General features: G+C 69.5%; 42 protein-coding genes and 2 pseudogenes (2 of these 44 running past the window's edge). 27 read left to right on the plus strand and 17 right to left on the minus strand.

The features are described 5' to 3' along the window. Nucleotides 1-5,137, plus strand: the 3' portion of a protein-coding gene (locus tag G5B46_RS01795) for an autotransporter domain-containing protein (RefSeq protein ID WP_165255540.1). 341 nt of this gene lie to the left of the window's left edge; only the last 5,137 of its 5,478 coding nucleotides appear in the window; the start codon falls outside the window, past its left edge; its stop codon occupies nt 5,135-5,137. Between the two features lie 48 nt (nt 5,138-5,185). Here G5B46_RS01795 and G5B46_RS01800 read toward each other — a convergent pair whose 3' ends face one another. Next, a complete protein-coding gene (locus G5B46_RS01800) occupies nt 5,186-5,812 on the minus strand; it encodes a response regulator transcription factor (RefSeq protein WP_165255542.1) in 627 nt (208 codons plus the stop codon). Next, a complete protein-coding gene (locus G5B46_RS01805) occupies nt 5,809-8,817 on the minus strand; it encodes a sensor histidine kinase (protein ID WP_165255544.1) in 3,009 nt (1,002 codons plus the stop codon). The genes G5B46_RS01800 and G5B46_RS01805 overlap by 4 nt, the downstream gene beginning before the upstream one ends. A gap of 166 nt (nt 8,818-8,983) precedes the next feature. Between G5B46_RS01805 and G5B46_RS01810 the strand changes: the two genes are divergently transcribed. The 6 genes from G5B46_RS01810 (at nt 8,984) to G5B46_RS01835 (ending at nt 14,240) form a co-directional block, all read left to right on the plus strand. Beyond that, nucleotides 8,984-9,328 carry a hypothetical protein gene (locus tag G5B46_RS01810; RefSeq protein WP_165255546.1) on the plus strand — a complete coding sequence of 115 codons (345 nt, stop codon included), beginning with the start codon at nt 8,984-8,986 and terminating at the stop codon, nt 9,326-9,328. A 155-nt stretch (nt 9,329-9,483) separates the two neighbouring features. Continuing rightward, entirely contained in the window at nt 9,484-10,851 is a 1,368-nt protein-coding gene (locus tag G5B46_RS01815) for a carotenoid oxygenase family protein (RefSeq protein ID WP_165255548.1), read from the plus strand. Nucleotides 10,852-10,884: 33 nt separating this feature from the next. Further along, nucleotides 10,885-11,676, plus strand: coding sequence for an alpha/beta hydrolase (locus tag G5B46_RS01820; RefSeq protein WP_205691425.1), 792 nt, complete (start codon nt 10,885-10,887; stop codon nt 11,674-11,676). A gap of 157 nt (nt 11,677-11,833) precedes the next feature. Next, entirely contained in the window at nt 11,834-12,847 is a 1,014-nt protein-coding gene (locus G5B46_RS01825) for an aldo/keto reductase (RefSeq protein ID WP_165255549.1), read from the plus strand. A gap of 101 nt (nt 12,848-12,948) precedes the next feature. After that, on the plus strand, nt 12,949-13,794 hold the full coding sequence (locus G5B46_RS01830) for a VOC family protein (protein ID WP_165255551.1): 846 nt from the start codon (nt 12,949-12,951) through the stop codon (nt 13,792-13,794). A 26-nt stretch (nt 13,795-13,820) separates the two neighbouring features. Beyond that, entirely contained in the window at nt 13,821-14,240 is a 420-nt protein-coding gene (locus G5B46_RS01835) for a putative quinol monooxygenase (RefSeq protein ID WP_165255553.1), read from the plus strand. Between the two features lie 36 nt (nt 14,241-14,276). On the opposite strand, the gene G5B46_RS01840 is transcribed toward G5B46_RS01835, so the two are convergent. From G5B46_RS01840 to G5B46_RS01855, 4 genes are all read right to left on the minus strand, one after another. Next, entirely contained in the window at nt 14,277-15,182 is a 906-nt protein-coding gene (locus tag G5B46_RS01840; RefSeq protein WP_165255555.1) for a LysR family transcriptional regulator, read from the minus strand. A gap of 67 nt (nt 15,183-15,249) precedes the next feature. After that, the gene (locus G5B46_RS01845; protein WP_165255556.1) at nt 15,250-16,680 is read right to left on the minus strand and encodes a TolC family protein; all 1,431 of its coding nucleotides are present in this window, start codon (nt 16,678-16,680) and stop codon (nt 15,250-15,252) included. Further along, nucleotides 16,680-17,753, minus strand: coding sequence for an HlyD family efflux transporter periplasmic adaptor subunit (locus G5B46_RS01850; RefSeq protein WP_165255558.1), 1,074 nt, complete (start codon nt 17,751-17,753; stop codon nt 16,680-16,682). The genes G5B46_RS01845 and G5B46_RS01850 overlap by 1 nt, the downstream gene beginning before the upstream one ends. Further along, nucleotides 17,737-19,434, minus strand: a complete 1,698-nt coding sequence (locus G5B46_RS01855) for an ABC transporter ATP-binding protein (protein ID WP_205691426.1) — start codon at nt 19,432-19,434, stop codon at nt 17,737-17,739. The genes G5B46_RS01850 and G5B46_RS01855 overlap by 17 nt, the downstream gene beginning before the upstream one ends. 344 nt (nt 19,435-19,778) lie before the next feature. On the opposite strand from G5B46_RS01855, the gene G5B46_RS01860 reads away from it, so the two are divergent. From G5B46_RS01860 to G5B46_RS01875, 4 genes are all read left to right on the plus strand, one after another. Then, nucleotides 19,779-20,294, plus strand: coding sequence for a sigma-70 family RNA polymerase sigma factor (locus G5B46_RS01860; RefSeq protein WP_165255562.1), 516 nt, complete (start codon nt 19,779-19,781; stop codon nt 20,292-20,294). After that, nucleotides 20,284-21,246 (plus strand): FecR domain-containing protein, encoded by a 963-nt coding sequence (locus G5B46_RS01865; protein ID WP_165255563.1) that lies wholly within the window; start codon nt 20,284-20,286, stop codon nt 21,244-21,246. Before G5B46_RS01860 ends, G5B46_RS01865 begins: the two co-directional genes overlap by 11 nt. Nucleotides 21,247-21,340: 94 nt before the next feature. Further along, the gene (locus G5B46_RS01870) at nt 21,341-24,490 is read left to right on the plus strand and encodes a TonB-dependent receptor (RefSeq protein ID WP_165255565.1); all 3,150 of its coding nucleotides are present in this window, start codon (nt 21,341-21,343) and stop codon (nt 24,488-24,490) included. 11 nt (nt 24,491-24,501) lie between these two features. After that, nucleotides 24,502-25,866, plus strand: a complete 1,365-nt coding sequence (locus tag G5B46_RS01875; protein ID WP_240903286.1) for a metallophosphoesterase family protein — start codon at nt 24,502-24,504, stop codon at nt 25,864-25,866. 61 nt (nt 25,867-25,927) lie between these two features. Here the strand turns inward: G5B46_RS01875 and G5B46_RS01880 are convergent, their stop codons facing one another. Both G5B46_RS01880 and G5B46_RS01885 read right to left on the minus strand, forming a co-directional pair. Further along, nucleotides 25,928-27,271, minus strand: coding sequence for a M20/M25/M40 family metallo-hydrolase (locus tag G5B46_RS01880; RefSeq protein WP_165255567.1), 1,344 nt, complete (start codon nt 27,269-27,271; stop codon nt 25,928-25,930). A 29-nt stretch (nt 27,272-27,300) separates the two neighbouring features. Next, nucleotides 27,301-29,595 carry a TonB-dependent receptor gene (locus tag G5B46_RS01885; RefSeq protein ID WP_165255569.1) on the minus strand — a complete coding sequence of 765 codons (2,295 nt, stop codon included), beginning with the start codon at nt 29,593-29,595 and terminating at the stop codon, nt 27,301-27,303. Between the two features lie 246 nt (nt 29,596-29,841). Here G5B46_RS01885 and G5B46_RS01890 point away from each other — a divergent pair, with 246 nt between their 5' ends. The 6 genes and pseudogenes from G5B46_RS01890 to G5B46_RS24805 all read left to right on the plus strand — a co-directional run bounded on the left by G5B46_RS01890 (nt 29,842) and on the right by G5B46_RS24805 (nt 38,553). After that, nucleotides 29,842-30,381 carry a sigma-70 family RNA polymerase sigma factor gene (locus G5B46_RS01890; protein WP_165255570.1) on the plus strand — a complete coding sequence of 180 codons (540 nt, stop codon included), beginning with the start codon at nt 29,842-29,844 and terminating at the stop codon, nt 30,379-30,381. Then, nucleotides 30,378-31,391, plus strand: a complete 1,014-nt coding sequence (locus G5B46_RS01895) for a FecR domain-containing protein (protein WP_165255572.1) — start codon at nt 30,378-30,380, stop codon at nt 31,389-31,391. Before G5B46_RS01890 ends, G5B46_RS01895 begins: the two co-directional genes overlap by 4 nt. Then, complete coding sequence (locus G5B46_RS01900) at nt 31,375-33,945, plus strand: TonB-dependent receptor (protein ID WP_165255574.1); 2,571 nt, start codon at nt 31,375-31,377, stop codon at nt 33,943-33,945. Before G5B46_RS01895 ends, G5B46_RS01900 begins: the two co-directional genes overlap by 17 nt. A 279-nt stretch (nt 33,946-34,224) precedes the next feature. Beyond that, nucleotides 34,225-36,834, plus strand: a pseudogene (locus G5B46_RS01905) (TonB-dependent receptor); the annotation flags it as partial. Nucleotides 36,835-36,856: 22 nt separating this feature from the next. Beyond that, on the plus strand, nt 36,857-37,663 hold the full coding sequence (locus G5B46_RS01910) for a hypothetical protein (RefSeq protein ID WP_165255577.1): 807 nt from the start codon (nt 36,857-36,859) through the stop codon (nt 37,661-37,663). Between the two features lie 113 nt (nt 37,664-37,776). After that, entirely contained in the window at nt 37,777-38,553 is a 777-nt protein-coding gene (locus G5B46_RS24805) for an IclR family transcriptional regulator (RefSeq protein ID WP_165255578.1), read from the plus strand. A gap of 337 nt (nt 38,554-38,890) precedes the next feature. On the opposite strand, the gene G5B46_RS01920 is transcribed toward G5B46_RS24805, so the two are convergent. Next, nucleotides 38,891-40,081 carry an FAD-dependent oxidoreductase gene (locus tag G5B46_RS01920; protein WP_165255580.1) on the minus strand — a complete coding sequence of 397 codons (1,191 nt, stop codon included), beginning with the start codon at nt 40,079-40,081 and terminating at the stop codon, nt 38,891-38,893. 123 nt (nt 40,082-40,204) lie between these two features. On the opposite strand from G5B46_RS01920, the gene G5B46_RS01925 reads away from it, so the two are divergent. The 8 genes from G5B46_RS01925 (at nt 40,205) to G5B46_RS01960 (ending at nt 47,596) form a co-directional block, all read left to right on the plus strand. Continuing rightward, a complete protein-coding gene (locus tag G5B46_RS01925) occupies nt 40,205-41,446 on the plus strand; it encodes an aromatic ring-hydroxylating dioxygenase subunit alpha (protein ID WP_165255582.1) in 1,242 nt (413 codons plus the stop codon). Further along, the gene (locus G5B46_RS01930; RefSeq protein WP_165255584.1) at nt 41,443-41,937 is read left to right on the plus strand and encodes a nuclear transport factor 2 family protein; all 495 of its coding nucleotides are present in this window, start codon (nt 41,443-41,445) and stop codon (nt 41,935-41,937) included. Before G5B46_RS01925 ends, G5B46_RS01930 begins: the two co-directional genes overlap by 4 nt. Next, on the plus strand, nt 41,934-42,278 hold the full coding sequence (locus tag G5B46_RS01935) for a non-heme iron oxygenase ferredoxin subunit (protein ID WP_165255585.1): 345 nt from the start codon (nt 41,934-41,936) through the stop codon (nt 42,276-42,278). Before G5B46_RS01930 ends, G5B46_RS01935 begins: the two co-directional genes overlap by 4 nt. Then, nucleotides 42,278-43,330: a gentisate 1,2-dioxygenase gene (gene gtdA, locus G5B46_RS01940; protein ID WP_165255587.1), complete on the plus strand. Its 1,053-nt coding sequence runs from the start codon at nt 42,278-42,280 to the stop codon at nt 43,328-43,330. Before G5B46_RS01935 ends, gtdA begins: the two co-directional genes overlap by 1 nt. After that, on the plus strand, nt 43,327-44,022 hold the full coding sequence (locus G5B46_RS01945) for a fumarylacetoacetate hydrolase family protein (RefSeq protein ID WP_165255588.1): 696 nt from the start codon (nt 43,327-43,329) through the stop codon (nt 44,020-44,022). Before gtdA ends, G5B46_RS01945 begins: the two co-directional genes overlap by 4 nt. A gap of 69 nt (nt 44,023-44,091) precedes the next feature. Next, on the plus strand, nt 44,092-45,426 hold the full coding sequence (locus G5B46_RS01950; protein ID WP_165255590.1) for an aromatic acid/H+ symport family MFS transporter: 1,335 nt from the start codon (nt 44,092-44,094) through the stop codon (nt 45,424-45,426). 7 nt (nt 45,427-45,433) lie between these two features. Then, entirely contained in the window at nt 45,434-46,063 is a 630-nt protein-coding gene (gene maiA, locus G5B46_RS01955; protein ID WP_165255592.1) for a maleylacetoacetate isomerase, read from the plus strand. 63 nt (nt 46,064-46,126) lie between these two features. Beyond that, on the plus strand, nt 46,127-47,596 hold the full coding sequence (locus G5B46_RS01960) for an alginate export family protein (protein ID WP_165255593.1): 1,470 nt from the start codon (nt 46,127-46,129) through the stop codon (nt 47,594-47,596). Here G5B46_RS01960 and G5B46_RS01965 read toward each other — a convergent pair. The 3 genes and pseudogenes from G5B46_RS01965 to gltX form a co-directional block, all read right to left on the minus strand. Further along, a pseudogene (locus G5B46_RS01965) lies at nt 47,595-47,778 on the minus strand (hypothetical protein); the annotation flags it as partial. The gene G5B46_RS01960 and the pseudogene G5B46_RS01965 overlap by 2 nt on opposite strands. 58 nt (nt 47,779-47,836) lie before the next feature. Next, nucleotides 47,837-49,117, minus strand: coding sequence for a citrate synthase (gene gltA, locus G5B46_RS01970; protein WP_109102818.1), 1,281 nt, complete (start codon nt 49,115-49,117; stop codon nt 47,837-47,839). A 67-nt stretch (nt 49,118-49,184) separates the two neighbouring features. Continuing rightward, the gene (gene gltX / locus G5B46_RS01975) at nt 49,185-50,606 is read right to left on the minus strand and encodes a glutamate--tRNA ligase (RefSeq protein ID WP_165255595.1); all 1,422 of its coding nucleotides are present in this window, start codon (nt 50,604-50,606) and stop codon (nt 49,185-49,187) included. Between the two features lie 178 nt (nt 50,607-50,784). On the opposite strand from gltX, the gene G5B46_RS01980 reads away from it, so the two are divergent. Next, complete coding sequence (locus tag G5B46_RS01980; RefSeq protein WP_165255597.1) at nt 50,785-52,845, plus strand: ComEC/Rec2 family competence protein; 2,061 nt, start codon at nt 50,785-50,787, stop codon at nt 52,843-52,845. Nucleotides 52,846-52,900: 55 nt separating this feature from the next. Further along, on the plus strand, nt 52,901-53,647 hold the full coding sequence (locus G5B46_RS01985) for an isocitrate lyase/phosphoenolpyruvate mutase family protein (protein ID WP_165255598.1): 747 nt from the start codon (nt 52,901-52,903) through the stop codon (nt 53,645-53,647). A 179-nt stretch (nt 53,648-53,826) separates the two neighbouring features. Here G5B46_RS01985 and G5B46_RS01990 read toward each other — a convergent pair whose 3' ends face one another. The 5 genes from G5B46_RS01990 to trpD all read right to left on the minus strand — a co-directional run. After that, nucleotides 53,827-54,759 carry a family 43 glycosylhydrolase gene (locus G5B46_RS01990; protein WP_165255600.1) on the minus strand — a complete coding sequence of 311 codons (933 nt, stop codon included), beginning with the start codon at nt 54,757-54,759 and terminating at the stop codon, nt 53,827-53,829. Nucleotides 54,760-54,862: 103 nt separating this feature from the next. Next, on the minus strand, nt 54,863-55,246 hold the full coding sequence (locus G5B46_RS01995) for a TonB family protein (RefSeq protein WP_165255601.1): 384 nt from the start codon (nt 55,244-55,246) through the stop codon (nt 54,863-54,865). A 116-nt stretch (nt 55,247-55,362) separates the two neighbouring features. Continuing rightward, a complete protein-coding gene (gene lexA, locus G5B46_RS02000) occupies nt 55,363-56,070 on the minus strand; it encodes a transcriptional repressor LexA (protein ID WP_165255603.1) in 708 nt (235 codons plus the stop codon). 390 nt (nt 56,071-56,460) lie between these two features. Next, on the minus strand, nt 56,461-57,249 hold the full coding sequence (gene trpC / locus G5B46_RS02005) for an indole-3-glycerol phosphate synthase TrpC (RefSeq protein ID WP_165255604.1): 789 nt from the start codon (nt 57,247-57,249) through the stop codon (nt 56,461-56,463). Next, nucleotides 57,246-57,671, minus strand: the end of a protein-coding gene (gene trpD / locus G5B46_RS02010) for an anthranilate phosphoribosyltransferase (RefSeq protein ID WP_165255606.1). 603 nt of this gene lie beyond the right edge of the window; 426 of the gene's 1,029 nt are visible here — the last part of the coding sequence; the start codon falls outside the window, past its right edge; the stop codon is at nt 57,246-57,248. Before trpD ends, trpC begins: the two co-directional genes overlap by 4 nt.

Below are 57,671 nucleotides of genomic sequence, written 5' to 3' on the forward strand. Positions count from 1 at the left end.
CACCTTCGCCAGCTGGGCAGGGGCCGGCGCCGCCGGCGTGCTCAGCAACCTGGGAACCATCACGAACGCCGGCACGATCACGGGCGGCGAGGGCGGCTACGGCTATTCGAACGGCGGCGCGGCCGGAAACGGCGTGATCGCCTGGGGCGGCTCGATCGAGAACAGCGCGACCGGCGTGATCGCCGGCGGCGTCGGCGGGCGCGGCAACGGCGGTTCCGGCAGCAACTATTCCGGCGCGGGCGGGGCGGGCATCGTCTTCACGGGCGGCCAGCCGGGGGTGCTGGTCAACGCCGGAACGATCCAGGGCGGAGCGGGCGGTCGGCCCTCCAACGCGATCCAGCCGGGGGCCGGCGGCCGGGGCGTGGTCGGCGCCAGCACCGGCTCCACCACCATCATCAATTCGGGCACGATCATCGGCGGCGTGAACAACCGCTCCCAGCGCGCCTACGCGATCGAGCTGTTCGGCAGCGACAACCGCCTGGAACTCCATGCGGGCTCGTGGATCCGTGACGTCGTGGCGGTGTCTGGCGGCGGTTCCAACAACGTGCTGGCCCTGGGCGGCGCGGGCGACGACACCTTCAACGCCTCGCATATCGGATCGGACGGGTCCGTCGACGGCTACGGCCTGATGGGCTTCGACACCTTCCAGAAGTTGGGCGCCAGCACCTGGACCCTGACGGGTGCGGGCAGCCAGACCTGGTCGGTGCTTGAAGGCGTGCTGAAGGGCGACAGCAACAGCCTGGCCGGCAGCGTGGTCTTCGGCAGCGGCGCCGGCAGCCGGGGTGTCGTCTTCGACCAGGCGTTCGACGGTGTCTATGCCGGCCAGATCTCCAGCGGCGGCACGGTGACCAAGGCGGGCGCGGGAACGCTGACCGTGAGCGGCGAGATCGCATCGGACTGGGCGATCTCGGGCGGCGGCGTGATAGCCGGGACGGATACGATCCGTGGCGCCATTGCGATCGCAGCCGGCGCGTTCCTCACCTTCGACCAGAGCAGCAACGGAACCTATGGGTTCGAGCTTTCGGGCGCTGGCGCGTTCCGCAAGGCCGGCGCGGGCAAGCTGATCCTGACCGAGGATTCATCGGCTTTCACCGGCGCGACGGCCGTCAACGCCGGAACCCTGTTGGTCAATGGCTCCCTGGCCGGGTCGACCGTCACCGTCGCCTCCGGCGCCGCCCTGGGCGGTTCGGGAACGGTGGGCGCTGCCGTCATCCAGAGCGGCGGCCATCTGGCGGCCGGCAACTCGGTCGGCACGCTGTCGATCGCCGGGAACCTGACCCTGGCCTCCGGCTCCAACCTCGACTTCGAACTGGGTGCGCCGGGCGCGTCGTCGGCTTCCCCGGGCGTCAGCGACCGCCTGGTCGTCGGCGGCGACCTGGCGCTGAACGGCGTGGTCAACCTCTCGCAGAGCGCCGACCCCGCCGACGGCGTCGCCGGCATCGGCTACTATCGCCTGATCACCTACGGCGGCGCCCTGACCGCCAACACGGCGACGATCGGCGCCAAGCCCTCGCTGAGCAACGTGAACTACGCGCTGCAGGCGGGCGGCGGCCGGGTCGACCTTTACATCAGCAGCGCGCTGGTTCCTGGCGACGACACCCTGCAGCACTGGCAGGGCGGCGACGGTGTCTGGAGCGCGACCAGCACGCAGTGGCTGAACGACGGCGGCAACACCCCGTACGCCTGGGTGGGCAAGTATGCGATCTTCAAGGACGCCGGCGCCTTCACGGGCGGCGCGGTGACGGTGGACGGCGCGCAGAGCTTCATCGGCCTGCAGTTCGTCGACGAGGGCTATGAGCTGACCGGAACCGGCCAGTTGGTCACCGTCCCGGGCACGAGCGAGATCCGCGTTCTGGCCGACCTCGCCAAGATCGGCGTGGGGATCACCGGCCCCGGCGCGATCACCAAGACCCAGGCCGGCACGCTGGTCCTGACCGGCGCCAATACCTATGCCGGCGGGACCACGATCGATGCGGGCACGCTGCAGATCGGCGACGGCGGGACTTCGGGCTCGATCGTCGGCAATGTCGCCAACAACGGCGTGCTGGTCTTCAAACGGTCGGACGCCATCACCTTCGATGGCCGGATCACCGGCTCGGGCGCGGTGCGCATCCTGGACGGCGGCGTGACCTTCACCGCCGACAACATCTACACCGGCGGTACGACCATCGCCGCGGGCGCGCAGCTGAACCTGGGCGGAGGCGGCGCGAGCGGTTCGATCGGCGACGTGGTCGTCAACGGGGCCCTGGCGTTCGATCGCTCCGATAATTTCACTTTCTCCGGCGTCATCACCGGCTCGGGTATTGTTCGCCAGGTCGGTTCGGGCCAGTTGGCGCTGACCGGCAACAACTCAGGCTTCACCGGCGCGATTGTCGTCGATGCGGGAAGCCTGATGCTCAACGGGTACATGCCCGGTTCGACGATCACCGTCGGCTCTGGTGCGACGCTGAACGGCGCGGGCGCGGTGGGTGACGTCACCATATTGAGCGGTGGCCATCTGGCGCCGGGCGCCTCCATCGGCTCGATGTCGATCGGAGGGGACCTGACCCTGGCCGCGGGCTCCAACCTCGACATCGAATTGGGCGCCCCGGGCTTCTCGTTGACGTCTCCCGGCGTCAGCGACTACCTGACGGTCAACGGCGATCTGACGCTGAACGGTGTGATCAATCTCGTGGGAACCACGCAGCCGGGCTTCGGCACCGCCGACGTTGGCTACTATCGCCTCATCACCTATCGCGGCGCCCTGATCTCCAATACGGCGACGATCGGCTCGACGCCGTCGCTGAGCAACGTGGACTACACGCTGCAAGCGGGCGGTGGCCGGGTCAACCTCATCATCACCAGCACGCTCATTCCCGGCGACAACACCCTGCAGCACTGGCAGGGCGGCGATGGGGTCTGGAACGCCGACAACAAGCAATGGTTGAACCAGGGCGGCAACACTCTGGATGACTGGGCCAGCAACTACGCCGTCTTCAAGGACGCCGGCTCATTCGCCGGCGGCCAGATCACGGTCGAGGATAGCTTGAGGTTCAAGGGCCTGCAGTTCGTCGACGAGGGCTATGAGTTGACGGGGACGGGGCGCCTGCTCACCGCCGCGGCGGGCAGCGAGATCCGCGTCCTGGCCGATGTCGCCAAGATCGGCGCGTCGATCTACGGCATGGGCCGGATCATCAAGACCGAAGCTGGGACGCTGATCCTGACGGGGGACAACTCTTACGGCGGCACCACCATCCAGGCGGGCACGCTGCAGATCGGCGATGGCGGCGTGTCGGGTTCGATCGTCGGCGACGTCGCCAACAACGGCGTGCTGGCCTTCAACCGGTCGGACGCCGTCACCTTCAACGGCCAGATCTCCGGTGCCGGCGCGGTGCGCATCCTGGACGGCGGCGTCACCTTCACCTCCAACAACACCTATTCCGGCGTCACGACCATCGCCTCGGGCGCGCAACTGAACCTCGGCGGAGGCGGAACGAGGGGCGCCGTCGGCGGCGACGTGGTCGTCAACGGCGCGCTGCTGTTCGACCGTTCGGACAGCCTGACCTACGCCGGCTCCATCAGCGGCTCGGGCTCTCTGCGCCAGGTCGGCGCGGGCAAGACCGAACTGACCGGGGCCTCCGGCGGCTTCACCGGCGCGACGACCGTCGAGCGGGGCGTGCTGGCGGTGAACGGCGTGCTCGGCGGCGCGCTGGACGTCTGGTCGGGTGGTCGCCTCCAGGGCGTCGGCACGGTGGGAACCACCGTCGTGTCGGGCACGATCGCGCCGGGCAACTCGATCGGCGTGCTCAATGTCGCCGGGGGCGTCACCTTCAAGCCTGGCTCGATCTTCGAGGTCGAGACGAACGCGGCGGGGCAGTCGGACATGATCCTCGCCTCCGGCCTGGCCACGATCCAGGGCGGGACCGTCAAGGTGCTGGCGGGCGCGGGAGACTATCGGCCGCAGACCAACTACCTGATCCTGCACGCCAACGGAGGCCTGGCGGCCGGAAGCAAGTTCGACGGCGTGACCTCGAACCTGGCCTTCCTCGATCCGTCGCTCAGCTATGACGGCTTCAACGTCTATCTGCGGCTGCGGCGCAACGACATCAGCTTCACGGACATCGGCGTGACCCCGAACCAGGTCGCGGCGGGGGCGGGGGCCCAGCACCTGGGGTGGGACAACCCGGTCTTCGACGCCGTGGTCAACCTCTCGGCCGAGCAGGCGCGCGACGCCTTCGACCAGTTGGCCGGCTCGGACTACGCCAGCCTGCGCGGCTCGCTGATCCAGGACAGCCGCTTCGTGCGCGACGCGATCCTGGCGCGGGGCGACTTGGCCGGCGTCGAGGGATCGTCGGCCTGGGGAGAGACCTTCGGCGGCTGGGGCTCCATGAAGGGCGACGGCAACGCTCAGAGCTACGACCGCGACGTCCAGGGATTGGTGACAGGCTATGACGCCTCGCTGGGCCGGGACATCCGCGCCGGCGTCGCCGTGGGCTACAGCGCCGGCGACCTGAAGACCGCGCGCGCCAGGCACGACGTCGAGACCTATCACCTCGGCGGCTATGTCCTGGCCGAGCGCGGCGGGGTGTCGTTCCAGCTTGGCGGCGCCTATGCCTGGCATGAGGTCGAGGCCTCGCGCCGGGTCGCGTTCGGAACGTTCGGCGAGACCCTGTCGAGCGACTACTCGGCCCGCACCTATCAAGCGTTCGGCGAAGTCGCCCTGAAGCGCGAGGTGGCCGGCACGACGGTGCAGCCGTTCCTGGGCCTTGCCTATGTCGGCTTGACCGGCGCCGATGTCGCCGAGAAGGGGGGCAGCGCCGCGCTGCATGGCGGCGGCGATGAGCACCTGACCTATGGTTCGGTCGGCGTGCGCCTGAAGAGCGATCTGAAGGCGGGCGAGCTTGGCCTGCGCCTTGCCGGTTCGGCCGCGCTGCGCCACGCCTTCGGTGATCGCGCACCGACCATCGACCTGGGGTTCACCGGCGCGCCGTCGTTCGGGATCATCGGTGCTCCGATCGACAAGGACGCCCTGGCCGTCAATCTGGGGCTGGAGGCCGACCTTAGCCGCAGCGCCGTGATCGGCGTGACCTATTCCGGCGCCTACGGCGATCGCCTGAGCGACCACGGCGCCCGCGCCCAGGTCAGCTGGAGGTTCTGATTGGCGTTGGCGAGGCGACCAGACACTCTGGTCGCCATCGCTGATGGTCTAGAGCGCGATGATGCCGCGGCGCAGCGCCGTGGTGACGGCCTGGGTCCTGTCGTTGACGTCGAGCTTGGAGAAGATGCTGCGGATGTGGGCCTTCACGGTCTCCTCGGACAGCGAAAGCCGGTAGGCGATCGTCTTGTTCGCGCCGCCGGCGGCCATGCATTCCAGCACCTCGATCTCGCGGGCGCTGAGCGGCTCCTCGGCGGCGTGCACGGCGATCTCCTGGGCGACCTCGGGCAGGACGAAGCGACGACCGGCGTGCACCAGCCGGATGGTGTCGAGCAGTTCGTGGCGGAGCGAGGACTTCAGGAGGTAGCCGCTGGCGCCGGCCTTGAGGGCCCGGACGGCCTGGGCGTCGCCTTGATAGGTCGTCAGCACCACGATGCGCGCGTCGGACGCCGTCTCGCGGATCGCGACGATGGCGTCCAGCCCGTTCATGATCGGCATCTGCAGGTCCATCAGGATCACGTCCGGACGGAGTTGCCGGAAGGCGTCGACGGCCTGCCGGCCGTTCTCGCATTCGCCCACGATCATCATGTCTTCCTGCGGTCCGACCAGGGCCGCGACGCCCTCTCGAAAGACGGCGTGGTCGTCCACGGTGAGAACACGGATGGGGCGGCTGGTCATCGTGGCTTCGCGCCGGGCAAGACAAGTCTGCGCCACCAGTACCATGCGGGCCCGCCGTCCAGATAGGCGGTGCCGGCCGGGACCTGGACCTCGACCTCGGAGCCGCCGTTCGGGCGGGTGGAGATCGCCAGTCGCCCGCCGATGCGCTCGGCCCGTTCGCGCATGCCCTTGAGGCCGTAGTGGCCCTCGCGCTCGCCCGCCTCGCGCACCGCCACCGGCAAGCCGACGCCGTCGTCGCCGACCGACAGCGAAAGGCGGCCGCGGCCGAAGGTGAGGCGGACGGAGATGGCCGAGGCCCTGGCGTGGGCGATGGCGTTGCGGATCGCCTCTTCGGCGATCCGCAACAGTTCCTCGCCGACGATCGGCTCGGTGGCCCTGGCGTCGCCTTCGATCACCAGGTCGATGGGCGGCGCGTCGCCGTCGCCAAGCGCGCCGACGATGTCGCTGAGGGCTTCTGCGAGATCCGCGCGCGCCGCCTCGTTCCTCAGGTCGCGGACGCGGGTCCGGCCTTCGGCCAGGACGACGTCGGCGCGGTCGAGGGCCTGGTCGATCTCCTTGCGCAGCGGGTCGTCGCCCGACAGCCGGTTGGCCACGGCCTGGAACCGCAGCATCAGGCTCTGGAAGCCCTGCAGCAGGGTGTCGTGCAGTTCGCGCGCGATGCGCTCTCGCTCGGCGGTGCGAACCTGGAAGCGGGCCTCGAACGCGGCGGCAACTTGGCGGACGCGCAGGCTGTAGAGCGCCCAGGCCAGCAGCATCAGGACCGCCGCGATCAGAAGCTTGAACCAGATCGACTGCAGGAAGGTGGGCGCGATCGAGACCTCCAGGTTCGCGCCGGTGCGGTTCCAGACCCCGTCCTCGTTGGCGGCGATGACCTGGAAGCGATAGGTCCCCGGCGCCAGGTTCGTGTAGAACGCCTGTCGGCGCGACCCGGGATCCACCCAATCCGCATCGTGGCCCTCAAGCCGATAGAGCACCTGGGTCCGACGAGGCATGGCCAGGTTGATCGCCGCGAACCCGATGGTGATGTCGGACGACCCGGCCTTCAGCCGCACGTTCGCGGGATCCTTGATCGTGTTCTGCCCGCTGGTCAGCGAGGTGATGGCGACGCCGGGCGCGACCGGGTTGGAGCTCAGGCGGGCCGGATCGATCCAGGCGATGCCGTCGATCGTGGCCAGCCACAGGCGACCGTCGCCGCCGCGGGCCATGCTCTCGCTGTTCTGGGCGTTGGGACCGTTGGGCAGGCCGTCCTCGTAGCTGAAGGTGCGCGCGGGCATCACGAAGGCGGGGTCGGCGAAGGCCTTTTCCAGGTCGGCGGTCCTGACCCTCGACAGGCCGCCCGCGCCGAACAGCCAGGTGTTGCCCTCGGGCGTCTGGGCCAGGCCCGTCGCGTAGCGCAGCGGCTTGGCCTGGCTCAGCGTCAGGCGCGCCGGACCGTCGGTCGACATCAGCGCCGCGCCGTCGCGCCCTGACATCAGGATCCCCTTGGTGGTGGCGTGCAGGGATCGCACGCCGCTGGTCCCCTTGAGGGTCGCGGCGAACGACCGCGCCTCGGCGAACCCGCCGTCCAGCCGGGTCAGGGTCGAGGGATCGGTCAGGGCCCACAGGCGGCCTTGCGCGTCCCTGACCATCAGGGTCGGGTCGGATGTCGCCGAAAGGTCCTTGGCCGGCACCGGGCGCCAGCTTCTTCCGTCCCGCCAGTACATTCCGCTGGTCGACGCCGGCAGCCAGAACCGTCCGCTGGAATCTGGCCCGCAGTCGTAGAAGCCGGTCTCGCTTGGGGGCGCGGGAAACTCGGTCCGGCCGCCGCCGTGAAGCCGCACGATCCGGTCAGCGGCCGCGATCCAGATCGACTTGTCGCGATCCTCGCAGATCGCCCTCGGCTCGGTCATCGAAAAAAGGCGGACCGGACGCTGGCCCCGATCGACCCGGTAGATCGCGTCGCTCTGGCCGATATAGACGGCGCCGGAAGAGGCCGTCATCAGCAGGTCGCCGTACTTGGCGGCGGCCGTAAGTTCCGGTTCGACCACGATGCTGGGCGTGCTGAAGTGGTCCAGGCTGCGCGGGCCACCGTACCAAAGGGTTCCTCGCCGATCGACGTACAGCAGGGAAGGGCGTGGCGAGGACATCAGGGTTCGTTCGCCCGTCTCGTAGGCGGGGGCGGCGGCAGCGCTCTTCTCGGCCTGCACGAGCTCTGCGACCCGGCCGAAATCCCGACCCTTGACCCAGAGGTTGCCATTCCTGTCGAACGCGGCGGCCAGCCAGCCGGGATCTTGGCTCGTCCAGCGGAAGGGCCGGGAAGGCGGCGCCGGCCAGCGGCCTCCCGGTCCTGTCAGGCGGGCGCCGCCGTCCGCGCGCACCAGCCAGACCCTTCCATCCGCATCGGCGGCGAGCAGTCCGCCCGTGCCCAGCGGCGTGTCCACCCGCTCGAACTTCACGCCGTTCGGCGCGCGCCGCAGCACCGACTTGTTGTAGCCCAGCCAGAAGGCGCCATCGGCCGAGACCAGCGCGTCGCGCAGCATCTGGCGGTCGGGGTTTGGCGAGATCCGCTCCCAGCGCCCTTTCTGATAGCGAAGGAACGGCTGGCCGATCTGCGCCACGCCCGCCCAGATCGCGCCGTCCGGGGTCAGGGTGAAGGTGACGACCTCGCCGCGGGGCGGCGGCGCCTCGACCAGTTGCAGGCGGCCCTGGCGGAACACGCCCAGCCAGCCTTTCGAATACCAGGCCCAGACCGTCCCATCGCGACCGATCTGGAGTTTCCGAGGATGGCCGTACTTGTCGCGGTCGATCTGGGCGTCCATGGGCTCGAACGCGAGGCCGTCGAAGCGGAACAGCCCGTCGCGACTGGCGATCCAGACGAGGCCGCTGGCGGTCTCGGCCATGGCGTGCGGCACCGACGGCGCGCCGTCGTCCCGCGTCCACACCTCGTGCTTCAGCTGGCCCATGGACAGCGCATAGGGCTGGGCGGCGACCTCGAAGGCTGCGGCCGCGCAGAACAGCGCTGCCAACAATCCTCGCCAAAGCCCAACTGGTCCCGACGCCATCGCCACCCCCACAGCCGCCCCACTTATCAAACACTGTTCTGCAAGGGGGCGGAAGGCATCCCCGATCGGGGGAGAGCGCGATAGCTAGATCGGCGTTTCCCGGCGCGCGCGGAGGGTTCAAGACCGCTCGATGAAGATGACGGTCCCGATCTATCCCGCTGGAGCGCTCGGCGCGGGCCTGGTGGTGCTGCGGCTCTCCATGGCCGCCGCCGGCCTCAGCCTGGAGCGTGTCGCGCAGCTTGGCGGGGCCGGCCAGTGGCTTGTGGCGATCGTCTGCGTTTCGCTGGCGCTGGGCGCGGGGACGCGTTGCAGCGCGCTCGTCGGCGCCCTGGCGGCGCTCGCCGTCGGCGCGCTCCAGCACGACCCGGCGACGGTCGGGGGACTGGCGACCCTGGTCCTGGCGGGACCCGGCGCCTACTCCATCGACGCCCGGGTGTGGGGGCGCGTCCGCGTCGGGCCAAGGTCGCGACGATAGCGTAGCGCTCGCACCGGGGAGCGCCCGCTAGATCGCTGGACGCTCGATCGGGCGATCGCGGGCTCCCCCGTTCGAGCTTTCCAAGCCGGCCGACCGCGACATCATTGTCCACCGAAGGCGCCGGTCGTTCGGCGCTGGATCGTGGGGAGACGGGGATGCTTTTCACCGAAGCCGCCAGCAAGGCCAGGACCCTGCCGGACAACCCCTATCTCACCGGGCTGCACACGCCGATGACCGAGGAGCTGACGCTCGAGGATCTGCCCGTCACGGGGGTTATCCCCGCCGGGCTCGACGGCCGGTATCTGCGCATGGGGCCCAACCCGATGGCCCCCAATCGGCAGAAGCATCACTGGTTCGCGGGCGACGGCATGGTTCACGGCGTTCGCCTGCAGGGCGGTCGCGCGGCCTGGTATCGAAACCGCTGGATCCGTTCGGACGCCGTCGCCAAGGCGCTGGTCGAGCCCCGCACGCCGGGGCCTCGTCATCTCTTCGACACCGTGAACACCAATGTCGTCGGGTTCGCAGGCAAGACCCTGGGCGTGGTGGAGGCCGGCAGCACGCCCGTCGAACTGGACGAGATGCTCCAGACGGTGCGCTACACCGACTTTGACGACACGCTGAAGGGCGGCTTCACCGCCCATCCGCATCGCGATCCGCTGACGGGCGAGATGCTGGGCGTCTGCTACGACGCCAGCAAGTGGCGCGCCCTGCGCTTCGTGGTGCTGGGCCCCGAGGGCAAGGTGCGCCGTGAGGTGCGGATCCCCGTCAAGAACGGGCCGATGATCCACGACTTCGCCTTCACCCGGCGCTTCGCGATCATCCTCGACCTGCCCGTCACCTTCTCGCTGGCCGCCGCGATCACCGGCCATCACTTCCCGTATCGCTGGAACGAGGGGCGCGGCGCGCGGGTCGGACTGCTGCCGCGCGAGGGCAAGGGCGCGGCCGTCACCTGGCTGCCTGTCGATCCCTGCTTCGTCTTCCATGCGATCAACGCCTATGACGCGCCGGACGGCACGGTGGTCCTGGACGTCATCGTCCACGACAGGATGTTCTGGCGGCGCACCTCGGGGCCGGATTCCGAGCAGTGCGCCTTCGAGCGCTGGACCCTCGATCCAGTGGCTGGAACGGTCGGACGGATCGTCATCGATCCTGCGCCGCAGGAGTTTCCGCGCCCCGACGAGCGCCGGCTGGGCCAGCCCTATCGCTACGCCTACACCATGGCGTTGACCGATCCGTTCCTGGGGACGGGCCTCTTCAAGCACGACCTCGTCGAGGGGACGCGCCAGGCGCACGACTTCGGACGCGGCCGGCATCCCTGCGAGTTCATCTTCGTGCCGGCGCATGCCGATGCGGGCGAGGACGAGGGCTGGCTGATGGGCTTCGTCATCGACGCCGACACCCGAACCACCGACCTCGTGATCCTCGACGCCCGCAGGTTCGAGGACGCCCCGCTCGCCAGCATCCACCTGCCGCACATCGTGCCGCCCGGCTTCCACGGAAACTGGATCGCCAACGCCGACTGAAGTCCAACGCCGCCAGCCTCTAGGAGAACACGGATGCGCTTGCTTCCGATCAATCGGTTACTTCTCGTCGGCGTTCTCGCCGCCGCCGGCGCTGTGGGGCACGCGGCGCAGGCCGATCCGGGCGACAAGCCGGGCACGATCGTCCTGGTGCACGGCGCCTTCGTCGATGGCTCGGGCTGGGCGGACGTCTACCGGATCCTTCGCCGCGACGGCTACAAGGTCGTCATCGTCCAGAACCCGACCACCTCGCTGGCCGATGACGTCGCGGCCACCCGGCGAGCGATCGCGGCGGCCGAGGGCAGGGTGGTGCTGGTCGGCCATTCCTACGGCGGCGTGGTGATCACCGAGGCGGGCTCGGATCCCAAGGTCTCGGCCCTCGTCTATGTCGCGGCCTTCGCGCCGGACCAGGGGGAGTCGGTGTCCTCGCTGGTGGCCAACGCGCCGCCCGGCGCGCCAGCCCTGCCGATCCTGCCGCCGGTCGACGGCCTTCTGCTGCTGGACCGCGCCAAGTTCTCCGCCGCCTTCGCCGCCGACGTCACGCCCGAGGTCGCGCGCTTCATGGCCGACTCCCAGCAGCCCTGGGGCGCGCAGGCCCTGGAGGGCAAGGTTACCGCCCCGGCCTGGCGGGTGAAGCCCAGCTGGTACCTGGTCGCCAAGGACGACCACATCATTCCGCCGCCGGCCCAGCGCATGATGGCCAAGCGCGCCGGCGCCACCGTGCGCGACGTCGCCGCCAGTCATGCGGTCTATGTCTCCCAGCCGGGCGTGGTCGCGTCGCTGATCGAGGAGGCCGTGGTCCGCTCGGCGGAGAAGGGGGCGCGATGAGCCCGGCCGCTGCGTGCTCTGCATCGTTCGCAGCCTGTGAATTTGCTTCCAGAGTTCTGCGATCGGGACCCGGCTACTGGGCGACGGGCCGGCGTTCTATTTCAGATCTCGAGCCGGGCGACGCGCCCGACACGACACCAGATGGAAGGTTGAGACGATGACGCTCAAGGATATCCTGCCCGGTAAGCTCGGTTTCGGCGCCGCGCCGCTCGGCAACATGTTTCGCGACATTCCCGAGGACGAAGCCCTCGCCACTGTGGAAGCGGCCTGGAACGACGGCATCCGCTATTTCGACAACGCCCCGTTCTACGGGGCGGGCCTGGCGGAGATCCGCATGGGCCGGGCCCTGGCCGGCAAGCCGCGCGACCAATACGTGATCAGCACCAAGGTCGGACGGGTGATCCTGGACGAGGTGGAAGACGTCAGCGCCCGCGATCTCGGCGAGAAGGGCGAGGTCTTCAAGTACGGCCGTCCGAACAAGATCGTGAACGACTATTCCGAGGACGCCACCTATCGCTCGATCGAGGACAGCCTGAAGCGGCTCAACACCGATCACATCGACATCGCCTTCGTCCACGACGTGGCCCAGGACTTCTACGGCGACGAGTGGCTGGGCGTGTTCGAAAGCGCCCGCAAGGGGGCCTTCAAGGCCCTGGACCGTATGCGCGACGAGGGGGTGATCAAGGCCTGGGGCCTGGGCGTCAATCGCGTCGAGCCGATCGAACTGCTGCTCGATCTGGACGAGCCGCGTCCCGACGCCTTCCTGCTGGCGGGTCGCTACACCCTGCTCGACCATGATCGGGCCCTGCAGCGCGTGACCGGCAAGGTGGCCGAACGCGGCCTGGGGATCGTCGTCGGCGGTCCCTACAGCTCCGGGGCCCTGGTGGGCGGACCCAACTTCGAGTACGCGCCGGCGACCCCGGCCATTCTCGACAAGGTGGCCCGGATCAAGGTCATTGCCGACCGTCACGGGATCAGCATGAAGGCCGCCGGCCTGCAGTTCGCGCTGGCCAATCCGGCCGTGGCTGCCGTCATCCCCGGCGCCAGCCGTCCCGAACGCATCGCCGAGGACCGCTCCGCCCTGGACGAAACGATCCCGACCGATTTCTGGCGCGAGCTTCGCGCGGCGGGCCTGGTCAACCCGGCGGCCCCGCTGCCCGGCGCCGACTAGCCCAGACCCTTTCCATTCGCACCGTCGCTCGACGGCCGAGGCTCGCTTCGGCCGAAGGGCTTGCGCACGCCTCGATCAAAGCAGTGAAAAGGAGACAGATCATGCGTAACCCGACATCCCCCGGCGCGGCCGATCCCGGTCGTCGCGAGATGCTGCGCACCACCGGCGCGGTGATGGCCGCCGCCGCCGGAGCGGCCATCGCCGGCCCCGCCGCCGCGCAGGGCGCCAGCGGCCCGTCGGCCGCGGCCCGCAACGCCGGCCCGCTGGGCGCGCGGCTGCAGGGCGTGCAGCACTTCGGCCTGACCGTCCAGAACATGGAGCGGGCCTACGAGTTCTACACCCAGGTGCTGGGCGGCACGGAGGTGTTCCGCCACGGCGACTTCCAGGGCGACGCCGTCCACAACACCCTTCTGGCCGACCAGGACATCCTGGCCAACGAGCTGGGCGTCAATCCGCGCACCATCGGCGTGCCCGACCTGCGCGGCGGGGCCCAGCGGCTCGACGTCCGCTTCATCCAGTTCGACAACGTGGTGATCGAGCTGCTGCAGTACCGCGACGCCGACCAGCCGATGGGCGGCCCGCGCGCCTTCGCCGAGCCGGTGGAGCACATGAGCCCCGCGTTCCCGCGGATGATGCACATCTGCTTCTATGTGCGTGACGACGTCGACTTCAACAAGTTCATCACCGACCTGGAAGCCGAGTCCGCCCGCCGCGGCATGACCCAGGTGCGGGCCAACCGGATCATCCGGGTGGGCACCGAGGCCGAGCGCCGCGCGGCCCCACAGGACGCCAACACCAACAAGGTGACCGTGGCGCCGTCGGACGGCTGGGAGCTGATCTACTGCAAGGGCCCGGAGGGCGAGCAACTGGAGTTCGTCAAGGCGCTGGGGCCGGTGAAGCAGCGCTTCGCCAACACCTTGGCCGCTCGCCAGCGCGCCGTGCGCTGAAGCCGTTCCTTCGAGGAGAGATCACGATGCGCAAGACCATCACGACCTTGCTGGCGGTGACCGTGCTGACAGCCGTCGGCGCCGGGGCGAGCCCGACCCTGGCCCGCGAGCCGAGCGGGGTCCGATACGAGCAGATACCGGCCGGCGCCTACTCGATCGTCGCCCAGGTGCAGGCCAAGCCCGGCCAGGAAGCGGCCCTGCGCGCGGCGACGCTGCCGCTGGTGGAGCTGGTTCGGGGCGATCCCAAGAACCTCGTCTACTTCCTGCAGGAAGACCGCGCCAAGCCGGGCCACTTCGTCTTCTACGAGATCTTCGCGACGAAGGAGGACTTCGAGGCCCACAACGCCATGCCCTACGTCAAGGACTGGTTCGCCAAGCTGCCCACGCTCGCCGAGGGCGGGGTGCAGGTGATGCGGATGGAGGTGCTGGGGCGCGAGCCGCGGTGACGCTTAAGCGGCCGGGGCCAGGCTCCGGCCGCCTTCTCATCCTTCGGCGAGGAACCGCTGCATACGCGGCACGGTGAAGTCGAGGAACGCGCGCACCCTGGCCGGCAGGAACTGGGCGCCGCGGAACAGGGCGTGGATCTCGTCGGTCTCGCCGATGTCGCTGTCCTGCAGGATCTCGACCAGTTCGCCGCGCGCAATGGGCCCCCTCAGGTGGTAGTCGGCGATCCGTGCGACGCCCACGCCGGCCAGGGCCATGCGCCGGAGAGTTTCGCCGTTGTTGGCCAGCAGCGATCCGCTCAGCATGCGCTCGACGATCCGTCCGCCCTCGCGCATTGGCCAGACCGGGTTGGCGCGGCGGAAATTGAACCCGAGGCAGTTGTGGGACATCAGGTCCTCGGGCGTACGCGGGGTTCCGTGCCGGGCCAGATAGGCGGGCGAGGCGACGATCCTCCGGCGGGTCTCGCCGATCCTGCGCGCCATCAGGTTGGAATCCTGCAGCTTGCCGACCCGGATCGCGACGTCGGTGCGATCCAGATAGAGGTCGACCACGTCGTCTGACAGCGAAAGGTCGACGGCGACCCGGGGATAGGCTTGCAGGAACTCCGGCAGGATCGGCTCCAGGGCGGCGACGCCGAAGGTCACCGACGAGGTGACGCGGATCACCCCTTCAGCCTCCGCGCCGCCTTGGGCGATCTGCTGTTCCGTCTCGTCCAGCTGCCCCAGAAGCGCGCGGCTGCGCTCGTAGTAGAACTGGCCCTCGCTGGTCAGCGCCAGCCTGCGGGTCGAGCGTTCGATCAGCCGGACCCCCAGGCGCGCCTCCAGCCGGGCGATCAGCTTCGACACCGTCGAGGGCGTCATCAGCAGCAGCCGGGCCGCTTCGGAGAAGCTGCCGGATTCGACCACCCGCACGAACACCATCATCTCGCCCGCGCGGTTGTCCATGCGCCGCCTGTGACCTCGCCAGAGAAAGGATCAGGCTAGCGCTTCACCACGCCGAAGTCGCCTCGTCTCAGTCGAGGCCCAGGGCCGCGCGGTCCACCGTCGCGGCGGCCAGTTCGGCGCGGGCCGAGGCGATACGGGTCTGCGCCTCGACGAGCCGGACGGCCGCGTCGGTCGCGGTCTCTTCGCGCTGGTTGACCAGGAAGAAGTCGCTCGAGCCGAGTTCGAACCGGCGCCGCTCGGCGACCGCCAGGCGGGCGGCCAGGTCGCGTTCCTGTTCGGCGGCCCTGGCCAGGAGTTCGGCCGCATGCAGGGCGATGCCGATCCCTTCGACCTCGACGGCGATCTGGTCGCGAAGGAAGCGTCCGCGGGCCTGCAGCGCGTCGATCTCGGCGCGGGTCTCATCGATCTTGCCCCTGGCCGCCCGGTTCTGCAGCGGCACGGAAAAGCGAAAGCCGATCACAGCCTCCGTCGGCGTGCGGCTGGGGCCGCCCAGGCCTTCGGGGCCGATATCCTTGCCAAGCTCCATCCTGAGGTCGAAACGAGGCTTCAGGTCGTTTTCGGCCAGGGCGAGACGGGCCTGGGACTGGTCGACGCGCGCCAGGATGCTCTGCAGGTCCGGCCGGGTCGTTGCGGGATCGCCGTTCGCGCCCGCCGTTTGGACGCCGGCCAGCGCGCCGGCTTCGTTCGGCAACCGGCCTTCGTCCACCACGATCGGCTGGCCGGCGGTGTCGCGGTAGTAGAGCGACAGCGCGTTGGCGGCGGCTTGCAGGTCGCCCTCGGCGCGCACCACCAGGGCGCGGCGACGAACCAGGTTCTGTTCGTTCTCCGTCAGCAGGATCTCGGGCTTGGCGCCCAGCTGGACCTGCCGCTGGATGCCGCCGCGCCTGCTTTCGGCCAGGTCGAGCAGGTCGCGATAGGCCTTCAGCCGCCAGCCGGCTGAGACCCAGTTCTGATAGGCCATGATCGCGCGGGTCTGCACGCCGACGGCCACGGCCTGGCGCTCGAAGCGGGCGATGTCGATGTCCGAGGCGGCCAGGGCGCGCCGCGTGCGCCGCTCGTCGACCAGCCGGTCGCGCAGCAGGGCGTAGAGCACGCCGATCTTGGCCTCGCCCAGCTCGTTGGTGTGCGCCTGGTCCTCGTAGACCGGAAAGCGGCCGCTCGAGAGGCGATAGGCGCCGTAGACATAGCCGCCGTTGTCGCCGAACGGCTGTGTGGCGCGCGCCTCCATCTGGTCGCCGTCATAGTAGCCGAGCGCGCGCGCGCGGCCTTCGACGGCGAACACCGTGTCGAAGGCGCCCTCCGCGGTCAGCGCCCGGCTCCTGGCCTGGCGTTCGCGCGCCAGCTGCTCGACGATTTGCGGCGACGAGCGCGCCGAAGCCGCCAGCACTTCGGCGGAGGTCAGCGGCGCGGCGCTGTTCTCGGCCACGGCCGGGGTCTGGGCCGCCGCGAGGGCTGGAGCCGAGAACAGCAGCAGCAGGGTCAGGGAAAGCCGCACCATCACTTGGCCTTGCCCGCGTCCTTGCCGTCGCCCTTCGCGGGCGTCCCGGCGGAGGTGGTCGTCGCGGCCGCCTGGCCGAAGTCGAGCGGGAAGTCGTTGAGCTGCCGCCAGAGCTCGTAGCCGACCGAGACCGTCTCACCCTGCACCCAGCCGCGAACCTTGCCGCCCAGCCTGGCGAAGCGCTGGTCGGGCCATGGGGCCTTGCCCGGCATGGGCTCGACGAGAACCCGAAAGAGGCCCGACGGCGCGGCGGTCGGATCGATCGAGCGGACCCTGCCGTCGAACAGCCCCTGCGCCACCGCCGGCCAGCCGCTGAACTGGATCGCCGGCCAGCCTTCGAACTCCAGCCGGACCGCGCGCCCCGGCCGCACCAGCGGCACGTCGCGTCCGTCGATGAACAGCTCGACCACCCGCTCCGTGCGTTCCGGCGCGACAACGGCCAGCACGGTGCCGGCCGACACCAGACCGCCGCCGGCGGCGGCATTGAGGCTCTGGATGCGTCCGCTGCGGGGCGCGGTGACCATCTGCGCCGACTGCCGGTTCAGCTGCACGTCGATGCGGTTGAGTTTGGCCCGGGCCTCGGCCAGCTTGGCTCCGGCGTCGGCGACCTTGATCTGGGCCTGTTCGAAATCACGGCGCGCGGCCAGGCCCTCGGCGAGGAGCTGGCGGGTGCGGCCGACGTCGATGCTCGCCACCGACTGGGCCTGGCGCACCGCTGCTATCTCGGCCTCGACCTGAGCGCGCTCCTCGGCCAGCCGCGCCAGAAGGTTCGGATCGAGGTCGTTGATGCGGGCGATCGGGTCGCCGGCGTCGACGTGCTGGCCGTCCTGCACGTACCACTGCTCCAGGCGCCCGCTGACCAGCGCCGAAGCGTCCTGAGCGCGGTCGCCGGGGCCGGGCGCGGCCACCAGGCCTCTGCCCTGGGCCGTCTGCATCCACGGCACGAAGAACAGGATGACCAGCGAGACGACGACGCCGGCCGCGACCATCCAGGCCAGCGCCACCACCAGCCGGGGCGGGCGCTGCTGCGCCAGCGTCTTGAAGTGCGAGAGGTGTTCAGGACGGTAGGGCATGGGCCTGCCTCCGGCTGGCGAGGTGGTCCTGAAGCTCGGCGAGCGAGGCGAAGCGGCGTTGTTCGGAAAGGCCCAGGTGCAGCCAGCCGTCCAGGGCCATGTCCTCGGGGCGGCCGGTGAACAGCAGGGTGGTGGCGCCCCGCGCCTTCAACACGCCCAGCACGGCCGTCAGTGTTCGCGAGGGCAGGAGGTCGTACAGTTGCCCGAGCACCAGAAGCTTGGGCTCGACCAGCAGGGCGTTGGCCAGGCGCAGCGCCATCATCGACCCCAGGCTGAGCGGGTGGCCCGTCGCGGCGAGCGGCGTGTCCAGGCCCTTGGGCAACTGGGCGATGCGTTCCTGCAGCCCGACCACGGCGAGCGCCTCCAGCATCCGGGTCGCCGAGACGTCGCTGGCCGCCATCGCCAGGTACTCGCGGATCGTCACCTCGGCGATGGTCGGCCGGTTCAGCACCAGCACCTGCGAGCGCAGCAGGTACATGTCGAGCGCCTCCAGATCGGCGCCGCCGATCGAGACCAGGCCGCGCTCGGGGTGGACGTGGCGCTTGAGCACCAGGGTCAGCTTGCGCTCGGCGCCCGGATCGGCGGCGACCACCAGCTGTTCGCCGGCGGCGAGGGCGAAGTCGAAACGGGCGTCGTCGAGCTTGACGTCCATCAGCCGCAGGGCGCCGTCGCTGGGCGCCTCCGCGCCGCGCGCCGGCGGCTTCTCCTGCGGTATGGAGAACAGCAGCGACAGCTCCTCGGCGCTGGCGACCAGGTCGTAGAAGGTGTCGAGGTAGTAGCCCAGCTGCGAGACGCCGTAGAACACGCCGGAAAGGATCAGCTCGGCCGCCACCAGCTGGCCGATCGACAGCTCGCCCCGCAGGATCAGGTTGCCGCCGAGCATAAGCAGGGCGGCGCTGGCCAGGGCGTAGATCAGCAGGTAGCTCAGAGTCTGGGCGAAGCTGGAGCGGAAGTAGCGCTTGTGCGCGTCCACATAGGCGGCGGTCTTGGCTTCGGACCGGTCCATGGCGAAGGCCAGGTGGCGGCTGGACTTGTAGAAGCCGTTGGATCCGCCGACGCTTTCCAGCCAGCGTGCAGCGTCGTGCTTGGCGTGGCTCAGCGCCACCGCGCCGGTGATCGCGCCGCGCCGCCAGATCAGCCAGACCAGCACGACCGCGACGACCAGCACCACGTTGAAGGCCAGGAAAAACGGGTGATAGAAGCTGGTCACCGTCAGGCCCACCATGCCCTGCAGCAGGATGGTGAAGGCGCCGATGACCAGGCCCGGCACGGCCTTCTGCACGACGGTCAGGTCGAAGTAGCGGTTGAACAGATCGCCGCGGCTGGCGTCGCCGAAGAACGGGTTCTGGGCGTGCACCGCCCGGATGGTGATCTCGGCCACCACCCGCGAGAACACCCGGCGCTCGAACGCCGCCATCAGATAGACCCGCAGGGCGCTGAGCGCGGCCACGATCAGCAGCAGCGACAGCAGTACGCCCGACAGCGTCCAGAGCGGCGCGGGCAGGGCGATGTTGGCCACGCTGTTGATCAGCAACTGGACCGAGATGGGGGTCGCCAGCGACATTAGGCCGATGGCGAGCGTGTAGACGATGCCGAGCTTCACATAGGCTGCGTCGGGACCAACGATCTCCGACAGCCACCTTGTCGCTTCCCTGAACCCGATACGTTCGGTCGTCGCCACGTCCGCCTCTACTTGATCTCGCCAATGAACGCCCCGTCCATGCCGCGTGGTCACAGAGCCTGAGCCCGCGAAGCATTGGAGGTGAAGCATTCGCCTCGAGGTGGGCGATACACCGGGGCCCCGTTCGGCTCCCCATCAATGGCGTTACAAAGTGTGTACGGGCATCGCCTTGCCCGGATGCCGAAGGCGTTCCAGCGACTGTTCGGCTAGTCTGTGGAACGCGCTCTCAAGGGTGGCGGGACGATCGCCTCCGGGCGCCGCGCCGACATCGAACCGACATGGAACCTCATCGGATCCGTCACAGGGCGCTCCTATAGCCACGCTCCGTCGAGGAGGCGTCGCGGGTGATCGGCAACGAGCAGGAGGTGGGGCGGGCGCTGGCGACGCCGGCGCAGAACCGGGTCCTGCTGGCCTATGTCCGCCGACGGCTGGCGACCTCGGTCGACGCCGAGGACGTGGTGCAGGAGGCGATCATGCGTGTCCTGGCGCGCGCTCGCGACACCCTGATCACCGATCCGCTGGTCTACGCCATGCGCGCGGCGCGCAACATCCTGGTCGATCGCGCTCGCCGCGCGGCCAACGTCCAGATCGACGACCTGGAGGCGGCGGAGCATTCGATCCATAGCGGGACGACGCCGCTGGAGGCGCTGGACATGAGCGAGCGGTCGAGGCTGTGCCAGAGGGCGCTGGAGGCGATGCCGCCCTTGAGGCGCGAGGTCTTCGTGCGACGTCGCGCCGGCGAGGAATCCTACGAGACCATCGCCCGCGACCTCAAGCTGTCGATCGAGGCGGTGCAGAAGCATTACAGCCGCGCGGCCCAGACGCTGCGCCGCACGGCGGAGGGCCGCCATGTCGACTAGACCGGTGAACGCCAAGGACGACCGCGAAGCCGCGCTGTGGGCCGACGCCCGCCGCGATGCGGCTTGGTCGCCCGATCAGCAGGCGGCCCTGGAGCAATGGCTCGAAGGCCGGCCCGACCGCCAGGATCTGCTGGCCCGCCACGAGGCCTTGATCGACGATGCGGCGGTGATCTGGGCCACGCAGCGGATGGTCCGCGCGCGGCCGGCGCCTCGTCGGCGCTCCTGGACGTTCGGCGCCGTGGCGGGGACGAGCCTGGCGGCTGTCGCCGGCGTCGTCGTCCTGCTGGCGGGCGGCCTGTCGCCGCGCGGCGAGCTGATCGAGGGAACCAGGGGCGTGCCCCGGCCGATCGCGCTGGCCGACGGCTCGGCGGTCCGCCTGAACGGGCTCAGCCAGGTGCGGGTCGAACTGGGCGAGCACGAACGCCGCCTGCGCCTGAAGGGGGAGGGCTTCTTCGAGGTCGCGCCCGACAAGGCCCGGCCCTTCTCGGTCGAGGTGGATGGCGTGCGGGTCACCGCGGTCGGCACCCGCTTCAACGTCGACCAGCGCCAGACGGCCGCCGGCATGGTGGTGGAGGTCGAGGTCTTCGAGGGGATCGTGAAGGTGGCGGGAAAGGGCGCGCCGGTTCACGTCCATGCCGGCGAGCAGGCCAGGGTCGTCGACGGCGTGGTCCAGCGCATGGCTCTGGCCCGGCCCGAACTCGAGACCGACGTGCCGCCCTGGGCCAAGGGCTGGCTGGAGTTCAACGAGGCCACCCTGGCCAGCGTCGTCGAGGACCTGGAGCGCGCCACCGGCGTCCGCGTCAGGCTGGCCGACCCCGCGGTGGGCAGGGTCCTGGTCAGCGGCCGCTTCGCCTATGACGATCCGGAAAACGCGCTGGCCGCCATGGCCAGGCTGCACGGCTTCAAGCTGACCCGTCAGGGGGCGGATCAATTCGAGATTTCAGGCGGTTAGGCCGACCGGAACAAGTTTTTATGACAGCTGTCAGGACGTCGAGGGCCGCCGTCTAACCCCGTGACGATCAGTTCGATCGGAGGGGAATTTCCAAATGCGTATCCATAAGAGCGGGCTGCTCGCGGCGGCGGCCGTGGCCGTCCTGGCGGCTGTCGCAGCGCCCGCCCACGCCGTGCCGGCGGCCAAGGGCGCCGAGGCCCGCGTCGCCATCACCATTCCGGCCCAGGACCTGGGCCGCGCCTTGCAGACCCTGTCGCGCGACACCGGCCTGTCGATCGTCTTCGATCCAGCGCTGACCCGCGGACGCACCTCCAACGCGGTGTCGGGGCAGATGACGCCCCGTGAGGCTCTGCAACGGATGATCGCCGGTTCGGGCATCGAGGCGCGCGAGGTGCGCGGCGTGCTGACCCTGGAGCGCCAGTCGGCGCAGGCCCAGGTCGATGCGCCCGAAGCCATCGAGGTCGACGGCGTCGTTGTCGGCTACGCGGCCGGCCTGCGCCGCTCGCTCGACGCCAAGCGCAAGGCCGATTTCATTTCCGACGTCATCAGCTCCGACGACATGGGCGACCTGCCGGCCAACAATGTCGCCGAGTCCCTGTCGCGCCTGCCGGGCGTCAACGCCGTGCGCAACCACACCACCGGCGAGGGCGACCGCATCACCATCCGCGGCCTGTCGACCGAGCTCAACAACTACACGATGAACGGCGTGCGGATGGGCGGCGCCGGTTCGCGCGACGACAACTTCTATCGCGGCGTGCGCCTCAGCTTCCTGCCGCCCGAAGGCATCGACTCGATCACCGTCATCAAGAGCCTGACGCCCGACCGCGACGGCGACGCCCTGGGCGGCTCGATCGACATCCGCACGCCCACGGCCTTCGACCACGGTCCGACCTATGGCGTGCTGTCGGCGTCGGCGGGCATGCTCGACAAGTTCGACAACAAGAAGTCGGGCGAGATCGCCGGCTCTTTCGGCCGCCGTTTCAACGACAACTGGGGCGTCTTCGTCACGGGCAGCTGGTCGCGTCGCAAGTCGCAGTTCGAGCAGAACGGCGTGGACGGCGATAACCAGCCGTCGGTCTGGTACGCCGACAGCGAGACCTTGGGCTGGGATCCTGAGACCTTCGTCATGCGCGGCATGGACCTGGCCGTCGGCGAGACCGAGGTGCGGCGGCGCGGCGTCAACACCAGCCTCGACTATCGCGGGGCCAGACACGACTTCCACCTGCGCGGCCAGTTCAACGAGTACACCCAGGACGAGTTCGCCAATCGCCTGAACTTTCGCAATGACACCGGCAAGAACTCGACCCGCCTGACGCAGGTCGACAAGTCCATGACGGGCCTGGCCTCGCCCGAGGCTTCGATCATCGGCACGGACGCGAAGCTCGGCCGGATCTACAGCTACACCACCGCCCAGATCGTCGACCGCGACCGCGACGGCCGCATCACCGACGCCGACCGCTCGACCCGTTCGTACTACTCGCTGGACGGCGCTTCGGGGACCTGGGACCCGCAGGGCTTCCGCCTCCGCCGCTTCTGGGAAGGCTCGCGCGAGACCGGCTCGCTGGCGTCGGTCAACTTCGGCGGCGTCAGCCGCTGGAAGGACTTCACCGTCGACTACGACCTGTCCTACGCCAAATCTGAGGACAATATCGACGACAGCTACGAGATGGAGTTCCGCAGCGACAAGTACGGCTGGCTGGGCAACAAGGGCGTCAAGGTCACCAACTTCGGCGACAGCCGCTTTCCCAAGTGGGTGCTGAACGACGCCGGCATGGCGGCGATCCACGACAACAGCCAGTACGACTTCGCCGGCCTGTCGGGCGAGATCGGCGGCGCGCAGGAGCGGCTCTGGCAGGGCCAGGTCAATCTCGAATGGCGCCCCGTCTCCGACTGGCTGGAAGCGGTCAAGACCGGCGGCAAGGTCTACAGCTCCAAGCGCTCGACCTATAGCGGCGAGTTCCTCGACCTCGACGCCGAGGGCACGCTGGCCGACTTCTCCAGCTTCTACGGCAAGGAAGTGACCAGCCTGTTCGACGGCGAGTACGCCGGCCTCTATCGGCTGGGCACGGTCATCGACAACAAGGCCATGCTGGCCGAACTGCAGCGGGCCATGGCGGGCGACAGCACCTTCTTCGAAGGCTTCGCCACCGATCCGGGCAACGCCGAACTGAGCGGCGAGGACAGCTTCACCTTCAAGGAAGACATCTTCGCCGGCTACCTGATGGCCACCGCGCGGGTCGGCAAGGCCCAGGTCATCGGCGGCGTCCGCGTCGAGAGCACCAGGAACACCATCGACGCCTACATTCTCGACGAGGTGCAGGGCGGCCACTATTCGACCGACAAGAGCGACTTCACCAACGTCCTGCCGTCGATCCACCTGAACTACGGCCTCAACGACCGCACCAAGCTGCGGGCCGCCATCTGGACCAGCTTCGCCCGTCCCGACATCGCCCGCATGTCGTCGGCGCGTGAGTACGGCTACGACACCGACCCGGACGGCGACGGCAAGGAGAACCCGACCAGCGACTGGATCCTCGTCTCGATCGAGCAGGGCAATCCGGACCTGAAGCCGATGAAGGCGGTCAACTACGACCTGTCGATCGAGCGCTACAACGGCGACACCGGCGCCTATTCGGTCGGGCTGTTCTACAAGGACATCCGCAACTTCCTGTACCGCTCCTCGTCGTCGAACATCCGTGACGGGACGGCCGGGACCAATGTCGGCCCCGACGGCGTGACCGTCTCGATGCCCAACAACGGCAAGTGGGCCAAGGTCTACGGGGTGGAGATCAGCGCCCAGCAGGTGTTCCACTGGCTGCCCGGCGCGCTGTCCAAGCTCGGCGCCAGCGTGAACCTGACGCTGCAGAAGTCCGAGGCCGAAACCGGCATCTCCTGGCACCCCGAGGGCTACACCCTGCCGCTGATGGAGACGCCCGAGCGCGTGGCCAACGTGCAGCTGTTCTGGGAGTACAAAGGCTGGGAAGCCTACGCCGCCTACAGCTATCAGTCCGAGTTCCTCGAAGGCATCCAGGACTTCGGCAACAACCCGTATGAGCAGGACTACGAGTTCGTGGACCTGAACCTGCGGCGCAAGCTGTGGAAGGGCGCGACGGCGTCGATGCAGGTCCAGAACCTCTTCGACAACCACACCTACTGGTACACGGCCGGCGACAGCACCAGCTCCAGCCGGGCCTACATCAAGAACGGGCGGTCGATCTCGTTCGGCTTCAACTACGTCTTCTGATCGAGGCCAGCATGAAACCGACCCAAATCCTGATGCTCGGGGCCGCGCTCGCGGCCCTGGGCGGATCCGCGTTCGCCCAGGCCGGCGCCCAGAAGCCAGAGCGTCCGCTGCGCCCCGAACCGGCGCCGGTGCAGGCGTCCGATCTGCCGGCCGTCCCGCCGACGCTCCTGCCGGAGCGGATCGTCCTGAACCTCACCGCGGACCCGGCCCACGAGATGGCGGTGACCTGGCGCACCGCGCCGGGCCTCCTGGGCCATGTGGAGTACGCCGAGGCCGAGGACGGCCCCGACTTCATCCAGAAGGCGGTGCGCATCGACGCCGTCACCGACGATGCGACGATCGCGGTGAGGGAGGATCCGGCGTTCAAGGCGGCCTATCACTCGGCGGTGCTCAAGGGGCTCAAGCCCGAGACCGTCTACGCCTACCGCGTCGGCGACGGCCGGCGCTGGTCCGAATGGCTGCAGTTCCGCACGGCGGCGACCACCGCCAAGCCGTTCACCTTCCTCTACATGGGCGACATGCAGAACAACATCCTCAGCGAGGCTTCGCGCACGATGAGGATGGCGTTCCGCAAGGCCGGAGACGCGGCCTTCGTCATCCACGCCGGCGACCTGATCAATCGCCACGACAGCGACAACGAGTGGGGCGAGTGGTTCGCGGCCGGCGGCTTCCTCTACGCCCAGACGCCGCAGATGCCGACGCCCGGCAATCACGAGTACGGCCGGGGGCCGGTGCTGAACCCGCAGTGGCGGCGCCAGTACACCTTGCCGGAAACGGGGCCCGCGGGCGTCGAGAAGCTGAAGGAGACGGCCTGGACCGTCGACTACCAGGGCCTTCGGCTGATCTCGGTCGATGCGCCGCTGTTCCACGGCGACGAGGCCATGCGAGCCGAGATGGTGCGTTGGCTGGACGGCCTGCTGGCCGACAACCCCAATCGCTGGACGGCGCTGTTCCTGCACTTCCCGCTGTTCTCGATCGATCCCGACCGCGACAACGAGCGGGTGCGCGACGCGCTCAAGCCCCTGATCGACAAGTACGGCGTGGATCTGGTGCTGCAGGCCCACGACCACGGCTATGCGCGCGGGGCCATCGGGACCGGCGCGATGACCAACGCCGGACCGGGTCACACCTCCGACAAGGGGTCGACCTACGTGGTCTCGGTGGCGGGGCCGAAGATGTATCCGGTGGCCGACCTCAGCTGGGCTACGCGCTCGGCGTCGCGCACCCAGACCTTCCAGACGCTGGAGGTGTCGAAGGAGGCCGTGACCTATCGGGCCTTCACCGCGACGGGGCGCGAGCTGGACGCGTTCCGCCTGACCAAGGACGCCAAGGGCGTCGCGCGGATCAAGTCGCTGCCGGTCGACAGCGGCCGCTAGGCGAGGGTGACGCGCCGACGCCCGGGCCAGGCCCGCGCGTCGGCGCGATCGGTCGTCGGGGCTATTTCGCGCCGGCGACCATCAGGATCTGCGCCATGGTGGTGGCGATGCTTTCCACGTCGCGGGCCTTGTTGACCTCCATGCCTTCCTCCAGCGAGTGGCCGCGGAAGGTCACGAAGCCGGCGCCCAGGGTGACGGCCGGCTTGCCCAGGCTCATGGGGATGTTGGCGTCGGTCGAGCCGGCCACGTAGCCCATGGGCTTGCCCAGGGCGTCGCCGACGGCCGCCAGCTGCTGCACGAAGGGCGAGTTGGCCGGGGTTTCGCCCACGGGGCGGTCGCCGACCATCTTGTTGTCCAGGCTGATCACGCCGCGCTTGGTCGAGCGGGCGGCGTTCTCGGCCTCGACGGCCTTGGGCAGGATGGCGAGGTAGGCGTCCTCGACGGCCTTCAGCTCGGCCTTGCCGACCGAGCGCATGTCCACGGTCATCGACACCGCGAACGGGATCGAGTTGACCGAGGTGCCGCCCTCCAGCAGGCCGATGTTGTAGACCGTGCGCGGGTCGCTGGGGACCTTCAGCTCGCCGAACTGGCGGGCGGCGTCGGCCAGGGCGAATGCCGGGTTCACCGTGCCGAAGTCGCCCATGCTGTGGCCGCCCGGACCCTTGAAGGTGGTCTTGTAGCGCTTGGAGCCGACGCCGCCGTTGACGATCACGGTGGGGCCGCTGGGCTCCAGCGAGATGAAGGCGTCGATCTTGTCCTTGTACTTGCCCTTGAAGAACAGCTCCTTCATGCCGCGCAGGTCGCCGGGGCCTTCCTCGCCCACGTCGCCGACGAACAGGATGTCGCTCTTGGTCTGGATGTCGGCGGCGTTGATGGCGCGCAGGATGGCCAGGATCGAGCCCAGGCCCACGGTGTCGTCGCCGATGCCCGGGGCGTAGAGCTTGTCGCCCTCGCGGCGCACCTTCACGTCGGTGCTGGCCGGGAACACGGTGTCGAGGTGGGCGGCCACCACCAGCAGGCCGCCGCCGCCCGTGCCCTTGCGCAGGCCCATGACGTTGCCGGCCGCGTCGGTGTCGAGGTCGGTCAGTCCCTCCTTGGCCAGCATGGCCAGATAGGCCTTGCCCTTCTCGGCCTCGCCGAAGGGTGGGGCGGGGATTTCGGTCAGGGTGACGATGTCCTCGACCGTCTGCTCGTAGCCGGCCTCGAGGGTGGCCTTGGCCGCCTTGAAGGCCTTGGACGCCATCAGGGTCTTGGCCTGCTTGGTGTAGGGCGAGGTCGGCTGCGGCGGGCGCACGTTGCCGAAGTCGACCTGAGCGGCGGGCTTGGCGGCCTCCTGGGCCATGGCGGGCGCGGCGGCGGCGCAGAGGAGGGCGGCGAGGGCCGCCGAAGCGATGCGGGTTTTCATGAAATGATCTCTGTACTGAATGAGCGGGATCAGAAAGTGCGGCGAACCATGACGCCCAGGGTGCGCGGGGTCAGGCTGACCACCTGGTCCAGGGCGCCGGCGGCCGAGGTGATCGAGACCGGGCCGACCGAGTTGGTCAGGTTCTGGGCGAAGGCGTAGGCGCCCCAGCCTTCACCCTCGACGCCCACGCGCGCGCCCACCACCGTGTAGGCCGGAACCTTCTCGTAGTAGACGTAGCTGGGACGGAACTGCGAGGCCGTGCCGCCGGTGTAGCTGGCGTCCAGGTGCACGAGGCCGTTGAGGCCTTCGCCGACCGGCCAGGTGTAGTCGGCGTTCACCGAGCCGCTGAACTTCGGCACGAACGGCAGGCGGTCGCCCGCCAGGCCGGTCGAGCCCGAGACGGTCACCGATGAGTTGGTCATGTCCTCGGTCAGCTTGGCGTCGGAAACGCCGATGGCGCTGCTCAGGGTCAGGCCGGTCATCGGCCGCAGGGTGGTTTCCAGTTCGAAGCCGCGGATGCGGGCCGCGCCGGCGTTGGTGATGATGAAGAAGTTCGCGCCGACGTTCGCCTGGGCCTGAACCTGGATGTTGTCCCAGTCGATCTGGTAGGCCGACAGGTTCACGGTCAGGCGACGGTCGAACCAGTCGCTCTTCACGCCCGCCTCGTAGTTCCACAGGCTGTCGGGGGCGAAGGCCACCAGGCCGGTGGTCAGGCCCGGGATGTTGTTGGCGCCGCCGGGACGGAAGCCCTTCGAGGCCTGGGCGTAGGCCATGATCGACTTGCTGAACTCGTAGTTGACGTTGACGCGCTGCACCCAGCCCTTGGCGCTGGCGTCGACCTGGCTGAAGGCCGTGACCGGCGAGTTGGAGATCACGTTGCCGATCGTCACCGCGCCCGAGACGGTCTTGTCGTAGTCGAAGCGGCGGGCCCCGCCGGTCACCGTCAGGGCGTCGGTCACGTGGTAGGACAGTTCGCCGAAGAAGGCGGTCTGCTTGACGTCGTTGTCAATGTAGCGCGCGCCCAGGGCGTCGAACGGCTGGATGGCCATGCCGGTCGTGGCGTCGGCGCGGGTCTGGATGCTGTCGACGTGGTCCTTGCGGGTCTCGTAGTAGACGCCGCCGGTCCAATCGAGCTTGTCTTCGAACAGGCTGCCGCTGGCGCGCAGTTCATGCGTCCAGGTTTCCAGGCTCATCGGCTGCCAAGAGACGGCCGGGCCGCGCGAGTCGGCCCAGGCGGTGTACTGCGACAGCTGGGCGCTGGAGCAAGTCGTGCCCGACAGGCCGAAGTAGCGGCCGCAGGCGGCGCTGCTGGCGCGGTTGTTGGCGATGTTGTTGGTCCAGTCGCTGTTCCGCAGCATCTTCCACTTGTAGTACGACGAGGTCGCCGTCAGCGTCGCGAAGTCCAGGTTCCATTCGGCCGTGACGTTGTAGAGCGCCAGCTTGGAGTTGCTCTGGGCGATGGTCTTGCGGTCCGACTTGTAGCGGCCGGCGGCGGCCGACCAGCTGGCCTGGCCGTCGACTTCCTCGTTCTGCAGGGCCGCCGTGGTGCGGATCGTCAGGTTCTCGGTCGGGGTGTAGGTCAGCATCAGGCGGCCGCCGCTGGCGGTCGAGCCGTTGATGTCCTGCTTGTTCAGCGGAACGCTGTCGACATAGCCGCCGCGCTGTTCGCGATAGAGCACAAGGCGCGCGCCCAGCTTGTCCTCGACCAGCGGCACGTTGACCATGCCCTTGCCGTAGTAGCCGCCTTCGCCGCCCTTGGTGGTCGTCGCCTGGGCCTCGACCGCGCCGGCGTATTCGTTGGTGTCGGCCTTGTTGAAGATCACCCGCAGGGTGCCGCCCATCGAGCCCGAGCCATAGAGCGTACCCTGCGGGCCGCGCAGCACCTCGACGCGTTCGACGTCGAACAGGTTGATGTCGGGGGTGGTCGAGCCGGCGTCCTGGGTGGTGCCGGTCGGGCCGGTCAGCGGGGTTTCGTCGTAATAGAGGCCGGTCGTCGCTTCGCCGGCGCTGCGCACGCCGCGCAGGGTGATGCGGCGGTTCGACGGCGTGCCGCCGTCCAGCGACAGGTTCGGCACCTGGCGGAAATAGTCGTTGATGCCTGTGGCGCCGATCCGGCTGAGCTGGGTCTCGCCGACGGCCGAGATGCTGAGCGGGGTGTCCTGCAGGCTGGTCGAGCGCTTCAGCGCGGTGACGATGATCTCGTCGACGGCGGCGTCCGGCGCCTCCTGGGCATGGGCGCTGGCGGCGGCCAGGGCGGCCAGGGCGGCCAGGGCGCTGGTGGCCAGGGCCGCGCGGCGGAAGGTGCGGAAGACAGTGCGGTTCAAGTTCATCCCCTTCGTTGAGGACCGGCCAGAAGCTCGGTTCCGGGCCGCAAGACGGGCGAGGGGAAAGCGCCCTTACGACTTTTTTCACTTTCGGGCGTCGGTTTGCGCGCCTGGTCAAGCTGCACGCAAATTGGGCGCATGCTGATCAAATGGGCGGCGCGCGGCCGAAACTCCGGTCTCGGCGCCGGTTCGGCCATCGCCTGGCGGCGAAGTTCGAATAGCCCGGCCCCAGAGCGGGAGAACGAGGTGTCGGTACAGTCCGCGTTCAGTCAGGCGACGATCGCCCAGGCCCGGCCGGGCGATATCGACCAGGTCGTGCGCCGGCACGAGGGAATGCTGCGCCGGTTCATCGCCCTGCGCATCGGCGGCGGGGCCGATGTCGACGACCTGGTGCACGAAGTGTTCGTGCGCTTCGCCCGTCGCCCGCCTGACGAGAGCGTCGAGCGGCTGGATTCCTATCTCTTCCAGACCGCCGCCAACCTGATCCGGGACCGCGCCCGCCGCCAGCAGGTGCGCCGTCTGGCCGCTCCCGAGATCGAGGATGACGCCGCCGCCCAGGCGCCGGCGACGCCCGAACAGACGCTGATCGACCGCGAGACCCTGACGGAGGTCCGTCGCGCCCTGGCCGATCTTCCCGAACGTACTCGCCACGTGTTCTTGCTTTACCGGATCGACGGACTGCGGCATCAGGCCATCGCCGACGCCCTGGGGGTGTCGATCAGCACCGTGGAGAAGGACGTGCGCAGGGCCATGGCCCACCTGACCCGACGGGTTCGCCGTCCATGAGCCTCGTTCCCGCCAATGACGGCCTGGCCGACGTCTACGACGCCGCGGCCGACTGGCACGAGCGTCGGCGCGCGCCCGGCTGGAGCGTCGCGGACGAAGCCGCGCTCACCGCCTGGCTGGAGGCCGGCGCCGATCATGTCGACGCCTACGCGGCCATGGCCGAGGTCGAGGCCGTGCTCGACGACGCGGTCGCCGCCGGCGGCCTGGAGCGCGAGATGGCCCAGGCCCGCGCGGCCTTCGGCCAGGGCAGGGCCCGCCGTTCTCGCCGAAACCTGGCCTTGATGGCGGCCGGCCTGGCCGGCGTGGCCGTACTGGCGGGCCTGGGCGGTCTGGCCTGGATGGGCGCCGGGACGTCCGAACAGAGCTTCGCCGCCGCGCCGGGCCAGCGCAGCGCCGTGGTGCTGGCCGATGGCTCGCACGTGGTGCTCGACGGCGGCGCGCGGCTGACCGCCCGCATCGGCCGGGGCTCCAGGAACATCTTCCTCAGGGATGGGCGGGCCTTCTTCGACGTCGCCCATGACCCGTCGCGTCCGTTCGAGGTCAGCGGCGGCGGCCACGTGGTGCGTGCGCTCGGCACGGCCTTCGAGGTCGACCTGGCGCCGAACGCGCAGGCCTATCGCGTCGCGCTGCTGCGCGGACGGGTGCGGGTCAGCGGCCAGGCCGCCCCCGTCGAACTGACGCCGGGCCAGATGCTGGCGGCCGACGGGCAGGGGCGCGAGACGGTTTCGGCCGCCGACGTCGCGGCCGCCACGGCCTGGCGCGACGGCCGACTGCTGCTCAAGGGCGACGCGCTTTCCGACGCCGCCGCCGAGATCAATCGCCGGGGCGGACGCCGGATCGTCGTGCGTGGCTCGGCCAAGGACCTCAAGGTCAGCGGCGCCTTTGGCAGCGACGATCCGCTGGCCTTCGCCCGCGCGGTGGCCGTGATCCACGGTCTGACGGTCGGCGAGGCCGCCGACGGATCGATCGTGCTGTCTCCGGCCAAGGACACCGGTGCGACGGCGGACTAGCCGCGCGGCGCCGGCCCTGGCGGCCGTGGTGCTGCTGGCGCAGGCCCCGGCGGTCCTGGCGGCTCCCCTTCGTTTCGACGTCCAGGCGGGACCGCTCGAAGGAGCCTTGCAAGCCTATGCCGAGCAGACCGGCGTCGATGTGCTGTTCGCGCCCCAGGCCGTGGCCGGCCGCCGGTCCGGCGGCGGGCGGGCCGTGGCCGAACCGGAAGAGGCCTTGAAGCGCCTGCTGAAAGGCAGCGGGCTCACCGCGCGCCGCATCGGCCCGCGCGCCTTCGCCGTCGCCCCGGTCGCGCCGTCGTCGCGGATGGTCGACCGAACGCCAGAGGCGCGTGAACCCGCTACGAAGGTCGAGGGCGTCGCGCCGCTGGACGCGGTGCTGGTCCAGGCGCGACGCCGCGAAGAGCGGCTGATCGACGTGCCGGCCTCGGTCGCCGCCGTTTCGGCCGCTGATCTGGAACGCTTGGGCGGCGACGGGATGCTGGCCTTGAGGCAGGCGGCCCTGGGGCTGACGGCCGCCGGCCAGGTATCGGTCGAGACGCCGACCCTGGTGATCCGCGGCCAGCGGCGAGCCACGGCCGGCGATTCCGCGCTGTCGGTGATCACCTATGTCAACGAGGCGCCGCTGCCCAACAACGGTTCGATCCTGCCCTCGTTCGACCTGGCGGAAGTGCAGGTGCTGCGCGGTCCGCAAGGCGTTCTGTTCGGCCGCAACACCACCGGCGGCGCCCTGCTGATCCAGACCAACGAGCCGGGGCGCGGGGCCTATGCCCGCATCGCGACCGGATCCTATCGCCTGCGCGAGATCGAGGCGGCGGCCGACCTGACGGATGAGGGCGCGCCTGTTGCCGCCCGCCTGGCCGTCTACGGGCTCAAGCGCGACGGGCTGGTCGAGAACCTCGGCGTCGGCGGCGACCTGGATGATCGCGATCAGGTCGGACTGCGACTGTCACTGGCGTGGAAGGCGAAGGGGCCGCTGTCGGCGCTGCTGGTGCTGGACGGCTTTCGGGCCTGGGAGACGGGCAGCGCGGCGATCCTGTCGGGGACCTATCCCAATCCGCCGGATGTCACCGGCGGCGGCAACGGCCGCACGTCCGAGGCCGCGCCCTATTTCGACTGTGGCGCGGCGGGCTGCGACATCGACATCGCCCTGGCCCGCCAGAGGGTGCGGGGCATACGGGCCACCGACATCGATCTTCCCCCGCGTTCGGATCGCCGCAACGACGGCGCCACCCTGCGGCTCGACTGGCGCGAGGGCGGGCTCGACGTCCGCTCGGTCACCGCCTATCGGCGCAGCGTGCTAGACAGCGCCCTCGACAGCGACGGCTCGCCGCTGCCGTTGAACCAGCTGGTCCGACACATCGACCTTGGCCAGTTCACGCAGGAGGTGCGGGCCAGCCGGGCCGGGCAGGGCGGCGCCTGGCAGGCGGGGCTGTTCTACATGTCCACCGCGCCGGTCGGCGTGCAGCGATCGCTGTGGGCCAGCGTGGTGACTCCCTCCAATCCGGCCAGGGTCGAGTTCCAGTACCGGCGTGGCGAGAGCCTGGCCGGCTTCGTCGACGCCACCCGGCGGCTGGGCGCGGGCTTCGAGCTGGAGGCGGGGCTGCGCTACACGCGCGACGTTTCCAGCGCCTGCCTGGTGCGGGTCGCAGCGCCGGTCGCCGACATCAGCGAGGCGGCCTGCGGCGAGGCGGGGCGCGCCCAATCCTCGGCTCCGACCTGGACCCTGGGCCTGACCTGGCGGGGGCGCCCGAACCTGACGCTCTACGCCGTCACCCGTCGCGGCTATCGGGCCGGCGGCGTCAATGCGCCCAACTTCGGACCGTTGCTGGAGGCCTATCAGGTCTATGCGCCCGAAAGCCTGACCGACCTGGAGCTGGGCCTGAAATGGGTCGGCGGCGCGGGCGATTGGCGCCATCGCGTCGACGCGGCCCTGTTCCGGGGCTGGTCGCGCGACATCCAGCGCGCCCTGTTTCCGGCCGAAAACTTCGATGGCGACGGGATCGCCGCCAACGATCCGCCCAGCCTGATCATCAACGCCGGCTCGGCGCGGATCAGCGGCCTGGAACTGGGTTGGCGAGGCCAGCGGGGCCAGCGCCTGACCCTGTCGGCGTCGGCGACGCTGACGCAGGCGCGGTTCAAGACCCTGACCGTGCCGGCGCTGCTGGCGGCGCTGACCCCGACCGATCCCGCCTCGCTGCGCTTTTCCTATTCGCCGCCCTACACCGCGCGGCTGGCCGCCGACTGGCGCGCGGTCGAGTCCGAGCGCTTCGGGCGCTGGACGCTTTGGGCCGACGTCTTCCAGAGCGGCCGCGTGCGCTATGTCGAGCGGGCCCGCGACAGTAACGGGATGCAGGGCGCCTTCGCGGTCGCCAGCGCGGGCCTAGCCATGCAGCCGGCCGGCCGCGACGACCTGACCCTTTCGCTGGCGGTGCGAAACCTGTTCGACGAGGTCTATGCGGCCGGCGGCGGGGCGATCACACCGGCGGTGACCGCCACGTCGCTCATCTATGGCGAGCCCCGCACTATCGAGGCGGCCGTCAGACGGCGCTTCTGACCACGAGCGGAGATTCTCGGGTCTCGCACCCTCAGGTCGCTTTTTTCGCACCGGCTCGCGGATTGATTGGTCTCAGGAAGACGCGCCTCAAAAAATGGGCTGAGCCCGCCGACGGCGCGGAGGACCTCCTCGATCGTCGTCTAGCCCTTGCGGTAAGCGGTTTCCCTTCGGTCATGCCCGCACACGTCATGGCCCTGTCGTCGTGCGTATTTCCGCCTGACATCCAAATGTAGCGCGCGTGTCACGACGCCGCCCTAAGCGCCCCTCGCGTTTGCAAGAGGGGTCCAGATGTCCAAGCCGTTCGCCGCCAGCCGCCGCCTGATCGCCGGCCTGCTCGCCACCAGCGCCCTGTCGGCGCCGCTGCTCGCCCACGCCGCCGAGGACGAGGCGCCCAACGCGGTCGAGGAAGTGATCGTCACCGGCCAGCGCGAGGCCCAGCGCGCCGCCATCGCCGTCAAGCGCGACGCCTTCGTGGTGTCCGACGTGGTCTCGGCCGACGACATCGGCAAGCTGCCCGACCACAACACCGCCGCCGCCCTGCGCCGCATTCCCGGCATCTCGGTGATGGAAGACCAGGGCGAGCCGCGCTTCCCGGTCATCCGCGGCCTGCGCTCGACCTACAACCGCACCACCATCGACGGCGCCCTGGTGGCCTCGGTCGACGAGAGCGGCCGCACCGTGCCGATGGACATCGTGCCCTCGGTGATGGCCGGTCGCCTGGAAGTCATCAAGACCGTGACGCCCGAGAACGACGGCAACGCCATCGGCGGGGCCATCGACGTCACCACCCGCAGCGCCTTCGACGCCGGCCGGCCGTTCTTCAACGGCATGGCCTCCTACGGTTCGTACGAGCGCCACGGCGACGTGCGCAACGACAAGCCGTCCTATCGCCTGGCCTTCGCCGCCGGCCGCACCTTCGGCGCCGAAGACCAGTGGGGCGTGGTCATCGGCGCCTCGCACGAGCAGCTCGACTACGACATCCCGCAGGTCGAGGCCGCCGATCCCAGCGTGCGCGAGTACACCGCCGCTGGCGCGCCGGTGTTGTCGGGCGCGGCCAACGGCAACGGCATCCAGGTGCCGACCCAGGTGCGCCTGTTCTGGTACAACAACACCAAGCAGCGCAGCGGCGTGAACGGCAAGGTCGAGTACTGCCCGAGCGACGACTTCCGCTGGGAGGCCTCGGCCCTGTTCTCGCGCATGGAGGACGACGAGGAGCGCATCGAGTATCGCATCGAGCCGCTGGGCAACGTCGCAAACCAGACCCAGACCAGCGGCAGCTTCGCCCGCGGCCGCGGCATCATCCAGCTGAACCAGCCGATCACCAAGCGCGAGATCGGCATGGCCCGCACCGGCTTCGACTGGAACCTCGCCCCGCAATGGAAGCTCGACGGCGACCTCGTCTACTCGCAGGCCGGCCTCGAGGTGCCCAACCACTCGGTCGAGTTCCGCACCGTCGACGCCCAGGGCGCCAACTACGGCTTCACCTACGACACCGCCAACCCGCTGTTCCCGATCTTCACCCCGGTGAACGAGGCGGCGATGCGCAACCCGGTCAACTACGTGCTGCAGCAGCACCGCGACGCCCTGACCAAGACCGACGAGAAGACCAGCCAGGCCCGCTTCAACCTGGCCTTCGACGACGACGGCGCCTGGAAGGCCAAGGCCGGCGGCCTGCTGCGCTCGACCAAGCGCGACTTCACCAGCAGCCAGATCAACTACCGCGCCGGCACGGGCTTCACCTATACGCTGGACGAGGTCGACGTCGCCGGTCCCGACCAGCTGATCGCCGGCCGCTACCGCCTGACCCCGCGCATCGGCGCCGCCGAGGCGATGGCCTTCTTCAAGGCCAACCGCGATCGCTTCACGACCACCACGGCCGCCCCGACCGGCAACTACGAGGTCGAGGAGGACATCTACGCCGGCTACGCCCAGGCCAGCTACGCGTTCGGCGACGTCACCGTGCTGGGCGGCCTGCGCTACGAGCACACCAAGGTCTCGTCCGACGCCATCCGCAACACCGGCGGCGTGCTGACCCCGACCAGCAACGACGGCGCCTACGACAACTGGCTGCCCAGCCTGCATCTGCAGTGGAAGCCCGCCGACAAGCTGATCGTCCGCGCCGCCTGGACCAACACCATCGGCCGCCCCGACTACGGCTCGCTGGCCGCGACCGAGACCCTGAACTTCGACGGCAGCCAGCCGACCCTGTCGCGCGGCAATCCCGGCCTCAAGGCGCGCGAGAGCGAGGGCCTGGACCTGTCGGTCGAGTACTATCCGACCGACGGCATGATCTCGCTGGCGGTGTTCAGCAAGGACATCAAGAACGAGATCTTCACGCTCAGCTCGACCGAAACCCTCGACGTCGGCCGCGGTCCCGAGACGGTGCTGGTTTCGACGCCGCGCAACGCCGAGACCGCCAAGATCAAGGGCGTCGAGTTCGCCGTGCAGCAGGCCTTCACCTTCCTGCCCGCGCCGTTCGACGGCTTCGGCTTCAACGGCAACGTCACCTGGCTGGACACCGAGTTCACGTTCCTGACCTCGGCCGGCCCGCGCGTGACGGGCCTGTTCCAGCAGCCCGAGATCACCACCAACGAGTCGATCTACTACCAGCGCGGTCCGTTCGAGGCCCGGATCTCGCACAACTACATCGGCGGCCAGCTGGAGACGATCAACGACGCCAACCCCAACTCCGACCAGTACTGGAAGGGCCGTCACGTGTTCGACGCCAGCCTGTCTTGGCGCTTCGCCAACCACTACACCGTGTTCGTCGAGGGCCAGAACCTCTCCAACACCGGCCGCCAGGAAGTGACCGGCCCGGGCCGCGGCTACCTGCAGGAATGGGCCAACTACGGCCGCACCTACTGGGTCGGCGCGGCGGTAAGCTTCTAGGATAGGGGCGAGGAGAGCGATCATGATCCTGGAACTCATCGCGGCCCTGTCGCTGCAGGCCGAGGTTCCCGCCGCCTCGGCAGCCGCCGCACCCGCCCGCAAGGCCGAGACCGTTCGACGCTACGACGCGGGCGCGTCTCAAGGCGCAGCCGCCGGCCCAGGCGACGTCTACGCCGTCAGCAACTGGCGCATCGTCCGCTTCGACAAGAAGACCGGCGAGAAGCGCGCCGAGTGGACCGGCGACAAGGCCCGCTTTCCGCACATCAACTCGTGCGCGGTGATCGCCAGGGAGCTGGTCTGCGCCAGCTCCAACTTCCCTGCCGTGCCGCAGGTCAGCACGGTCGAGATCTTCGATCCCATGACCCTGGCCCACAAGCGCAGCATTTCGCTGGGCCTGGGCACGGGGTCGATCACTTGGGTCGACCGCCACGACGGCGCCTGGTGGGCGATGTTCGCCAACTACGACGCCAAGGGCGGCGAGCCGCCGCGCGACCACCGCCACACCACGCTGGTGAAGTTCGACGACCAGTGGCGTCGCCTCGAAGCCTGGGCGCTGCCGGCCAGCGTGCTGGAGCGCATCAAGCCGATGAGCATCTCCGGTGGCGGCTGGGGCCCCGACGGCCGGCTCTATCTCAGCGGCCACGACCTGCCCGAGCTCTACGTCATGCAACTGCCGATGGGCGGCGGGGTGCTCGACCATCTCGACACCATCGCCATGGAGGCCGAGGGCCAGGCGATCGATTGGGACGAAAGCGATAAGGGCATGCTCTACGGCATCACCCGCCGCAGCCGCGAGGTCCTGGCGATGCGGGTTCCGCTGGCGAAGTAGTTTCTGCGACCAATTCTCATCTATGAACACCTAAGGGGGCCCGACGCCTTGCGAGTCGGGGTCCTGGCGTTTCATCATCGGGGTCAATCGCTTCCCAGCGCAGGACCCAGCCAGTGACCGACCAGGATTCCAAGCAGCGTTCAGGCATCCAGTCGGTCGGCATTGGCCTGCGGGTGCTGGACGTGCTGGCGACCCTCGACGGCCCGGCCGCCCTGGGCGTGATCGCCCAGGCCTCGGACCTGTCGGCCTCGCAGGCCCACCGCTATCTGGCCAGCCTGGTCGCCTCGGGCATGGCCAAGCAGGATCCGGCCACCGGCCGCTACGATCTGGGCCCGGGCGCCCTGCGCCTGGGTCTGGGCGCCCTGGCGCGGGTCGACGCCTTCCGCGAGGCCGACGAGGCCATCACGGCCTTTTCGCGCGAGACCGGCCGCACGGTGCAGATCGCGGCCCTCGGTCCCAGCGGCCCGATCGTCGTACGCTGGGCCATGGGGTCGCCCCCGGTCGCCACCTCGCTGATGGTCGGCTCGTCGCTGCCGCTGCTGCGCTCGGCTACCGGCCACGTGTTCCTGGCCTTCCGGCCCGACAGCCACACCCGCCACATGGTGGAGCGCGAGACGCAGGCCGAGCGCGGCCTGGCGCCCGTCGACGTCGAGGCCCTGCGTCAGCGGGTGCGCAAGACCGGCTATTCGGCCATCAGCGGCTCGCTGATCCCGGGCCTGCGCGCCACGGCCCTGCCGATCTTCGACCTGCAGGGCGAGGCCGTGGTCACCGCCACGGTCCTGGCTACCGACGCCTTCGTGCCCGACCGCGACGATGAGGTCCGCCAGGCCCTGGCTGCTGTCTGCGACCAGGTTACGACCACCATTGGCGGCCGTCGCCCGGTGGTTTGAGCGGGCTTTCACCGCTCACCTGGCGTTGAAAGGAAACGTGTCATCCCGGCCGTAGGAGCGCGATAGCGGTCCGTAGAGCCGGGACCTCCCACGTTCGACGGATCAACCGTGGGAGATCCCGGCGCTCCGCTTCGCTACGGCCGGGATGACAGCCCAATTGGCTATGGAAGCCGAAAGCCTGCAGACTTCTCGTTACTGGAGTGCGGGCCCCAATCCGAGTTTCCCCGCGAAGGCGGGGACCCAAGCCGAGTCCGCGGGGGTCGCTATGGCCCTGCGGTATCCCCGAGGCGGCTTGGATCCCCGCCCTCGCGAGGATCGGGAAGCGCGTTAGGCGACCTCAGGCCGCGGCCTTGCGCAGGTCCGTTCCCGGATCTCCCGCCAGGTCCGCCTTCAGCGGCTTGCCGATCAGCCGGCGGGCCGAGGCGAAGTCGCGGGGCTGGTCGAGGCACGCGGCGCCCACCAGGATCCCGTCGCGCAGGTAGAGCCGCACGGCCTCGCCGCGCGCCACCACCGTGTCGCCGGTGGCCGGATCGCCCAGGATCTGCAGGTTGTGGCCGCACTGGGCGGTCCAGAACCACGGGGCGGGTTCCGCCTCGGCCGGCTGGCCCAGGATCGCCAGCGCCGCCGCGCGGGCCGAGCTCTGGGCGTGGGCCCAGGTCTCCATCCGCTGCGGCGCGGCCGCGTCGCCGAACCGGCGCAGGGCGAGATCGCCGATGGCGTAGACGTTTGCATCGCCGATCGAGCGATAGCGCTCGTCGACCAGCACGCCGGCGCCCACCGGCAGGCCGGCGGCCTCGGCCAGGCCCGCGCGCGGCACGATGCCGATGCCCACGACCACGAGATCGGCCTCCAGAGACGAGCCGTCGTCGAGTCGCAGGGCCAGCGTCTCGTTCGCCGGTTCGATGGCGGCCACCGAACGGCCGAGGCGAATCTCCACCCCGACCCGGGCATGGGCGGCCGCCAGCCAGTCGGCGGCGTCGCCCGGCACGTTGCGGCCCAGGAGGCGCTGGCCGGCCTCGATGACGATGGCGGTGAGGCCCAGCTCCTGCAGGGTCGAGGCCGTCTCCAGCCCGATCACCCCGCCGCCGATCACCACGGCGCGGCCGCCGGGCCTGGCCGCCGCCGCGATGGCCTTGGCGTCGCCTGTCGTGCGCAGCGGAAAGATCTTCGGATGGGCCGGGAAGGGCAGCTGCCGGGGCGCGCCGCCGGTGGCCAGGATCAACTGGTCGTAGGGCAGGGCGCCGCCGTCGCAGAGCGTGACGGTGCGGGTGTCGCGGTCGATCGCGGTGGCCGCGACTCCTAGCCGCAGGTCGACGCCAAGCTCGCTCCAGCGGGATTCCTCGGCGAGGTAAACGGGGGCGGCGTCCTTGCCCAACAGGTACTCCTTGGACAGGCTGGGCCGCTCGTACGGGTGCTCGGCCTCCTCGCCGACCAGCGTGATCGATCCCGAAAAACCCAATTCCCTCAAGGTGATGGCGGCCGCGCCGCCGGCATGGCCGGCGCCGACTACGACGATGCGTTGTTCCATGGCGTGTGCTTCCTCTCGCGTTGCATAATATGCAATGCATTTGACATGGATCAAAACCCACGACAGGGTGAGGGTCAATGGCGACATGAGATCGCCGGTTCGATCACCGTCTGGGAGCTGCCCATGACCATCCCCGTTCGTCCCCCGGAAGGCCGCCTGTGGCCCGCCGATGCGGACGCCGCCGTCCCGTACTGGGTCTATTCAGACCCCGAGGTCTACGCCGAGGAGCTGCGCAAGATCTGGTACGGCCCGCACTGGCTGTACGTCGGCCTCGAGTGCGAAATCCCCAATGTCGGCGACTGGAAGACCGCCACCCTCGGCGAGCGTCCGGTCGTCATGGTGCGCAGCGCCGAGAACGAGATCTCGGTCGTCGAGAACCGCTGCGCCCACAAGGGCGTGAAGTTCTGCCAGGCGCGCTTTGGCCACTCGCAGGAGCTGATCTGCCCGTATCACCAGTGGTCGTACGCGCTGAACGGCGACCTGCAGGGCGTGCCGTTCCGCCGGGGCGTCAAGCGCCAGGGCGGCATGCCGGCCGACTTCGATCTTGCGCAGAACGGCCTGACCAAGCTGCGCGTCGAGGAAGTCCACGGCGTCGTCTGGGCCACCTTCTCCGAAGAGACCCCCGCCTTCCGCGAGTATCTCGGCGAGAAGTTCTGGAAGCACTACACGCGCGTCTATGACGGCCGGAAGCTGGAAGTGCTGGGCTACAACCGCCAGCACATTCCGGCCAACTGGAAGCAGATGCAGGAGAACATCAAGGACCCGTACCACGCGGGCCTGTTGCACGTGTTCTTCGCCACCTTCGGCCTGTTCCGCGCCGACCAGAAGTCGGCCGTCGACATCGACGAGGAGGGCCGCCACGGCATCCTGATCTCCCGCAAGGGCGAGCAGGAAAAGACCGAGGCCATGGCCGACATCCGCAACTTCCAGGGCGACCTGGTGCTTGAGGATCCCCGCGTCATGGACGTGGTGCAGGAGTTCCCGGGCGAAGAGACCGTGGGGATGATCACCATCTTCCCCAGCGTGATCCTGCAGCAGCAGGTCAATTCGCTGACCACGCGCCAGATCGTGCCCAAGGGTCCGGGCGGCTTCGACTTCCACTGGACCCACTGGTGCTACGCCGACGACACGCCGGAGATGCGCCTGCGCCGCACGCGCCAGGCCAACCTCTTCGGTCCGGCCGGCTTCGTCTCGGCCGACGACGGCGAGGTGCTGGAGATGACCCAGCAGGGCGCCACCCCGTCTCCCGACGCGCACATGATCCTGCAGATGGGCGGACGGGCCATCGAGAGCACCGACCACCAGGTCACCGAAACGGCCGTGCGCGGCATGTACCGCTACTGGCGAAAGGTGATGGGCCTGTGAGCACGACCCTGATCGACCGTCCGGCCGCGATCACGCGCGATGCGATCCGCGACCTCTATGACGACTATTATGGAACCCTGGACGAGGTGCGGCTGCACGACTGGCCCGAGTTCTTCATGCAGGACTGCCTCTATCGGGTGATCCCGCGCGAGAACTTCGAGGCCGGCTACACCCTCAGCACCATGCAGGCCGAAAGCCGCGGCATGCTGAAGGACCGGGTGACGGGCCTGACCCGCACCCAGATGTACGCGCCGCGCTACTACCGTCGCTTCCCGACGGCCCCGCGCATCGTGGGAGAGGAAAACGGCGGGGTGCGCACGCGCCACAACCTGCTGCTCGTCCAGACCCTGATCGACAAGCCTTCGGAGATCGTCCTCTCGGCGGTCTGTCACGACCTGATCGTGGCCGACGAGGGCCGCCTGCGCTTTGCCGAGCGCGTAGTGGTCTTCGACTCCGAAATGCTTCCCAACAGCTTGGTGTACCCCGCATGACCGACGTCATCGACAACGCGGCGCTGACCTGGGCGCCCGCCGTTCCCCCGTCCGACCTCGAAGAGTTCGGCGTCGCCGCCGCCAATGTGGCCGGCCTGAAGGTGGCCCTCTACGCCGTCGACGGCGAATACTACGCCACCGCCGACCTCTGCACCCACGGCGCGGCCAGCCTGGCCGACGGCTTCCTCGACGGCGAGTTGATCGAGTGCCCGCTTCACCAGGGCACCTTCAACGTGAAGACCGGCGCGGCCGTCGGCGCGCCGTGCTCGGTGGCCGTGCGCACCTTCCCGGTGAAGCTGGAAGGCGGCCTGCTGCACGTCGGCCTGCCGGGAGGCGCCTGATGGAGACGGTGCTTCGCAACGACCAGCGCAGCCAGCTCGAGGCGCTGTACGAGCAGATGGAGCCGGAAGGTCTCTATCCGCTCTGGGAAAAACTGAGCGCCCTGGTGCTGCCCCAGCCGGACTCGCCGGCCAAGGTCCACAAGTGGTCCTATGACAGCGCCAGGGACTACCTGATGCGGGCCGGCGACTTGATCAGCGCCAAGCAGGCCGAAAGGCGTGTGCTGATCCTGGAAAACCCGGGGCTGGGCGGATTGTCGAGCATCACGCCGAGCCTCTACGCCGGCCTGCAGCTGATCCTGCCGGGCGAGATCGCGCCCGCCCACCGTCACGCCCAGTGCGCGCTGCGCTTCGTGCTGGAAGGCGAGGACGCCTACACCTCGGTGGACGGCGAGAAGGCCGTCATGCGGCCCTTCGACCTGGTGCTCACCCCGGGCGGCCAGTGGCACGACCACGGCAATCCTACGGCCAAGCCGATGATCTGGCTCGACGGCCTGGACATTCCGACCGTTCGCCACTTCGACGCCAGCTTCGCCGAGGGCTATGCCGAGGACCAGTTCCCCGAGCAGGCGCCGGCCGGCGACAGCCTCAACCGCTACGGCCGCAACATGCGTCCGCTGAAGGGCCATACCGCCGACCGCCGTCCGGCCCACCAGCCGCTGTTCCACTATCCCTACGCCGAATGGCGGCCGGCGCTGGACGCCATGGCCAAGGGCGCACAGATCGATCCGCACCTGGGCCACGCGCTGGAGTTCCTGAACCCGGTCAACGGCGGGCCGATCATGTCGACCATCTCGGCGCATGTCCGGCTGATGCCCGCGGGGTTCGAGACTCGCGATCGCCGCTCCACCGACGGCACGATCTTCGTGGTCGTGGAAGGGCAGGGCGAGGCGGTCGTCGAGGGCGAGACCATCGCCCTTGCCCCCCGCGAGATCCTCGTCGTCCCGTCGTGGAAGACGGTCCGTTTCAAGGCCCAAAGCCAGCTCGTCCTGTTCGGCTACTCCGACAAGGCCTGCCAGGAAAAGCTGAACCTCTACAAGGAAGAAAACCTGTGAGCCTGATCTTCGAACCCCAGGCGCCGGTCCTGGCCGCCACCTCCACCGGCGAGCAGTTTCCGGTCCGCCGCATCTTCTGCGTCGGCCGCAACTATGCCGCCCACGCCCGCGAGATGGGCCGCGATCCCGACCGCGAGCCGCCGTTCTTCTTCACCGCCTGGGCCGAGACGGTCGTGCCGGATGGCGCGACGATCGCCTATCCGCAGAAGACCAAGGACTTCCACTACGAGGCCGAGCTGGTGGTCGCCATCGGCAAGACCGGCCGCGATATCGCCGTCGAGGACGCGCTCGACCACGTCTGGGGCTACGCCACCGGCCTCGACATGACCCGCCGCGACCTGCAGCTGGAAGCCCGCGCGCAGGGCCGCCCCTGGGACACCGGGAAGAACGTCGAGCAGTCCTCGCCGCTGGGCCTGATCCAGAAAGCCGGCGAAGGCTTTGATCCGACCAAGGGCGAGATCAAGCTGACGGTGAACGGGCAGACCAAGCAGCAGGCCGATCTGGCCGACCTGATCTGGCCGGTGGCCGACATCGTCGCCTACCTCTCGGGCCTCTACCGCATCGAGCCGGGCGACCTGATCTACACGGGCACCCCGGCCGGCGTCGGCGCCGTCGTCGAGGGCGACGCGATGGTCGTCACCATCGAGGGCCTGGCCCCGCTGAACATCACGGTCGGACCGCCCGCGGCCTGACCTGCGACCACCAAGACTAGGGACAAGGGGAGCGGCCACAGAGCCGCCCCCTGCGAAGAGGAAACGAAAATGGCTACTCTTGAAGCGACGGCGGGCAACGCCGTCGTCGACCGGGCGAGGTTCGGCTCGCTGCAGTTCGGCGTCACCGCGCTCTGCGCCATCATCGCCATGCTCGACGGCTTCGACACGCAGGCAATCGCGTATGTCGCCCCGCGCATCGCCGAGGACTGGGGCCTGACCCCGGCCGCCTTCGGCCCGATCTTCGCCGTGGGCCTCCTGGGCCTGACCGTCGGCGCCTTCCTGCTCAGCCCCGCCGCCGACAAGTTCGGCCGCAAGACCATCATCCTGATCTCGACCGTGATCTTCGGCCTGTTCGCCCTGCTGACGGCGACCTCGGGCTCGATGAACGAGCTCCTGATGTACCGCTTCCTCACCGGCATCGGCCTGGGCGCGGCCATGCCCAACATCATCGCCCTGACCAGCGAATATGCGCCCGAGCGCCTGCGCGCGACGCTGGTGACGGTGATGTTCTGCGGCTTCCCGCTGGGTTCGACCCTGGGCGGGGTGCTGTCGACCGGCCTGATCGACCAGTTCGGCTGGCACTCGGTGTTCGTGGTCGGCGGCGTGCTGCCGCTGCTGCTGGTGCCTGTGCTGATGGTCATGCTGCCGGAGTCGGTGCGCTTCCTGGTCGCCAAGGGCGCGCCGGAAAGCAAGATCGCCCCGATCGTCCGCCGCATCGATCCTTCCGCCTCGACCGCCGAGTTCGTCTCGCACCTGCGCAGCGAGCAGGCCGAGGCCCCCAAGGGCTTCTCGGTCGCCCAACTGTTCACGCAAGGGCGCGCGCCGGTCACGGGCCTGCTCTGGGTGGCGTTCTTCATGAACCTGCTCGTCATGTACTTCCTGGTGAACTGGCTGCCGACCCTGCTGAAGGGCGCAGGGCTGCCGCTGTCGATGGCCATCCTGTCGACCGCCACCCTGAACCTCGGCGGCGTGGTCGGGGCCATCGCCCTTGGCCGCCTGATCGACCGCTTCAGCCCCTACATCGTGCTCGGCGCGGCCTACGCGGCCTCGGCCGCCTTCATCGCCGTCATCGCCCTGGGCGGCACCCACCTGACCACCCTGCTGGTCGGGGCCGCGCTGTCGGGCTTCGGCGTCGTCGGCGCCCAGATCGGCTGCAACGCCCTGGCCGCGTCGGTCTATCCCACCGCCATCCGCGCCACGGGCGTGGGCTGGGCGCTGGGCGTCGGCCGCGTCGGCGCCATCGTCGGCCCCCTCGTGGGCGGCGCGCTCCTCGCCAACAAGTGGGCCCCCGGTTCGATCATCCTGACGGCCGTGGTTCCCGCCCTCATCGCCTCGTTGGCCGTCTTCATCCTCGGCGGCGTGCGCAAGAAGTCCGGAGTCTGACACCACCATGATCCTGCACGGCTATTTTCGTTCGACCGCGTCGTGGCGCGTGCGGATCGCCCTGGGCCTCAAGGGTCTCGCCGCCGACCAGGTGTTCCACCACCTGCGTCGGGGCGAGCAGCGGGCGCCGGACTACCTGGCGATCAACCCGCAGGGCCTGCTGCCGGCCCTGACCCTCGACGACGGCCGGGTGCTGACCCAGTCCCTGGTCATCGTCGAATATCTCGACGAGACCCATCCGCAGCCGCCGCTGCTGCCGTCCGACCCGTTCGCCAAGGCCGAAGTCCGCGCCGTCGCCCAGGCCATCGCCTGCGACATCCACCCGGTGCAGAACCTCAAGGTCCTGGCCCGCCTGCGCGAGCTTGGTCTCGACGAGTCCGCCGTCCAGGGCTGGGCCGCCGGGGTGATCGAAGAGGGCCTCGACGCGGTCGACAAGCTGCTGGCGGGCCAGTCGGGGCGCTTCGCCTTCGGCGACGCGCCGGGCCTGGCCGACCTGGTGCTCGTACCGCAGCTGGGCAACGCCCGCCGCTTCGGCGTCGAGCTGCGCTGGAACCGCCTGACCGACATCGAGGCGGCCTGCCTAGAGCTTGACGCCTTCAAGTCCGCCGTCCCGTCGGCCCAACCCGACGCCGAATAAACCCATCCCCTAAAGCCAAGAACCAAAGAGCGCGGAGCCAACCGCGCCCTCTGGAGGAAACCCATGCTGCTGACCACTGTGGCCGCGGCCGCCTTGCTTGCGCCCGTAGCCGACGCCCCGATCGCCACCCAGGCCCCAAGCCAGGCGACTGATCGCGTCGTTCCGATCCCCGCCCAGAACGCCCCGTCGCCCGGCAACGTGCCGCCGCCGGCTGCGACCAAGGCGCCCGCCTTCAAGCTGATCAATCACGACGAGGACTGGAGCTACCTGGCCGACCCGGCCAAGCGCACCACGCCCTGGTCGAAACTGAAATACATCCCCGTCGGCGAGACCAGCTATCTCAGCCTCGGCGGCGAGTTCCGCCTGCGCCTGGAAGACCGCGGCAACGAGCGTTTCGGTCGCGGCGCCCAGGACGAGGACGGCAACGCCCAGACCCGCACACGCCTGTGGGCCGACCTGCACATGGGATCGCGCCTGCGCGCCTTCGTCGACGTGCAGGACGCCCGCAGCATCGATCTCGACAGCGGCGAGCCGCCGATCGAGGTCAGCCGCTGGGACCTGCACCAGGCCTTCCTGGAAACCAACGCCGAGGTCGGCGACGCCAAGGTCCGCCTGCGCGTCGGCCGCCAGGAGCTGGGCCTGGGCGCCTATCGCATCTTCGACATGCGCGAGGGCGCCAACAGCCGCACCTCGTTCGACATGGCCCGCGTGCTGGTCGACCGCAAAAGCGGCTGGAGCGGCGGCGCCTTCTATGGCTATGCCCTGCGCGAGGCCAAGACCTCGTGGGACGACGCCACCAACTTCGACTACCGCCTGGCCGGCGTGACCGCCTCGCGCACGCTGGGGCAGGGGCCGACGGCGCCCAAGCTGGAGCTGCTCTACGTCAACAGCGACAAGCGCGGCGCGGTCTATGACAGCGTCACCGGCGGCCGCGATCGCCGGGGCTCCTATTCGGCACGCCTGGCGGGCCGCTACGGCGCCTGGGACTACGACCTGGAAGGCGTCTACCAGGGCGGCACGTATCGCGACCTCGACGTCTCGGCCTGGTACGTCTCGGCCATGGGCGGATACACCTTCAAGGCCCCGTGGTCGCCGCGCCTGGGCCTGCGCCTGGAGGCCGCCTCGGGCGACAAGGACCGCACCGACGGCAAGCTGAACTCGTACGCCCAGATGTTCCCGCAGCCTATCTCGCTGCGCACCGACTTCGGCATCACCAACATGGTGGCGATCCAGCCGCAGCTGACCTTCAAGCCCACGACCAAGCTGACGGCCGGCCTGCAGGTGGCGGGCCTGTGGCGTCAGAGTGACGAGGACGGTCTCTACGGCCTGGGCGGCCAGGTGCTGCGCGGCGGGCTCGAAGGCACGGCCCACTATGTCGGCTGGCGCCAGGCGGCCTTCGCCAGCTACGCCGTCTCGCCGTTCGTGACGGTGACCGGCATCCTCAACCACACCACCTCTGGCACGTTCCTCAAGCAGACCGGCATGGCCGACGACCAGACCTATGCCGGCCTGATCGTGGGGTTGCGGTTCTAGAAGCAAACAGCTCGTCATCCCGGGCGGAGGCGCGAAGCGCCGCAGACCCGGGACCCAGGAGACGGCACGTTGCGCCCAGTCTTGCCTGCTGAGGTCGCCGCCTGCCTAGCGGCGGCTCCTGGGTCCCGGCTCTCCGCGGCGCTTCGGCCGGGATGACGATGAGATTTGGGACAGGACGACAGGCAAACAAAAAGGCCCCGGTTTCCCGGGGCCTTTTCATTTCCGAAGCCGGAAAAGCGCTTAGCCGCGCTTTTCGACGTCGATGTAGTCGCGCTGGGTCGAGCCCGTGTAGAGCTGACGCGGACGGCCGATCTTGCGGGTCGGGTCCTCGAACATTTCCTTCCACTGGCTGATCCAGCCGACGGTGCGGGCCAGGGCGAACAGCACGGTGAACATGTTGGTCGGGAAGCCCATCGCGCGCAGCGTGATGCCCGAGTAGAAGTCGATGTTCGGGTACAGCTTGCGTTCGATGAAGAACGGATCGCTGAGCGCGATCTTTTCCAGCTCCATGGCCACTTCCAGCAGCGGGTCGTTGATGCCCAGCTGGCCGAGAACCTCGTGGCAGGTCTTCTGCATGACCTTCGCGCGCGGGTCGAAGTTCTTGTACACGCGGTGGCCGAAGCCCATCAGCTTGTGCTTGCGAGCCTTAACGCCCTCGATGAACTCGGGGATCTTGTCGACCGTGCCGATCTGCTCGAGCATCTCCAGGGCTTCCTGGTTGGCGCCGCCGTGCGACGGGCCCCACAGGCAGGCGATGCCGGCGGCGATGCAGGCGAACGGGTGAGCGCCCGACGAACCGGCCAGACGGACGGTCGAGGTCGAGGCGTTCTGCTCGTGGTCGGCGTGCAGGATGAAGATGCGGTCCATGGCGCGCGTCAGGACCGGGTTCGGCTTCCAGTCCTCGGCCGGGACCGAGAAGCACATGCGCAGGAAGTTTTCCGAGTACGACAGGTCGTTGCGCGGCGACACGAACGGCTGGCCGATCGTGTACTTGTAGGCGCGGGCGGCGATCGTCGGCATCTTGGCGATCAGGCGGTGGGCGCTGATCTCACGCTCGCGGGCGTCGTCGACGTTCATGCTGTCGGCGTAGAAGGCCGACAGGGCGCCCACGGCGCCGGTCATGACGGCCATCGGGTGGGCGTCGCGACGGAAGCCTTCGAAGAACCGGTCGAACTGCGCGTGCAGCATCGTGTGGTAGGTGATGTTGTTCTCGAACTTGGCCAGTTCGGCGGCCGTCGGCAGTTCGCCGTTCAGCAGCAGGTGGCAGACTTCGAGGAACGACGACTTCTCGGCGAGCTGGTCGATCGGATAGCCGCGGTGCAGCAAAACGCCGGCGTCACCGTCGATATAGGTGATCTTGCTCTCGCACGAGGCGGTCGAGGTGAAGCCCGGGTCGAAGGTGAAATGGTCGCTTTCGCCGTAGACCTTTCGGATGTCCAGAACGTCCGGACCCGTGCTGCCCTTGAGGATCGGCAGGTCGTAGCTCTTGTCGCCGATCGTCAGCGTGGCTTTGTCGGTCATGCGAGAGACCCTTTCAATAGTGGTACGATCAGTCCAGTTTTCGCTTTCGCGGGTGCGTTATAGCGCCTCATGCGCGCGACGCCAGCGCATCGTCAAGCCGGCCGAGAGACTCCTCCCGTCCCAGGGCCGCCATGATCTTGTTCAGGTCAGGCGCCTGGGCCCCGCCGGTGAGGATTCCACGCAGCGGGGGACCGAACTTTCCAAAGCCGACGGCCTCGGATTCAGCAAACGATTTCAACAGCGCCTCGAGTTCCGCGACGCCCCACACCGGGGCGGCGGCGAGATGTTCACGAAGTCGTGCGAGGCGCGCGACCGTTTCCTCGGAAAGCTGCTTGGCGGTTTTTTCCTCAAGCGTCAGCGGACGCACCTTCAGCGCGAAGGCCACGTGCTCGCCCAACTCCAGGATGGTTTTCGCGCCTTCCTTGACCTGCGGAACGGTCGAAGCGATGCGCGCCTCGGCGTCGGCCGGCAGGTCGGCCCCGGCGGCGGTCAGGGCCTTCAGGGTCAGCGCGGTCAGGCGCGCGTCGTCGGCCTGGCGCAGGTGCTGGCTGTTGATGAAGTTCAGCTTGGCCCAGTCCAGGCGGGCAGGGGCCTTGACCACGTCCTTGACGTCGAACCACTCGATGGCCTGGGCGTCGTTGAACACCTCGTCGTCGCCGTGGCCCCAGCCCAGGCGGGCCAGATAGTTGCGCAGGCCCTCGGGGATGTAGCCCATGTCGGCGAACTCGCCGACGGCCTGGGCGCCGTGGCGCTTGGAAAGCTTGGCGCCGTCCGGGCCGTGAATCAGCGGGATGTGCGCGAACGACGGCACGGCCCACTCCATGGCCTGGTAGATCAGGCTCTGGCGAGCGGCGTTGTTCAGGTGGTCGTCGCCGCGGATGACGTGGGTCACGCCCATGTCGTGGTCGTCGACCACGACGGCGAGGTTATAGGTCGGCGCGCCGTCGTTGCGCAGCAGGACGAGGTCGTCGAGTTCGATGTTGCGGAAGGTGACCGGGCCCTTGACCATGTCGTCGACCAGGGTCTCGCCTTCCAGCGGGCCCTTGAAGCGGATCACGTGCGGGGCGGACGGATCGGCCGGCGGCGGGGCGTCGCGCCAGGGCGAGCGGATGGCGCGGCCTTCGGCGCGGGCCTTCTCGCGGGCGGCTTCCAGTTCTTCCACGGTCATCCAGCAGCGATAGGCGCGGCCCTTGGCCAGCAGCTCCTGCACCACTTCACGGTGACGGTCGGCGCGGCTGTACTGGAAGATCGGCTCTTCGTCCGACTTCAGGCCCAGCCAGTCCAGGCCCTCGAAGATCGCGGCCACGGCGGCGTCGGTCGAGCGCTCGCGGTCGGTGTCCTCGACGCGAATAAGGAACTTCCCTCCCGTATGGCGTGCATATAACCAGTTGAACAGCGCCGTACGGGCGCCGCCGATATGCAGGAAGCCGGTCGGCGACGGGGCGAAGCGGGTGACGACGCCGCTGGGGGCGGGGGAGGAACTGGACATAGGCTTCGAAGCTGACGGTCTGGAGGCCGCGGGGGCGGCGGGAGGCTCGGCGGCTGCGCGCGACGCAGGCGCGGGCCGTTGGGCGGCGCGTCTTAGCACGGCCGTTCGAAGGTGTCCTAGTCCCGCAACCTTTGTCACACAACTGATCGACGAGGCGCGCCTCAACGCCGCCCGATGGATGTTGTGGAGCCCGGTGGCCTTCGCCTTGGGCGCGGCCGGCTATCTGCAGCTGAAGGCCGAGCCCAGCTGGTCGCTCCTGGCCCTCGTCGCCCTGGCGCTGGGCGTCCTGGCGGTCTGGAGCCGCGGCTGGACGCGCTGGAGCGGCCTGGCCGTTCCTTTGACCCTGCTGGCCTTCGCCGCCGCCGGCGCGCTGGCCGGCAAGATCCGCTGCGACCGGGTCGCTGGGCCCGTCATGCCGGTGGAACGGGGCGTTCGCGTGGTCGACGGATTCGTCGTCGACGTGGTCTCGCCCGGCGCGGCGGGACCCCGCCTGCTGGTCGCGCCGGTGTCGATCTCGCGCCTGGCGCCGGGCCTCACCCCGGCTCGCATCCGGGTCAGCCTGTCCGAGGGGCTGGCGCCGCCGCCGCCGGGATCGGCCTTGCGTTTGCGCGCCATGCTGTCGGCGCCGCCGTCGCCGGCCGCGCCCGGATCCCACGACTTCGCCCGCGACGCCTGGTTCAACGGCATCGGCGGGGTCGGCTTCACGGTGGGCGAGATCCAGGAGGCGAGGCTCGATCCGCCGCCCTGGCGGCTGCGGCTGGCCATGGCGATCAACGCCATGCGCTGGAGCCTGGCCTCGCGCATCGTCCAGCGCCTGGGTCCCGAAAGCGGCGGGATCGCCGCGGCCATGGTCACCGGCCACGAGGCCTGGGTCACGCCTGAGCAGACCGAGGCCATGCGCGCCTCGGGCCTGGCGCACATCCTGTCCATCTCCGGCCTGCACATGGCCATTGTCGGCGGCTTCGTGTTCGCGGCCGTGCGCCTTCTCGTGGCCGCCTGGCCGTGGGCGGCCCTGCGCTTTCCGGGCAAGAAGATCGCCGCCCTGGCCGGCCTCGCCGCCGTCGGGGCTTATCTGGTGATCTCCGGCGCGCCGCCGCCCGCCCTGCGCGCGGCGATCACGGCGGGCGTTGCGTTCCTGGCCATTCTCGCCGATCGCCAGGCCGTCAGCCTGCACGGCCTGGCGCTGGCGGCGCTGATCATCCTCGTGGCCCAGCCCGAGCAGGCCGGCGCTGCCGGCTTCCAGATGTCGTTCGCCGCCACCGCCGCCCTGGTGGCGCTGGCGGAAGCCTGGCCCCGCCAGCCGCGCGAGATCTCAGTGCCCTGGCCGATCCGCTTCACGCAGGCCGCACTGGCCTGGCTGGCGATCAGCGTCGGCGCCAGCTTCGTGGCGGGCCTGGCCACCGGCCCGTTCGCCATGCAGCACTTCAACCGCGTCGCCATCTGGGGCCTGCCGGCCAACCTGGTGGTCTCGCCGCTGTCGTCCTTCGTCATCATGCCGTTCCTGGCGGTGGGCGCGGCGCTGGAGCCGCTGGGCCTGGGCGGGCCATTTCTGGCCGTGGCCGGCTGGGGCATCGAGGTCATGACCGCCGTCGCCCGCTGGTTCGCCAGCGCCCACGGCGCCCAGCAGACCGTGGCCAGCGCGCCGGGCTTCACCCTGGTGCTGTCGTTCCTGGGCGTCATGCTGCTGTGCCTCTGGAAGGGACGGCTGCGCTGGCTGGGCGTTCCGCTGTTCCTGGCGGTGGCCCTGTGGCCGCGCCCGGCGCCGCCCGATCTCTGGATCGCCGCCGACGGAACCACGGCCGTCGCGCGCCGGGGAGGGCAGGCGGTGCTGCTGCGTCCGGACGCCCGGCGGTTCGGCGCCGAACTGTGGGCTCGCCGGCGCGGCCTGGCGCCCGTCGACGGCGGCGGTTTTGCCTGTGATCGCGCCTCGTGCCGGCCGGAACAGGGCGCGCCGGTCGCCGCCAGCCTGTCCTGGACCCGCCGCGCGCCCGACTTCGACGCCCTGCAGCGCCTGTGCTCGGGCGCGGAGGTGGTCGTGCTGCGCGGCGCCAGGCCCGCCGTCCTGCCGACCGCCTGCCGCGATGCCGTCGTGCTGGCGGCCGAGGATTTCGCCGTCGGCGGCGCGGCCGAACTCTGGCGTAGGCGCGACGGCTGGTGGATCGTGTGGACCGCGCCCGGACGCGGCAGGCGTCCCTGGACGCAGGCTGCTGACACGAATGCGCAAGAACCGGGCGGATGATGCCGCGCCGCCGCGGCTATCTGCCGGCGACGACTCGCTTGGAGAGCCAGGATCGATGACCAACGCCACCTTCGCCGCCCGCCGCGCCGCCTTCCGCGCCCTTCACCAGGACGGCTTCTTCGTGCTGCCCAATCCGTGGGACGCCGGCGGCGCGGTTCGCCTGCAGAAGCTGGGCTTCGCCGCCCTGGCCTCGACCAGCGCCGGCATGGCCTGGTCCTGGGGCCGCGCCGACGGGCAGGTCGGCGTCGACGAGGTGATCGAACACCTGGCCCTGCTGGTCGCCGCCACCGACCTGCCGGTCAACGCCGACTTCGAGGCCGGTTTCGCCGACACGGCCGAGGGCGTGGCGGCCAACGTCGCACGCGCCGTCGAGACCGGGATCGCCGGCCTTTCCATCGAGGATCGGGTGGGGACGGACCTTTACCCCATCGACACCGCCGTGCAGCGCCTGGCCGCCGCCCGTGCGGCCATCGACGCCTCTGGCCAGGACGTCATGCTGGTGGGCCGCACCGAGGGCTTCCTGATCGGCCGCGACGACCTGGCGCCGACCATCGAACGCCTCGTGGCCTATTCCGAAGCCGGCGCCGACTGCCTCTATGCGCCGGGCGTGACGCGTTACGACGACATCGCCGCCATCGTCGCGGCCGTCGCTCCCAAGCCGGTCAACGTGCTGCTGTGGGGACCCGACATGAAGGTCGCCGATCTGCCGGGTCTGGGCGTTCGCCGCGCCAGCACCGGCGCAGCCCTGGCCGTGGCCGCCTGGAGCGGCTTCGAGGCGGCGGCCAAGGATCTGCTGATTTAGGGCGGATCGGCATTCAACAATTTTGACCCTTTCACCGAGCGCCCCCGCGAAAGCGGGGGTCCAAGCTGCGTTTCGGGAGAAGGCGCGGCCGTGAGCGATCCGCAGACTCCGCTTGGGTCCCCGTCTTCGCGGGGAAAGACGGATTTTGGGGATGGGGGTCGGGTGAACGTCGATCCGGTCTAGGGAACGGGCGGCCGCTTGATCGGCAGGATCGATCCGTCCGGGCCATAGCTCAGCGGCGCCAGGGTGATCGAGCGGCGATGGTCGCCGCCGCCGGGCAGCAGCTTGTCGTGATAGAAGAACCACCACCGGCCGTCGCGCTCGATGATGGCCTGGTGGTTGGTCGAGATCGGCAGGTAGTCGAGGGTCACCCCGCGGTAGGTGTAGGGCCCCATCGGCGACCTGGCGGTCGCGTAGACGATCTGGCCCGGCCAGCCGGTCGAGAAGCTGAAATAGTAGAGGCCGTCGCGCTTATGCAGGAACGGCGCCTCGCCGTATTTCTTCTTCGGATCTTCGGCCGGATAGCCGGCGACCACGAGGTTCTCGATCGGCCCGGCCAGCGAGGCCATGTCTGCGCCTAGCCGCACGATCTTGGGCACGCGGGTGCCGAACAGCATGTAGGCTTGGCCGTCGTCGTCGATCAGCACCTGCGGGTCGATCGGCTCGTCGCCGGCGTTGGCGTCGCGGGCCTTGTCGACCAGCGGCGCGCCGATGGCGTCCTTGAACGGACCCTGCGGCCGGTCGGCCACGGCCACCCCGATCTTGTCGCCGCCGACCGGGGCGAAGAAGTAGTACTTGCCGCCGCGCTCGACCGCGCCCGGCGCCCAGGCCTTGGCGTCGGGTCTGGCCCACTTGAACACGGTCACGTCGAGGAACGCGCCGTCGTCGCTCCAGGTCTTCAGGTCGCTGGAACTGTAGAGCCGCCAGGACGTCGAGTCCCAGTACTTGCCCGAGTTCGAGGCGTCGTCGGTGGCGTAGACATAGACCTTGTCGCCGAACACGTGCGGCGAGGGATCGGCGCTGAACCGCTGGGTGATCGGCTGGGCGGAGGCGTTCAGGCCGAGCGCAAGGCAGAGCGCCGCGCTGAGGGACGCGATGGGCGCGTGGGACATGGTTGCTCCTCCGATCGACCGATGGTGCGGCGCGTCATGAACGACGCTCCGCACGGCCTTGAATCTGGAGTAGCAGCTTAGATTAACTCAGACAAATATAGGCTCAACGCGCGGTGACCCGCGTCGAGCCGCTTCGGGTGACCCTGAAGCTGAGCGAGACGCGCAGCTGGCGGCCTTCGGTGGGAACGCCGGCCTGTGTCGCGGCATCGGTCCGCGCCTCGGCCAGCAGTTTCAGCGTCGCCTGGTCGAAGGCGTAGTCGGCGGCCTCGACCGCCTCGATGCGGCAGTCGACCAGGGCGCCGGCGGCGGCCACACGGCAGAGGGCCGTCGTCTGCGCCGACACGCCGTCACGCATGGCGCGGTCGGGATAATAGCCGGTGAAGGGCCAGCGCCCCTTGTGCAGGCCCACTTCGGCAAGGGTCAGGACGGGTTCGCCGGTCGGCGGCGCGACGGCGGCGGCCTGCAAGGCCAGCAGCAGGAACATCATGGCTATTTCCCCCAAGCAACTGAGCCTGGAGCTCTAAGGCGCGGCCCAGACGCACGCAAGGCGCGAGCGCCTTTCGACACCCGCGCCTTGCGCGTCTTGCCAGGTGAGCGCCGTCGTCAGTGATAGCGACGGATCAGGCCCACCAGCTTGCCCTGCACCTCGACCTGGTCGGGGCCGAAGATGCGGGTCTCGTACTTGGGATTGGCCGCTTCCAGGGCGATCGAGCCGCCCTTCTTGCGCAGGCGCTTGAGGGTGGCTTCCTCGCCCACCAGGGCCACGACGATCTCGCCGCTGTTGGCCGTGTCGCCCTTGCGGATGATCACGTAGTCGCCGTCCAGGATGCCGGCCTCGATCATCGAGTCGCCCTGCACTTCAAGGACGTAGTGCTCGCCGCCGCCCAGCATGGTCTCGGGCACCGGCAGGCGGTCACGCTCGTGCTGGATGGCGTCGATCGGCGTGCCGGCGGCGATACGGCCCAGGATCGGCAGCTCGCGGCTGGTGTCGGAAACCGGCGGAAGCGGGGCGGGCGCCGACGGCGCCGGGCCGCCGCCTTCGAGAACCTGAGGACGGAACGCGCCGCGGCCCTTGGGCGGAGCGGCCGTGGTGGCCTGCTGCGGCAGCTTGACCACTTCCAGCGCCCGGGCCCGATGGGCCAGGCGGCGGATGAAGCCGCGCTCTTCCAGCGCCGTGATCAGCCGGTGGATGCCCGACTTCGACGCCAGGTCCAGGGCTTCCTTCATCTCGTCGAAGGAGGGGGAGACGCCGGTCTCCTTGATCCGTTCGTGGATGAACATCAGCAGCTCGTGCTGCTTGCGGGTGAGCATGACGGCCTCGCAAGTCGTCGCGGAACAAACCGCAAACCTTTCGAATGTTCTCTAGGTGTTCTTGGTTAAGGTCAAGTGAATTGCAGCGATCGGCGTTCTTTGAAATCGCGATCGAGACCGATGTCAGCTATTGCGGGCTAAGTCGCTGATTTTAAGGCGGTATGCCGAGCGCTCCTCAGGCGTAGGAGCCTGCCGCGAACGTGTCCCGGGGTGCGGATTTCGCTTGGGCTGCGCGCCGCCCGGCTGGTCATGGTCGCAGGGAAATGCCCGCCCAAGCGCCGATTCCCGGAGCCTGGGAGCCGATTCTACAGCCGCTGGAACGACCGATTCTGCTTCCCCGCGCAGGCGGGGACGCACCGGCTGATGGGGCGTCGGGAGCGGCGAAGGCCGCTAGCCGATCAGCTCGTGCGTCGCGGCCGTCACGTCGGCCTGGCGCATCAGGCTTTCCCCCACCAGCATGGCCTTGGCGCCCGTGGCCTCCATCCGCACGACGTCGGCGTGGGTGAAGAGGCCGCTTTCGGTGACCAGCAGCGAGCCCTGCGGCGCCAGCTTCGACAGCCGCTCGGTCACCGCCAGGTCGACGACGAAGCTCTTGAGGTCGCGGTTGTTGACGCCGAACAGCGTGGCGCCCAGTTTCCCGGCGCGCTCGGTCTCGGCCTCGTCATGCACCTCGACCAGGGCGTCCATGCCAAGGCGCTGCGCCTCGGCCATCAGCTCGCCGGCCAAGGTGTCGTCGATCATCGCCAGGATCACCAGGATGGCGTCGGCGCCCAGGGCGCGGCTCTCGGCCACCTGCCAGGGATCGACCAGGAAATCCTTGCGGATGCAGGGCAGGGCGGTCGCCGCCCGGGCGGCCACGAGATACTCGTCGGCGCCCTGGAAGCTGGGGCCGTCGGTGAGCACCGAAAGGCAGGCCGCGCCGCCGGCCTCGTAGGCCTTCGCCAGCGCCGGCGGATCGAAGTCGGCGCGGATCAGGCCCTTGGACGGCGAGGCCTTCTTTATCTCGGCGATCAGCGAGAGCTTGCCCGGCGCGTGCCTGGCTTCCAGCGCCGCCGCAAAGCCTCGCGGCGCCGAAGCGGCCTTGGCGGCGGCTTCGACGTCGCTCTGCGAGCGCGCGGCCTTCCGGCCGGCGACGTCCTCGCGCTTGTAGTCGGCGATCTTGGCGAGAATGTCGGTCATGCGGTCAGGGCTTCAGCGTTGGTGGCGGCCACGAGGCCGGCGAGGGCGGCCTTGGCGCGGCCGTCGTCGAGCACGGCGGCGGCCAGTTCGACGCCCTCGCGCAGGGTCTCGACCTTGTCGGCCACCAGGAAGGCGGCGGCGGCGTTGAGCAGCACGATGTCGCGATAGGCGCCGGTCTCGCCGTCGAGCAGTCGGGTCAGGGCCGCGGCGTTGAAGGCGGGATCGCCGCCGGTGATCTCGGCGAGCGAGGCGCGCTGCAGGCCCACGGCCTCGGGCGTGATGGTGAAGAGGCGCATCGCCCCTTCGCGCCATTCGGCCACCTCGGTCTCGCCGGTGATGGTCAGCTCGTCCATGCCGCCGCCGTGCACCGACCAGGCGCGCTCGGCGCCCAGGGCTCCCAGGGCGCGGGCGATCGGCTCGAC

This window comes from Caulobacter sp. 602-2 (assembly GCF_011043625.1).
In the GTDB taxonomy this organism is placed as follows: Bacteria; Pseudomonadota; Alphaproteobacteria; order Caulobacterales; family Caulobacteraceae; genus Caulobacter.

What these genes read in the sequence shown, in the direction of transcription:
- G5B46_RS01800 (WP_165255542.1), bottom strand. Translation starts at nt 5,812, where the DNA reads ATGACCAGCCGCCCCATCCGTGTTCTCACCGTGGACGACCACGCCGTC.
- G5B46_RS01810 (WP_165255546.1), top strand. Translation starts at nt 8,984, where the DNA reads ATGAAGATGACGGTCCCGATCTATCCCGCTGGAGCGCTCGGCGCGGGC.
- G5B46_RS01815 (WP_165255548.1), top strand. Translation starts at nt 9,484, where the DNA reads ATGCTTTTCACCGAAGCCGCCAGCAAGGCCAGGACCCTGCCGGACAAC.
- G5B46_RS01820 (WP_205691425.1), top strand. Translation starts at nt 10,885, where the DNA reads ATGCGCTTGCTTCCGATCAATCGGTTACTTCTCGTCGGCGTTCTCGCC.
- G5B46_RS01825 (WP_165255549.1), top strand. Translation starts at nt 11,834, where the DNA reads ATGACGCTCAAGGATATCCTGCCCGGTAAGCTCGGTTTCGGCGCCGCG.
- G5B46_RS01830 (WP_165255551.1), top strand. Translation starts at nt 12,949, where the DNA reads ATGCGTAACCCGACATCCCCCGGCGCGGCCGATCCCGGTCGTCGCGAG.
- G5B46_RS01835 (WP_165255553.1), top strand. Translation starts at nt 13,821, where the DNA reads ATGCGCAAGACCATCACGACCTTGCTGGCGGTGACCGTGCTGACAGCC.
- G5B46_RS01840 (WP_165255555.1), bottom strand. Translation starts at nt 15,182, where the DNA reads ATGGACAACCGCGCGGGCGAGATGATGGTGTTCGTGCGGGTGGTCGAA.
- G5B46_RS01845 (WP_165255556.1), bottom strand. Translation starts at nt 16,680, where the DNA reads ATGGTGCGGCTTTCCCTGACCCTGCTGCTGCTGTTCTCGGCTCCAGCC.
- G5B46_RS01850 (WP_165255558.1), bottom strand. Translation starts at nt 17,753, where the DNA reads ATGCCCTACCGTCCTGAACACCTCTCGCACTTCAAGACGCTGGCGCAG.
- G5B46_RS01865 (WP_165255563.1), top strand. Translation starts at nt 20,284, where the DNA reads ATGTCGACTAGACCGGTGAACGCCAAGGACGACCGCGAAGCCGCGCTG.
- G5B46_RS01870 (WP_165255565.1), top strand. Translation starts at nt 21,341, where the DNA reads ATGCGTATCCATAAGAGCGGGCTGCTCGCGGCGGCGGCCGTGGCCGTC.
- G5B46_RS01875 (WP_240903286.1), top strand. Translation starts at nt 24,502, where the DNA reads ATGAAACCGACCCAAATCCTGATGCTCGGGGCCGCGCTCGCGGCCCTG.
- G5B46_RS01880 (WP_165255567.1), bottom strand. Translation starts at nt 27,271, where the DNA reads ATGAAAACCCGCATCGCTTCGGCGGCCCTCGCCGCCCTCCTCTGCGCC.
- G5B46_RS01895 (WP_165255572.1), top strand. Translation starts at nt 30,378, where the DNA reads ATGAGCCTCGTTCCCGCCAATGACGGCCTGGCCGACGTCTACGACGCC.
- G5B46_RS01910 (WP_165255577.1), top strand. Translation starts at nt 36,857, where the DNA reads ATGATCCTGGAACTCATCGCGGCCCTGTCGCTGCAGGCCGAGGTTCCC.
- G5B46_RS01920 (WP_165255580.1), bottom strand. Translation starts at nt 40,081, where the DNA reads ATGGAACAACGCATCGTCGTAGTCGGCGCCGGCCATGCCGGCGGCGCG.
- G5B46_RS01925 (WP_165255582.1), top strand. Translation starts at nt 40,205, where the DNA reads ATGACCATCCCCGTTCGTCCCCCGGAAGGCCGCCTGTGGCCCGCCGAT.
- G5B46_RS01935 (WP_165255585.1), top strand. Translation starts at nt 41,934, where the DNA reads ATGACCGACGTCATCGACAACGCGGCGCTGACCTGGGCGCCCGCCGTT.
- gtdA (WP_165255587.1), top strand. Translation starts at nt 42,278, where the DNA reads ATGGAGACGGTGCTTCGCAACGACCAGCGCAGCCAGCTCGAGGCGCTG.
- G5B46_RS01950 (WP_165255590.1), top strand. Translation starts at nt 44,092, where the DNA reads ATGGCTACTCTTGAAGCGACGGCGGGCAACGCCGTCGTCGACCGGGCG.
- maiA (WP_165255592.1), top strand. Translation starts at nt 45,434, where the DNA reads ATGATCCTGCACGGCTATTTTCGTTCGACCGCGTCGTGGCGCGTGCGG.
- G5B46_RS01960 (WP_165255593.1), top strand. Translation starts at nt 46,127, where the DNA reads ATGCTGCTGACCACTGTGGCCGCGGCCGCCTTGCTTGCGCCCGTAGCC.
- gltA (WP_109102818.1), bottom strand. Translation starts at nt 49,117, where the DNA reads ATGACCGACAAAGCCACGCTGACGATCGGCGACAAGAGCTACGACCTG.
- gltX (WP_165255595.1), bottom strand. Translation starts at nt 50,606, where the DNA reads ATGTCCAGTTCCTCCCCCGCCCCCAGCGGCGTCGTCACCCGCTTCGCC.
- G5B46_RS01980 (WP_165255597.1), top strand. Translation starts at nt 50,785, where the DNA reads ATGTTGTGGAGCCCGGTGGCCTTCGCCTTGGGCGCGGCCGGCTATCTG.
- G5B46_RS01985 (WP_165255598.1), top strand. Translation starts at nt 52,901, where the DNA reads ATGACCAACGCCACCTTCGCCGCCCGCCGCGCCGCCTTCCGCGCCCTT.
- G5B46_RS01990 (WP_165255600.1), bottom strand. Translation starts at nt 54,759, where the DNA reads ATGTCCCACGCGCCCATCGCGTCCCTCAGCGCGGCGCTCTGCCTTGCG.
- G5B46_RS01995 (WP_165255601.1), bottom strand. Translation starts at nt 55,246, where the DNA reads ATGATGTTCCTGCTGCTGGCCTTGCAGGCCGCCGCCGTCGCGCCGCCG.
- lexA (WP_165255603.1), bottom strand. Translation starts at nt 56,070, where the DNA reads ATGCTCACCCGCAAGCAGCACGAGCTGCTGATGTTCATCCACGAACGG.
- trpC (WP_165255604.1), bottom strand. Translation starts at nt 57,249, where the DNA reads ATGACCGACATTCTCGCCAAGATCGCCGACTACAAGCGCGAGGACGTC.